The organism is Oceanimonas sp. MB9 (genome assembly GCF_011319775.1).
In the GTDB taxonomy this organism is placed as follows: Bacteria; Pseudomonadota; Gammaproteobacteria; order Enterobacterales; family Aeromonadaceae; genus Oceanimonas; species Oceanimonas doudoroffii.
This window is the reverse complement of sequence record NZ_VFBE01000001.1, coordinates 166820-223249: the sequence shown is the minus strand read 5'-3', so window position 1 is coordinate 223249 and position 56430 is coordinate 166820. Positions and strand designations below refer to the sequence as shown.

The window sequence follows — 56430 nt, the reverse complement described above, 5'->3', positions numbered from 1 at the left end:
CTGCTGATTTCCAAATGGGCCGAACAGCGTCGGGTGGAACTCAACTTCTTTTTGATTCCCGATAATAAATTCCGTACCGACAACCAGCAGTGGGTGGAAGGGGAAAGCTGCGGCAGCGCCCAGCACCTGCTGCTGCTGGACGAGTTCTACCGCAGCCACCTGCGCATCGCCGGCAAGCGGCTGGTGTGGCTGTTCGCCCCCGGCAAGCTGGGGCCCGAGTACGATCGCTTTGTGGCCGAGCAGTTCGCCAACGGCACCCTCAATCACGACGACTGGCTCGATCTGGGCGGCTTTGCCCGCATACCGGCGGAAGAATACTTCGGTTCGGCCCTGTGGCAGCTCTACAAGAGCATCGACTCGCCCTACAAGGCGGTGCTTAAAACCGTGCTGATGGAAGCCTATTCCCACGAATATCCCGATACCCAGTTGCTGTGTCGTCAGCACAAGGCGGTGTTTCAGACCGCCGAATCGCTGGATGAAACCCAGGATCACTATGTGCTGATGCTGGAAAAGGTGACCGACTACCTCAAGTCCATCGGCGACGAAAAGCGCCTGGATCTGGTACGCCGCTGCTTTTATCTCAAGGTTTCGGAGGCCCTGGAGCCGGGACAGGAGCACGACGAGGCCTTTGCCTGGCGCCGCCGCACCATGGACCGGTTGATCGCCCTCTGGGACTGGCCGGCGGAAAAACTGGCCAAGCTGGACGACAGAAACAACTGGAAGGTGGAGGAGGTCAGGGCCGCCTACGGCGAGTTGCTCGAAGCCCTGATGCAAAGCTACCGCAGCCTGATCCAGTTCGCCCGGCGCAACAACATCAGTGAGTCCATTAACCCGGAAGACATTGGCATTCTGTCGCGCAAACTCTATGCCGCCTTTGAAAACCTGCCGGGCAAGGTGCAGCTGATTAACCTGCGCATTGCGCCGAATCTGAGCGAGCCGGACATCAGCCTGGTGCAGGTTCCCAAGGGGCGGGCCAACCAGGCCGGCTGGTACCTTTACAAATACGGGCTGTCACCGGTAGAGATTCTGGGGCGCAGCCCGCTGGAACACAGCGACTACGCCAGCCGGCTGGTGGCCTGGGCGCATTTCAACGGCCTGCTGACCGAACAGACCCAGTGGCACCTGTTTAACCAAAGCACGGATCTGGATCTGCAGCACCTGCAGGAATTCAGCCGGGATCTGGCCCGCGTGTTTCCGGTAAGGCTGCCGGCGCCCACCAACCTGGCCCTGAGCCGGCCCTGCGAGGTGCGCCACCTCGGCATCTTCCTCAACCTGGAGCAGGATCCCACCGCCCTTCGCCGGGACAGGCCCATCGAGTTTGGTGCCGATACCAGTGATCCCTTCAGTTTCGGTCGCCAGCGAGAAAACCTGGTGGGCTCGGTAGACATCATCTATCGCAACTCTTGGGACGAGATTCGCACCCTGCATTTTGAAGGAGAGACCGCTGTGGTCGATGCCCTCACCGCCATGCTGGGCAAGATGCACCAGGGGGCCAGCCCGCCCGACAAGGTGGACGTATTTTGCTATAGCCGGCATTTTCGCAGCCTGCTGCGCACCCGCTTTGAGCAACTGGTCAAGGAATGCATCGGGCTGCGGCTGGAGCCGGCACAAGGGCACAGGCTCAAGCGGCTGATGCTGGGGCCGGAGCAGTTCGGCATTTTCTTTGAGCGGCGCGGGGTGAGTGTCAAACGCATGGAGGCGGAACGTAATGGTGCCATGCGGGAGCCCTCGCCCCTCGGTGCCGCTGCGCGGGACGCAACGGCTCGCCGGGGTTATGCACTGCGGCTGGATCAGCATCAGCGGCCGCCGGTACCCGAGGTGGTGGATGCTTATGCCAGCGAGGGGTTGATGCAGTTTTTCTTTGAGAACAGCGGTGAGGGCTACAACCTGTATATTCTGGATGAAGCCAATCGCACCGAGGTGTACCACCAGATTGCCGGCAGCAAGGACGAGCTGGTGCAGAGCATCAACCGTTTCTATACCGCTAACCAGGAGCAGGGGGAAGGACGAAGCCATTTCAGCCACTTCAACCTGCCCCAGTATTACGAAATTGTGCGTGAAGACGGTGAGCAGCGGGTACTGACCTACCGCACCAGCAAGGACGACCGGGATCCGCTGCGGGCCGGGCCGGCCTGAGGAATTACAGCGGCAGCTCGACGCCGCCCTGGCGTTTGGCCTGCAGGCTGAGCCAGCTCAGCAGCTCGTGGCCCTGACGGTTGTCGATCCACTGGTCACCCTGCAGCGCAAAGTGATGACCGTTTTCCCGAGTGGCCAGCCAGATCTGGTGCAGCGGCTCCTGGCGGTTGATCACAAACTTTACCCCGTTCTCAAAGGTCAGGTTCATTACGCCGCCCACGGTTTCACATTCGATGTCTTCACCGCTTTCGTCGATACGTGCCTCAATATGCTCATAAATGGCGTCTGCCAGAGCGTGGAATTCGCTGTCGTTCATTGCCCGCTTCCTATTGCTTTTGAGAATGTGAATGCGATTATAAGAGCCCTGAACCATATTCACAGTCATACGATGAACAAAATCAAGCTGACCGCACTGGTTGCGCTGGTTCTGAGCCTGTCGGCATGCGGCCTCAAGGGCCCGCTGACCCTGCCCGAACCCGAGCAGCAACCCTCTCAGGTTGAGCAGTCGTAAAGGAAACAACCTTGGATTATTTCAATTATCAGGATGATGGCCGCCTTTATGGCGAAGCCTGCGATCTCTCCCGTTTGGCCGAGCAACACGGCACCCCGCTGTATGTCTATTCCCGTGCCACCCTGGAGCGTCACTGGAACGCCTTTGATCAGGCGGCGGGCGAGGTGGACCACCTGGTGTGCTATGCGGTCAAGGCCAACTCCAACCTGGCGGTGCTCAATGTGCTGGCGCGGCTGGGCTCGGGGTTTGACATCGTGTCCGTTGGCGAGCTGCGCCGCGTGATCGCCGCCGGCGGCGATCCGAAAAAGGTGGTGTTCTCGGGCGTGGGCAAGCGTGACGATGAAATTCGCTTTGCCCTGGAGCAGCACATCTTCTGCTTTAACGTGGAGTCGGTGGCGGAGCTTGAGCGCATCAACCGGGTGGCGGGTGCCATGGGCGTCAAGGCGCCGGTATCCATTCGCGTGAACCCGGACATCGACGCCGGCACCCACCCCTATATCTCCACCGGCCTGAAGGAAAACAAGTTCGGCATTCCCATCGAGCAGGCGCGTAGCATCTACCGCCAGGCCGCCGCCATGGGCAGCCTGGAAATTCACGGCGTGGACTGCCATATCGGCTCCCAGCTTACCGAGCTGTCCCCCTTCCTGGAAGCGGTGGACAAGCTGCTGGCGCTGATTGACGGCCTCGCCGAAGACGGCATTCACATTCAGCATCTGGACGTGGGCGGCGGCCTGGGCGTGCGTTACGACAACGAAACCCCGCCGGAGCCGAGCCACTATGCCGAGGAGCTGAAAAAGCGCCTGCAGGGCCGCAACCTGACCCTGGTGTTTGAGCCGGGCCGGGCCATTGCCGCCAACGCCGGCGTGCTGCTGACCCGGGTGGAGCACCTCAAGCCCGGCGAGGCCAAGAACTTTGCCATTGTTGATGCCGCCATGAACGATCTCATTCGTCCGGCCCTGTACAGCGCCTGGCAGGCCATTATTCCGGTAGACAAGACGCTTGAGCGCGACACCGCCGTGTATGACATCGTGGGTCCCATCTGCGAAACCGGCGACTTTATCGGCAAGGATCGCGAGCTGGCCATTACCGAAGGCGATCTGCTGGCGGTCCGCTCCGCCGGAGCCTACGGCTTTGTCATGGCGTCCAACTACAATAGCCGCCCCCGCGCCGCCGAAGTCATGGTGGATGGTGAGCAGGCCTTTGTGGTGCGCGAGCGGGAAGAACTGGCGGATCTGTGGCGGGACGAACACTTGCTGCCCGAGGCCTGAGTCATGAGCACGCTTCATTTCTCCAAGATGCAGGGGCTGGGCAACGACTTTATGGTGGTGGACGGTGTCACCCAGAAGGTCTTTTTCAACCCCGAAGTGATTCGCCAGCTGGCGGATCGCAATTTTGGCGTGGGCTTTGATCAGCTACTGCTGGTGGAGCCGCCCTATGATCCCGAGCTCGACTTTCACTACCGCATCTTTAATGCCGACGGCTCCGAGGTGGAGCAGTGCGGCAACGGGGCCCGTTGCTTTGCCCGCTTTGTGCGGCTCAAGGGCCTGACCAACAAGGATCGCATTGCCGTCAGCACGCAAAAGGGCAATATCGTGCTGCAGCTGGAGAAAGACAACCAGGTTACCGTGAACATGGGCGTGCCCGAGTTCGAGCCGGCCAATATTCCGTTCAAGGCCCAGAAGGCGGAAAAAACCTACCTGGTGCGTGCTCAGGATCAGACCGTGCTGTGCGGTGCCGTGTCCATGGGCAACCCCCACTGTGTGGTGGAGGTGGATGACATCAACACACCTCTGGTGGGTACCCTGGGGCCCGAGCTGGAAACCCATGAGCGTTTCCCGGCCCGGGTCAACGTCGGCTTTATGCAGATAATCAACGCCCGTGAAATCAAACTCAGGGTACATGAGCGCGGTGCCGGCGAAACCCTGGCCTGTGGCACCGGCGCCTGTGCGGCGGCGGTGATGGGCATGAGCTGGGGCAAGCTGGCAGAGCGGGTTCGCGTGCAACTGCCGGGCGGCACCCTGACCATTGCCTGGCAGGGCCCGGGCAAACCGGTATTCATGACCGGCCCGGCCACCCATGTATTTGACGGACAGATCAACCTATGACCGAGAAATGCGCCCTGGCCGACGCCGGCCTGGATGAAAGCCACGTCGCCGAGTACCTGGCGTCCCAGCCGGACTTTTTTGCCCGTCATCCCGGGTTGCTCGATACCTTGCGTCTTCCCCACGAGCAGCGCGGCAGCGTGTCGCTGGTGGAAGCCCGCATGGAGCGTCAGCGGCTGCGCATTCATCAGCTGGAGGAAGAAATTACTCAGCTGATGACAGTGGCCGGCGAGAACGAGCGCATTTTTCGCGTCTACCTCGACATGTATCCCCGGCTGTTTGACTGCCGCACGCCGGCAGAGCTGGAGCAGCGCATTGCCCATGCCCTGCGGGAGCGGCTCAGAGTCACGGCGGTACGGCTGGTGCCGGACGCCCGCTGGTGCAGCCTGCCTCAGGCCCAGGCCGGCGAGCAGCTGGAAAAACTGTATCGGGAACGCATGGCGGGCCAGGATGTCTACCTGGGCCGGCTCGGTCGGGAAGAAAAGCAGCGGCTGTTTGGCGACACCCTGATCAATTCCTGCGCCCTGATCCGCATTGGCCTGCAGGGGGAAATGGGCCTTCTGGCCTTTGGCAGCGCCGACAGCAGCCATTATCGCTCGGGCATGGACACCCTGATCATTCGCCAGCTCGCCGGCTTTCTCGCCCTGCTGCTGCCGCGCATGGTGGCCGATGGCCACGCCTGAACCGGCATTGGCCGGTAAGGTAACCGATTTTCTCGATTACCTGCGGGTGGAGCGCCAGCTCAGCCCGCATACCCTGAACAACTACCGCCGTCATCTGGGCGCCATGAGCGAACAGCTGACCGATCTTCACCTGACCGACTGGCAACATCTCTCGGTGGCCCATGCCCGGGGCTTGGCCACCCGCATGCACAAGCAGGGGCTGTCACCCCGTTCCATCGCCGCCCGGCTCAGCGCCCTGCGCAGCTTTTGCGACTGGCTGGTGCTCACTGGCCGGCTTGACGCCAATCCCGCCAAGGGGGTAAGCGCGCCCAAGCAGGGCCGGCCGTTGCCCAAAAACCTGGACGTGGACGAACTGCATCAGCTGATGAATCTGGATGAATCCGACCCCCTGGCGGTACGGGACAGGGCCATTATGGAGCTGATGTATTCCTCCGGCCTGCGTCTGGCCGAACTGGTGGCGCTCAACCTGGGGGATGTGCAGTTTGCCGAGCGCCAGGTCAGGGTGACCGGCAAGGGCAACAAGGAGCGTGTGCTACCGGTGGGGCGCATGGCACTGGACTGGCTGCAAAAGTGGCTGAGCGTGCGCCCCGAGCTGGCCGGCCCCGACGAACCGGCATTGTTCGTCAGCAAGCAGCGCCGGCGCATTACCCACCGCAGCGTACAACTGCGCCTGGCCAAACGGGGCCAGCAGCAGGCGCTGTCCAGCCATGTGCACCCCCACAAGCTACGCCACTCTTTCGCCACCCATATGCTGGAGTCCAGCGGCGACCTGCGCGCGGTGCAGGAATTGCTGGGCCATGCCGATCTGGCCACCACCCAGATCTACACCCACCTCGATTTTCAGCATCTGGCCAACGCCTATGATCAGGCCCACCCGCGCGCCAAGCGGCGCGAGGATGAGGAGTAAGGCGGCTGGTGAGTCCGTGCAATTACGTCGGTCAAAGGGCACTACTTCGCCGACACGCCGTGGTGACATGCCACTCAATATTTCAACCCGCTGCGAACATACTGAATGTTCGGTCGGGTTGAAACATTTCGTCACGGCGAGCAAGCTCGCCCCCTGTAGGCTCCGTTGCGCATCTGACCGCCAGGGATGGCGGGAATGCCGAACATGCAGGAGCAATTTTCGGCCCTGGCGCAGCGGGTGCGGCGAAGCAGACACCCTTTGCCCTCCTTGTTGCCACCGAGTTGCCAAGTGGCACGGTGACAGACGATGCCAAGGCCAAACGAAGTGGCGGCTGGGATTGCCGGAGCCGACCGTCAAATGCCATGGATGGCATTTGCCGAGCGTCCCATGGAAGGGCTGGAAGCGTGTTGGCGGAGGGAACCCAGCTGTTGCTTCGCCAGCGAGGGCGTTCAGACGGCTTTCGAGGCGTGAAGGGTGAGGTGTGAGGTGAAAGCAGGTTAGAATGCCTTCACTGACTTTGAAACCGGAACTCATGCATGCGCTTTTACAAACGAATGGCACCCGTAAAGGTGCTCAGCTTTGATCTGGACGACACCCTCTACGACAACGTGCCGGTGATGACGGCAGCCGAAAACTGGCTGCTGCAGGCGCTGCGTGACGATTACCCCGAGTCCACCCTGCTGGGGGCGGACAACCTGGCGGCGATCAAGCGCCGGCTGATTGCCGAGCAGCCAGAGCTGGCTCACGACGTCAGTGCCTGCCGTCGGCGCGTGCTGGTCGAGGGCCTGCGTCAGCAGGGAGTAGCGGAAGATAAAGCGGAGCAGTTGGCCGAGACCTTTTATCAGGGCTTTCTGGCCGAGCGCGGCAAAATCAAAGTGCCCGAGACCACCCATAATGTGCTGACCACGCTCAAGGAAAAGTACCGGCTGGCGGTGATCACCAACGGCAATATGCCGCTGGAGCACACCGAGCTGGCGCCCTATTTCGAAATCGTGCTCAAGGCCGGCCCCGACGGCCGCATGAAGCCGGCGCCGGATCTGTTTGACCGGCTGGCAGAGCAGGCCGGGGTGAATCACGCCGAGATTTTGCATATCGGCGATCATATTCGCACCGACGTGGCCGGTGCCGTGCACAGCGGCTGCCAGGCGGTGTGGCTTAACGACAACGGCCGTACCGAAGCGGATCTGCAATGCTTGCCCCAGGTTGCCCTGACGCGGTTGGAGCAGCTGCTCGAGCTGTTATAATCGCCAGCGTACTGTAAATATTCCCAGGAGTTGTGATGGATGTATCCAGCCTGCTTGACGGCATGAACGACAAGCAAAGAGAGGCGGTGGCCGCCCCTTCCCAGAACATGCTGGTGCTGGCCGGTGCCGGCAGTGGCAAGACCCGGGTGCTGGTGCATCGCATTGCCTGGTTGATGCAGGTGGAGCAGGTGCCGGCCTCGGGCATACTGGCGGTGACCTTTACCAACAAGGCCGCCGCCGAAATGCGCAGCCGGGTGGAGCAACTGCTCGGTGGCCGCCTGTTCGGCCTCTGGCTGGGCACCTTTCACGGCCTGGCGCACCGGCTGCTGCGGGCCCATCATCTGGACGCCAACCTGCCCCAGGACTTTCAGATCCTCGACTCCGACGATCAGCTGCGCCTGCTCAAGCGTATTCTCAAGAGCATGAACCTGGATGAAAAGCAGTGGCCGCCCCGTCAGGTGGCCGGCTATATCAACGGCCGCAAGGACGAGGGCCTGCGCCCGGGCGACATTCAGGTGCTCAATGATCCCCTGCAAAAGACCTACCGCCAGATCTATCAGGTCTATCAGGACACCTGCGACCGCGCCGGGCTGGTGGACTTTGCCGAGCTGCTGCTGCGGGCCCATGAGCTGTGGTTGTACAAGCCGCACATTCTGGCGCACTACCAGCAGCGCTTTCAGCATATTCTGGTGGACGAATTCCAGGACACCAACAGCATTCAGTATGCCTGGCTGCGCATGCTCGCCGGTGACAGCTCCCGCGTCATGATAGTGGGCGACGACGATCAGTCCATTTACGGCTGGCGCGGCGCCCGGGTGGAAAACATTTCCCGCTTTCTGCAGGACTTTCCCGGTGCCGAGACCGTGCGCCTGGAGCAGAACTACCGCTCCACCGGCACCATTCTCAAGGCCGCCAACCGGCTGATTGCCAACAATGCCGAGCGCATGGGCAAGGAGCTGTGGACCGAAGGCACCGAGGGTGAGCCCATTGCCGTATACAGTGCCTTTAACGAAGTGGATGAGGCTCGCTTTGTGGTGGAGCGCATCAAGCAATGGCGCAATCAGGACGGAGCTCTGAGTGAAAGCGCCATTCTCTATCGCAACAATGCCCAGTCCCGGGTACTGGAAGAGGCACTGATTCAGGAGCGCATTCCCTACCGCATCTACGGCGGCCTGCGCTTTTTTGAACGTCAGGAGATCAAGGATGCCCTCGGTTACCTGCGGCTGATTAACAACAGAGGCGACGAGGCCTCATTTGAGCGTATCGTCAACACCCCCACTCGAGGCATTGGCGAGCGCACGCTTGGGTTAATCCGTGAGGCGGCCCGGGATCGGGAAGTGACCCTGTGGCGGGCGGCCTGGGCGCTGGTGGAAGAAAAGGTGCTTACCGGCAGAGCCGCGGCGGCGGTGAGCCGCTTTATCAATCTGATCAACCAGCTGGAAGACGACACTCGGGAACTGCCGCTGCATGTGCAGACCGACCGAGTGATCGAGCTGTCGGGCCTCAAGGCCATGTATCAGGCGGAAAAAGGCGAGAAGGCCCAGTCCCGGGTGGAAAACCTTGAGGAGCTGGTCACCGCCACTCGGCAGTTCAGCCCGTCGGAAGAAGAGGATATGTCACCGCTGTCGGCGTTCTTGTCCCATGCCGCACTGGAGGCGGGCGAGGGCCAGGCGGATCAGTTTGACGACGCCGTGCAGTTGATGACGCTGCACTCCGCCAAGGGCCTGGAGTTTCCGCTGGTGTTTATGGTGGGGGTGGAAGAGGGCATGTTCCCCAGCCAGCTGTCGGCGGAAGAAAGCAGCCGGCTGGAGGAAGAACGCCGGCTGGCCTATGTGGGCATGACCCGGGCCATGGCAAAGCTCTATATCAGCCATGCCGAGAGCCGTCGCCTCTACGGCCGGGAAATGTTTCACCGTCCCAGCCGCTTTATCAAGGAGCTGCCCGCCGACTGCCTGGAGGAAATTCGGCTCAAGGCCAAGGTGACCCGCACCATTCCCAATGGCCGCTTCAGCCAGGACCGGGTGCAGGAGACCTTTAACCAGACCGGCTTTCGTCTGGGCCAGCGAGTACTGCATCCCAAGTTTGGCGAAGGCATAGTGCTCAACTTCGAGGGCGCCGGTGCCCAGAGCCGAGTGCAGGTCAACTTCGACGACGGCGGCGCCAAGTGGCTGGTGACCGCCTACGCCCGGCTGGAAGCCCTTTAATGGCGGTAGGCTGAGGCCATCAGATGGATGGTGAGCCAACCAGCAGCCACAGAATGGAGCCGGCCACCGAGCAGAACAACAGGCCGCACAGGCCGTTAATCGGGCGGCTCCAGGCCTGCAGCCTGAGTTGTATCCGCGGCGAAGACAGCCACCAGGCCAGCAGCACAAACCAGGCAAGGCTCAATGCGAACAGCTCCACCACCAGGGCGGTACGGGTCAGCCAGTTGACGTCGGGCCCCACCAGTGCGGCGAGCAGGCCAATAAAAAACACCAGGGCCTTGGGGTTGAGCAGGTTGGTATTCAGCCCGGTCCAGAAGCCGTTTCCGGACGCCCCACCATTGGCGGCCTTGAGTTCACTGGCCGGCCTGAAGGCCGCCCGCAAGGCGCCCCAACCCATCCATCCCAGATAAATGGCACCCGCCAGCCGCACCAGGGTAAACAGCAACGGGTGTGCCTGAATGAGCAGGCTGATGCCGGTGAGGCTCAGTATGCTGTGCACCAGAATGCCGGTGGCAATGCCCAGCGCGGCGCTCAGGGCGGCTCGTCGCCGGGCCGAAAAGCGCAGCATCAGGGCAATATCCGGGCCCGGGCTCGCCAGCGCGATGAGGTGAATAACGCCTATGGTAATCAGCAGTGAAACGTTCATGAGGGGCTCCGCCTGTGGTGGATGCACAGTGTAAAAGGCGGGCGTTTTACCGGCTTGTAAGTTATTGCATCTGTGCGCGAAAGCGGGCCGGTGTGATGTGATAGGCGTGAACAAAGGCGCGATGAAAATGCGACTGGTCAAAAAAGCCCACCGCCAGTGCGGTGTCGAGCACCGGATGACCGGCGGCCAGCCGTTTCTTGGCGGCCTCCAGCCGCAATCGCTTGAGATAGGCGTGGGGCGTCATGCCCAGGCCGGCCTTGAACTGGCGCAGAAACTGAAAGCGCGACAGGCCCAGCTCGGCAGCCAGTTCGTCCAGCGAATGGGGTTGATCCAGTCCGGCCAGCATGCGCTCCCTGATGCGAGCCAACAGGGGCCGGGCCAGGGGTGGTGCATCCTGTAACGAAAAACAATCGGCCAGCAGCGCCAGCAGGCTGCTTTCGGCATGCAGGGCGGACGGCTCGGGCAGTTCCAGCTGTCGGTGCAGGGCCAGGGCGTGTTGATAGAGGTGAGGCTGGTGCCGCAGGGGCTGAGTAAAAAAGGGCAGGGGTTGCTCCAGCTCATCGGCCAAATCGGACACCAGCTCGGGCGACAGGGAAAAGACGCGCACGCGAAACCCCGTCTCATCAAAGCAGTCGCCGTCATGGGCCACATCCGGATTGATCAGTGACAGCTGACCCGGCACCAGCGGCGCCGAGCTGCCTCGGTGAATGAACTTCTGGGCACCGCTTTCCACCAGGCCCAGGTGATAGTCCAGGTGAATGTGGTGGCCATAGCGAAAACCGGCATGATTCGCCAGGCAAAGTTCCAGGCCGTTCAGGCCCTTGGTTTTCCAGTATCTAACGCTGCTCATGGGCCGATTTTAGCCGATTGACGCTGCCGGGTTTTGTAAAAGATTGCGCCGGGCAGGGTCAGGCCCCGCTTCTTGCCTGTTTCAACCGCCGTCGCTGGCGAATGCCGTCCAGGCTATAGATCACCAGCGCGGTCCAGATCAGGGCAAAGGTAATGGCCTTGTCGAGGGTAAAGGCTTCGCCATAGACCAGCACGCCCAGCAGCAGTGCCAGGCTGGGGGCCAGATACTGAAAAAAGCCCAGGGTCGAGAGCCGCAGCCGGCTGGCGGCACCGGCGAACAGCAACAGCGGCACCGTGGTGACCAGGCCGGCGGCCAGCAGCAGCAGGTTCAGGCCGGCGGGGTTGGCGGTTAGATCGCCGGTGGCGGACTGCAGTCCCCACAGCCACAACAGGGCAGGCACCAGCAACACCGAGGTTTCCAGCAGCAGGCCGGTAAAGGGGTCTACCGGCACCTGTTTGCGAATAAGCCCATAGGTTCCGAACGACAATGCCAGCACCAGCGCCACCCAGGGCAGGCGGCCAAACACCAGCAGCTGCACCAGCACGCCCAGGGCGGCCAGCCCCACTGCCAGCCACTGCAGCGGCCGGTAGCGTTCCTTCAGGAACACCATGCCCAGCACGATATTAAGCAGCGGATTGATGTAATAGCCCAGGCTGGCGTCGAGAATATGGTTGTTGTTGACCGCCCAGATAAACACCAGCCAGTTGGTGCCGATCACCAAGGACGAGATCAGCAGCAACAGCAGCAACGCCGGCCGGCGCAACAGGGCCCGCACACGAGTCCAGTAGCCCAGGGCGGTGATCAGCCCCAGCAGCAGCAGGCAGGACCACACCACCCGGTGCGCCAGAATTTCCGGTGCCGGCACCTCGAGCAATTGCTTGAAATAGACCGGGGCCAGGCCCCACAGCAAATAGGCGCACAGGGCGAGCAGGGCGCCACGGGTGGATTGATCCTGTTCCATGTTTATTATCATCGGCGGGGAAAAGCGCAGTGTACTGCCGGTGCCCGGCTCGCATCCAGTAACGGTTGAAACTTTTCGCCGCCGGCCTGCGGTTTATTGTTTCAGCCCCCTGCCTTACAATGCTCGTTCATTTTTGCCCGGCCGACCGTGATGAATCCCGACACCGAAGACACCGCTTCCGTTCCCATTCCCGACACGCCCCACGGCGTGCTGCAGCAGGTGTTCGGTTATCAGGACTTTCGCGACGGCCAGCTGGACATCGTGGAAGCGGCGGTAGCCGGGCGCGATGCCATGGTGATCATGCCCACCGGTGGCGGTAAATCGCTGTGTTACCAGATTCCGGCCCTGCTGCGGCCGGGGCTAACGGTGGTGGTGTCGCCGCTGATCTCGCTGATGAAGGATCAGGTCGACACCCTGGTGGCCAACGGCGTGGCGGCGGCCTACATCAACAGCTCACTCAGCCGTGAAACCATGTTGCGCCACTTTACCGCCCTGCGTCGGGGTGAGATCAAGCTGCTCTATGTGTCGCCGGAGCGGCTGTTGCAGCACGAATTCATGGAGCGCCTGGGCGAACTGAATCTGGCCATGTTCGCCATCGACGAGGCCCACTGCATCTCCCAGTGGGGCCACGACTTTCGCCCGGAATACGCCGAGCTGGGCCGGCTCAAGCAGTGGTTTCCCCACACACCGGTGATCGCGCTCACCGCCACCGCCGACGAAGCCACCCGCCACGACATGCTGAGCCGGCTCAACCTCACCGAGCCGCTGATCCACATCGCCAGCTTTGATCGACCCAACATACGCTACACCCTGGTGGAAAAATTCAAGGGGCTGGAGCAGCTGGTGCGCTATGTGGCCGAACAAAACGGCCAGTGCGGCATCGTCTATTGTTCCAGCCGCAAACGGGTGGAAGAGGTGGCCGAGCGACTGCTGGCCCGGGGCCACAAGGCCGCCAGCTATCATGCCGGCCTGCCCCTGGAGCTGCGCCAGTCGGTACAGGAGCGCTTTATTCGTGACGATCTCGATATCGTGGTGGCCACGGTGGCCTTCGGCATGGGCATCGACAAGCCCAACGTGCGCTATGTGGTGCACTACGACATTCCCAAGAATATCGAGTCCTACTATCAGGAAACCGGCCGGGGCGGGCGCGACGGCCTGCCCTCTGAAGCCCTGCTGCTCTACGATCCGGGCGACGTGGGCCGAGTGCGGCGCCTGCTGGAAAACAGCGACAACGAGCAGCAATTGCAGGTGGAGCTGTACAAGCTGAACGTGATGGCGGCCTTTGCCGAGTCGCTGACCTGCCGCCGCCAGGTGCTGCTCAACTACTTTGGCGAATACCAGCGCGAGCCCTGTGGCAACTGTGATATCTGCCTGGACCCCCCCAGGCGCTACGACGGCACCGAAGACGCACAAAAGGCGCTTTCCTGCGTCTACCGCACCGGCCAGCGCTTTGGCGTGCTCTATGTGGTGGAGGTGCTGCGCGGCGCCGACACCCAGCGGGTGCGCGAACACGGCCATGACAAGCTGTCCACCTACGGCATCGGCAGAGACAAGAGCCAGGAGCACTGGGTAAGCGTATTGCGCCAGCTGATCCACTCCGGCCTGCTGACCCAGAACATTACCCGCAACATGGTGTTGCAGCTGACCGAGGCGGCCCGCCCGGTGCTGCGCGGCGAGGTGGCCCTGGAGCTGGCGGAGCCCAGGCTGGCGCGGGTGAAGCAAAAGGACAAGGCGGAAAGCGGCCTGACCCGGGCCGAAGACAGAACCCTGTTCAAGGCATTGCGGCAACTGCGCAAGCAACTGGCGGAAGAGGCGGATGTGCCGCCCTACGTGGTGTTTAACGACGCCACCCTGACCGAGCTGGCTCGTTACCGGCCCAAAACCGAGGCGGAACTGCTGGGCATCAACGGCGTCGGGGTACGCAAGCTGGAGCGCTTTGGCGAGGCGTTTCTGGCGCTGCTGCGCCGTGAAGGCTGAAGGTACGAAAAAATAAAGGCCCGCCGTGGCGGACCCTGTAACCTTACAGGCCGGCGTAGTAGGCGGCCAGGTCTTCCATGTCCTGATCGGACAGGGGCATGGCCATGGGTGCCATGATGGGGTTGTTGCGCTCGCCGGCCTTGAAGGCCTTCAGCTGACTGACGAGGTAGGCAGCCTTCTGACCGGCCAGGTTGGGGTAGATGTCCATGGTGGAAATACCGTCGGCGCCGTGGCAGGCGGCACACACGGCAGACTTGGCCTTGCCCGCTTCGGCGTCGCCGGCGGCAAAGGCAGGAGCAGCGAACATGGCCATAACGGCGGCGGCTGTCATCAGTTTTTTCATTATTAAACTCCGTTATTATCGAATCTCGAATTGCTTCCTGGCTCAGCTGTTGAGCCGTTGCAGTATAAGTTAAGCTGTGGTTAAAAAGGAAACCCACAGGCGGGCTTCAGGGTGATAATGTGCAATTAGATAATCAGTATGCAAGTTTCACATGGGCTGGAACACCGGTAGCGCCGACCCCGCTTCATTCTCCCCGGTTATTGCTCATCAATCATGACCTTGCCGGCGAACTGGGCATTTCACTCGAGGAGCGTCAGTGGCTGGACATTACCAGCGGGCAGCGGTTGCCGCCGGAAATGACGCCCTTTGCCCAGGTCTATGCCGGCCATCAGTTCGGCGGCTTCAGCCCGCGGCTGGGGGATGGTCGTGCCCTGCTGCTGGGGGAGGTAGTGACCCCGGGCGGCACCCGTTGGGATCTGCACCTCAAGGGCGCCGGCAAGACCCCCTATTCGCGCTTTGGCGACGGTCGTGCCGTGTTGCGCTCGTCGCTGAGGGAATACCTGGCCTCGGAAGCTCTGTACCATCTGCATATTCCCACCACGCGCGCGCTGTGCCTGGTGGGCAGTGACGAGCCGGTTTACCGGGAGCAGGTCGAGCCCGGCGCCGCCCTGCTGCGGGCCGCCCCCAGCCACCTGCGCTTTGGCCACTTTGAATATTTCTATTACAGCGGCCAGCCCGAGCACATTCCCGCCCTGCTGGACTACCTGATAGACACCCAGTGGCCAGAGCTGAAACAGCAGCCCCAAGACTATGGCGCCCTGTTTGACCGGGTGGTTATCCGCACCGCCGAGCTGATTGCCCAATGGCAGGCGGTCGGTTTTTGCCACGGAGTGATGAACACCGACAACATGTCGATGCTGGGCCTGACCCTGGATTATGGCCCTTACGGTTTTCTCGATGCCTATGATCCCGGTCATATCTGCAATCATTCCGACCCTGCCGGCCGTTACGCCTACGATCAGCAGCCGGCGGTAGGGTTGTGGAACCTGCAACGGCTGGCCCAGGCGCTGTCGGGACATATCGAGCTGGACGTGCTGCAAGCGTCGCTGGGGCAATACGAGCACCGGCTGCTGACCGCTTATTCCGAGCTGATGCGGCAAAAACTGGGCCTTGAGCAGTGGCATGAAGGCGATCCGGCGCTGTTCCGCGACATGTTCGGCCTGATGGCCGAGCACCGGGTGGATTACAGCTGCTGGTTTCGCAGGCTGGCCCTGCTTGAAGCCGAAGGCGAGCCGCCGGCAAGCCTTATCGCCCTGCTGGCGAAGCCCGAGGCCTGGCATGACTGGTTTGCTCGCTACCGGGCCCGGCTGGCCCTTGAAGGCGGTACTCAGGCCGAGCGCCGGGCACGGATGGACGCCATCAACCCCAAGTATGTGCTGCGTAACCATCTGGCACAGCGCGCGATAGAGCAGGGCGACATGGCCGAGGCCGATACCCTGCTGCGGCTGCTGGCACGGCCCTTTGACGAGCAGCCCGAGTTTAATGATTATGCCGAGCCGGCCCCCGAGTGGGCGGCATCCCTTTGTGTTTCCTGTAGTTCATGACCATGACGCCATTAAAAAGTGAATTCCCCCTGACCATCGAAACCTTTCCCGACTGGGCCGCCGAGCTGGCTCAGGAGCTGGAGCTGACCGTGCTGGAGCGGGAAGCCGGCGCCGACTACCACCAGTGGCTGGTGGACTTTGAAGGCAGCCGGTTGTTGGTGTGTTTTCAGCATTACGCCGACTGCGCCTGGCTGCAGCCCCTGGGCGGGCAGGATGAGGCCACGGTCGCCTGGCTGACCGAGCAGTGGAACCGGACGCAAGCCGGAAAATTCACTTCAAGTAAAGACAAGTGATTAAAAAACGACTAGAATGCCGCACTTCGCATTCCGGTTGGTGAATAAATAAACCGCTTGTCGTGTGTTCTGTCCGGAATGGGTTCCCTGACCCCATTAATCAAAAAGGTATCGGATGATTTCTGCCTCTCAATATCGCACCGCGCTGATTCGGCTGTCGCTGTTTCATATCGCGGTGATCGCCGCCAGCAACTACCTGGTGCAGCTGCCCTTTACCCTGTTTGGTTTTCATACCACCTGGGGCGCGCTCAGTTTTCCCTTTATTTATCTGGCCACGGATCTGACGGTGCGTATCTTTGGCGCCGGGCTGGCCCGGCGCATTATTTTCGCGGTGATGTTGCCGGCCCTGGCCAGCTCCTATGTGCTGTCGGTGCTGTTTTTTGAGGCAAGCTATCAGGGCCTGGGGGCACTGGCGGAGTTCAACCTGTTCGTGGCCCGCATCGCCCTGGCCAGCTTTATGGCCTATGTGCTGGGGCAGATCATGGATGTGTCGGTGTTCAACCGGCTGCGTCAGGTGCGCGCCTGGTGGGTGGCGCCCACCTGCTCCACCATTTTCGGCAACCTCATCGATACCCTGGCGTTTTTCAGCCTGGCGTTCTGGCGCTCGCCGGATCCCTTTATGGCCGAGCACTGGGTGGAAATCGCCTGGGTGGACTATGGTTTCAAGCTGGTGTTCAGCCTGGGCCTGTTCGTGCCCGCCTACGGCCTGCTGCTCAAGTACCTGAGCCGCAAGGTACTGGGCGACGAACAGGCCGCCCTGCAAACCAGTAACTGAGGTGAGGGGTGAGGAGAGAAGAGAGAGGTGTTGTCTCACTGGAGTTCACGCCTCACCCCTCACCCCTCACCCCTCACTCCTCACCAACTGTCACAGCGCCGACAGAGCCTTGATGTCCAGCGCACCGGCGTAGGCCTCCAGATCCGCCATGGCCAGCTCGCTGCCGCGGCCGCTCAGCTGCACCAGGGTGGTGTTGGCCACCAGCATCATCAGTTCCTTGCTGTCTCCTTCCTCCTTGACCATGGCGCTCTGGCCATTGATGCGGCGCACCTTGTAGCCGCTCATGGTGGCCATGCTGGGATTGGTAAACAGCATGGCCATGGTCTGCAGCAGGGGGGAATTTTTGGCGATGGTCATTTCCAGCCGGGCGTTGTCCTTGTGGTACTGGCGCGAGGCGTGAATGCCACCGCCAAAGAGCGTTGCTGAGGCGGCCTGGGTATCGGCGTCTTCCGCCTGCCAGCCGGGCAGGGGGACGGGAAACAGTTCACCCAGCTGGCCGGCCTGCAGCTGGCGTACCAGGGTAGCGGCATAATCGAATTGGGAAGCGGCCTGAGACCATTCCCCGGCCTCGTAGGCACGGGTGCCTTCCTCTATGGCCCGCCGAATTTCGGCATCATCGGCCAGCAGCAGGCCCGGCAACAACAGCCCGGCCCATAACCAGTGCTTGTTCATGGTGTACTCCGCAGGTTTTTTCTCAGTGTAGCCAAGGGGGCGGCAAAGGCAGGGAGCAAAAAATGCTCGAAAGGGATAAAAAGGGGTTGCAAGAACAAATGATAACGATTATCGTTACCTTGCTTTCCGAACACAGCCTCCCATTCAGACGTAGGGCACAGGCAGCTTGCGAAGGCACGACATTGCTCACATTGCTTCCAGAGTTTTTAGGCCGGCTTAATGCCGGCCCTTTTTTTATCCGTGTTTGAGCTGCTGCGCTCATTCATGCTTCGTTGAATTTACATTTCCAGTAGTCGCTTGACCAGTTTGCCAATGCCGGTGTCGGCCTCGGTAATGTTTTGGGCCAGCATATAGGCGGGAGTGGAAATCACCTGATAATGCGCGTCTTCCACCACGTCGGTCACGGCGCAGCCGATGTGTTCGCCGCCCATGGCGGCAAAGGCCTCGGCCACGGCGGCGTCTGTGCCTATGGTGCCCTTGACCCCGGCCGGGTAGACCCGGGGCATCAGCACGGGGGCAATGCAGCAATAGCCGGCGGGCTTGCGGGCCTTGGCAAAGGCCCGGCAGGCGGCCAGCACTTCGTGGTTGACGTCACAGGCGTCGCCCTCAAAGGCGAAATTGCACAGGTTTTTGGCGGCGCCAAAGCCGCCGGGCAGCAGCAGGGCGTCAAAGTCGTCGGCGTTCAGCTCGCTCAGGGGCTGAATGTCGCCCCGGGCGATGCGGGCGGCTTCGGTCAGCACGTTGCGCCGCTCGCCGCTTTCCTCGCCGGTGCGGTGATCGATCACATGGTGCTGGGATTGATCCGGGGCAAAGCACTGGTAGCGGGCACCGTTGCGGGCCAGGTGCAGCAGGCACAGCACGGCCTCGTGAATTTCCGCGCCGTCGTATACGCCACAGCCGCTCAGAATTACGGCAACTTTTTTCATTTCGCTCTCCTTTGGTTGAACGAGTCGGACTTTGTGATTCAGGTCGCCTTGACCGGGCAAAACTGTGCTAGCATTAATCCGGTTAAGAATTGTGCACATTGCCTTGTCTGTCGATTTTCCACATTCTCCGATCCCTTATCAAGCCGTGAGATCAAAATGTAAGTTTATGATCCAAAAGGTTTTGTTTTTATTTTTCGGATCTGCTTCGGATCCTGCCTCCACAGAGTTATCCACAGGCAGGATCCGGCGCCGGCGTGGAGTCCGGCGGCCCGCTGTGGCATGCTAGCGGCCAACGTATCAACGAGAAAGACGCCATGGTTGCCATTCCTGCCAAACCCCTGATCCTGGTCGATGGATCTTCCTACCTCTATCGTGCCTATTTCGCCTCTCAGCAGGCGGATCTGCGCACCAGCGATGGTCGCCCCACCGGTGCCATTCGTGTGGTCACCAACATGCTGCGCAGCCTGCACAAACAGTTTCCCGAGTCTCGTGTGGCGGTGGTGTTCGATGCCAAGGGCAAGACCTTTCGTGATGACATCTATCCGGAATACAAGGCCCAGCGGCCGTCCATGCCCGACGATCTGCGCGAACAGATTAAGCCCATTCACGACATTATTCGCGCCATGGGGCTGCCGTTGCTGATCGAGGAAGGGGTAGAGGCAGACGACGTCATTGGCACCCTGGCCCGGCAGGCCACCGAGCAGCAGCTGGACGTGGTGATCAGCACCGGCGACAAGGACATGGCCCAGTTGGTGTCGAATCATGTGCTGCTGATGGACACCATGAAAAACAGCTTTCTCGATCGGGACGGCGTGGTGGAAAAGTTCGGCGTGCCGCCGGAGTTGATCATCGATCTGCTGGCGCTGGTAGGGGACAAGGTCGACAACATTCCCGGCATGCCCGGCGTGGGCGAGAAGACCGCGCTGGCGCTGCTGCAGGGGCTGGGCTCCATCGACGACATTGCCGCCCATACCGACAAAATCGCCGAGCTGGGCTTTCGCGGATCCAAGTCTTTTGCCGCCAAGTTTGCCGAGCATGAGGAACAGGTGCGGCTGTCCTACACCCTGGCCACCATCAAGACCGATGTGGCGCTGCAGGTGGGCCCGGCCGAGCTGCAACAGGCGGAGCCGAATGTAGAGGCCCTGCGCGCCCTGTATCAGGAATTTGAATTCCGCAACCTGCTGGCCGAGCTGGATTCCGGCGACGAGCAGGAACAGGCACCGGCTGCCCCGGCGCTGGCAACCGACTATCAGACGATCACCGAGCAGGCGCAACTGGACGAATGGATCGCCCGGCTCAAGGCCGCGCCGCTGTTCGCCTTTGATACCGAAACCACCAGCCTCAATTACCGGGATGCCCGAGTGGTCGGCGTGTCATTCGCGGTGGAAGCGGGCCAGGCCGCCTATGTGCCCTTTGGCCACGACTACCTGGATGCGCCCGAACAACTCAGTGAAGAGGCCGTGCTGGGGGCGCTCAAGCCGCTGCTGGAAGACGACAGCCGCATCAAGCTGGGGCAAAACCTCAAGTACGACATTAACGTGCTGAAAAACCACGGCATAGAGCTGAAAGGCGCCCTGCTCGACACCATGCTGGAGTCCTACGCGCTGAATTCGGTGCAGACCCGGCACGACATGGACAGCATGGCGGCGTTCTTTCTCAACCACACCACCACGTCGTTTGAATCTATCGCCGGCAAGGGTGCCAAGCAGCTGACCTTTAACCAGATCCCCCTGGAGCAGGCCGGCCCCTATGCGGCGGAAGACGCCGACATTACCCTGCGGCTGCACCACCACCTGGCGGAAAAACTGGCCGCCGAGCCCGACCTGCAAAGCGTATTCAACGACATCGAGCTGCCCCTGGTGTCGATTCTGGCCAGCATGGAATACACCGGCGTGCGTATCGACGGCAAGCTGCTGGCCACCCAGAGCGACGAGATCGCCAAACGACTCAAGGAGCTGGAGCTGGAAGCCCATGAGCTTGCCGGCGAGCCCTTCAACCTGAGCTCCACCAAGCAGCTGGGTGAGATCCTGTTCACCAAGCTGGAACTGCCGGTGATCAAGAAAACCCCCAAGGGCGCGCCGTCCACCGCCGAGGAAGTGCTGCAGGAGCTGGCGCTGGATTACCCCCTGCCCAAACTGCTGATGGAATACCGGGCCCTGAGCAAGCTCAAGTCCACCTATACCGACAAGCTGCCGCAAATGGTCAACGAGCACAGCGGCCGTATTCATACCTCCTATCATCAGGCCAACACCGCCACCGGGCGGTTGTCGTCGTCGGATCCCAACCTGCAGAACATTCCCATTCGCACCACCGAAGGTCGCCGCATTCGCCAGGCCTTTGTGGCCGAGCCCGGCTACAAGCTGGTGGCGGCGGACTACTCCCAGATTGAGCTGCGCATCATGGCGCACCTGTCTCAGGACAAGGGGTTGCTCGATGCCTTTGCCCATGGCCAGGACATTCACCGTGCCACCGCCGCCGAGGTATTTGGCGTGCCGGTGGATGAGGTCAGCACCGAGCAGCGTCGCCGGGCCAAGGCCATCAACTTTGGCCTGATCTACGGCATGAGCGCCTTTGGCCTGGCGCGTCAGCTGGGCATTGGCCGTAACGAGGCCCAGGACTATATGAACATCTACTTCGAACGCTATCCGGGCGTGCTGCGCTACATGGAAGACACGCGGGAGCAGGCCAGCGAGCGTGGCTATGTATCCACCCTGTTCGGCCGCCGGCTCTACCTGCCTGAGATCAAGTCCAAAAACGGCGCTCGGCGCAAGGGCGCCGAACGGGCGGCCATCAATGCGCCCATGCAGGGTACCGCCGCCGACATTATCAAGAAGGCCATGGTGCGGGTGAGTGACTGGCTGACCAGGTTGCCCGAGGGCGAAGTGCGCATGCTGATGCAGGTGCACGATGAACTGGTGTTTGAAATTCGTGAAGACAAGGTGGACGCCTACCGAGAGAACATCTGTGCACTGATGCAGCAGGCGGCCACCCTGGATGTGCCCCTGCTGGTGGAAGCCGGGGTGGGAGACAACTGGGATCAGGCTCACTGATCTGGTGTAAAAAAACAGAAATGAAATAAAATTACGGATTGGGGCTTTTCTCGGCCTCGGTTCGAGAGTAAAGTAGCTTCAGGTACAGAGGCAGGGACATCCCTGTCTGACTTTCATTTGTGCATTCGATACGTGACTGCTCAGGCCGCCTTCAGCATGACTGCTGAAGGCGTTTTTTTTGCCTGTTTCAGAATTCCCTGTAACTTGTATACAAAATTAATTTTTTGTAAAAAGGTTACAGTTTTGCTGCCGAAAACCGTTCAGGGCCTCCGCTGGCATTTGGGGGAAGGGCTGGTTATCATCGGGCCATTGGTCGGGGAGCCGCAAGGCTGAGACGGCAAGGCGCCGAACCCGTTGAACCTGATCCAGTTGATACTGGCGTAGGGAACCGGCGGCAGATGTCCGATGAGGTTCCCCGCCTCACGAGGACCATAAGGACATGCACAGCAGCAAAGCCATTATTCTCTCCATTGCCGGCTCCGACAGCGGCGGCGGTGCCGGTGTTCAGGCCGACATCAAGGCCATTTCCGCCACCGGTGGCTATGCCTGTTCGGTGCTCACCGCCATTACCGCCCAAAACACCCGTGGCGTGTCTGCGGTGCACCCCATTCCTCAGGACATTATTCGCGCCCAGCTCGATGCCGTGTTCGGCGATTTGCCGGTGGCGGCGGTCAAGGTGGGCATGCTGGGCGACGTCGACACCATCAACACCGTGGCCGATGCCCTGGAACAATACCGGCCCCGGCATCTGGTGGTGGATCCGGTGATGGTCAGCGCCAACGGCGACATGCTGCTGGCTCCGGAGGCGGTGCAAAGCCTGAAGCAGCGGCTGTTGCCCCTGGCGGATGTGATCACCCCCAACCTGCCGGAAGCGGCCTGCCTGACCGATCGCCAGGTACCGGCCTCGCTGCGCGAGGTCGAGCCGTTGCTCGCGGCCCTGAAGGAGCTGAAATGCCGGGCGGTGCTGCTCAAGGGCGGCTTTTTGCAGCAGGAGCCGCGCAGCCCCGACTGGCTGTTGCATGGCGATGGCATGCGCTGCTTTGACACCCCCAGGGTGATCACCACCAACACCCATGGCACCGGCTGCACCCTGTCCGGTGCCCTGGCGTCCTACCTGGCCCAGGGCCTGGAGCTGGAGCTGGCGGTGGCCTCGGCCAAGCACTATATCGAGCGCGCCATCGAGGCCGGTGCTCGCCTCAAAATCGGCCAGGGTCGGGGACCGGTAGAGCACTTTTTTGCCCGCTGACCCCGGCATTATCGCCCCGGTCCCCTTGCGCCGGGCCGGGGCGGCTTGTAGTATTTCAGCGCTAATAACCAATAAAAAAATTGATTAACTTACTGATAGTTAATCCAATTACTTCACTGCTATAGTCTGCTCTACAGAGTCTCTCCTTTATTTTTCGCCGATCCTGATGCCCTTCCAGGGGCTTTGTAAGGAGCCTTGCGTATGCTTGTTGCCGTTCTGGCAGGTTTTATTCTGGCCGCTCTGGTGCCGCGTTTGAGCCCTTTACTGGGTAAGCACATCGGCTGGTGCCTGGCCGCCCTGCCGGCCGCCCTGTTTGGCTATTTTGCGAGCTTCTGGCCCCGGGTGACCGGGGGCGAGGTGGTGCACTTTTATTACGACTGGATTCCCAGCCTGAACGTCAGCCTCAGCTTTCTGCTGGATGGCCTGAGCCTGATGTTCGCCCTGCTGATCACCGGCATTGGTACCTTTATTCTGATTTACGCCGGTCGCTACCTGGAAGGCAACCCGGACAGGCACAAGTTGATGATGTACCTGCTGGCCTTTATGAGTGCCATGCTGGGGGTGGTGCTGTGCAGCAACCTTATCGGCCTGTTTGTATTCTGGGAGCTGACCAGCATTACCTCCTACCTGCTGATCGGCTTTAACCACGAGCAGGAAAAAGCCCGCAAGGCGGCGCTGCAGGGGCTGTTTGTCACCATGGGTGGTGGCCTGGCGCTGATGACCGGGCTGATTATGCTGGGCTGGATGGCCGGCAGCTTTGAGCTACGCGAGGTGTTGGCGCAAGGGGCGGCACTGCAGCAGCACGGGTTGTTCCTGCCGATGATGGTGCTGGTGCTGGCGGGGTGTTTTACCAAGTCGGCCCAGACCCCATTCCATTTCTGGCTGCCCAACGCCATGGCCGCGCCCACCCCGGTGAGCGCCTACCTGCACTCGGCCACCATGGTCAAGGCCGGGGTCTTTCTGATGGCCCGGCTGCAGCCGGTGATGGCGGGCAGCGACGCCTGGCTGCTGGCACTGTCGCTGTTTGGTGCCGTGACCATGACGGTGGGGGCGGTGATGTCGGTGTGCAGCACGGATCTCAAGCGCATTCTGGCCTTTTCCACCGTGATGGCCCTGGGCACCCTGACCATGCTGATCGGCATCGGTACCCCGGTGGCGCTGAAGGCGGCCATGGTGTTTTTGCTGGCCCACGCCCTGTACAAGGGCGCCCTGTTTATGGCCGCCGGCACCCTGGATCACGCCACCGGCACCAAGGACGTGCGCGAGCTGGGCGGCCTGCGTGCCCACATGCCGCAAACGGCGTGGTTTCTGTGGCTGGCGGCGCTGTCGCTGGCGGGCATTCCGCCGCTGTTTGGCTTTATCGCCAAGGAGCTGATGTTCGAGGCGGCGCTGGGGGCAGCGTCGCTGCCGCTGCTGCTGACCCTGCTGGCGCTGATCACCGCGGTTTGCATCGTGGCCGCCAGTGCCCAGGTGGCGATCAAGCCCTTCTTTGGCGCCCTCAAGCCCACTCCCAAGGCGCCCCACGAGGCACCGCTGGCCCTGCGCCTGGGGTTCAGCGTACTGGCAACCCTGAGTCTGGTGCTGGGGCTGGTGCCCGGACTGGCAGAGCCACTGCTGGCGGCGGCGGTCACCGCCATCAGCGGCACTCAAGCCGCCGATCTGGATCTGGCGCTGTGGCACGGCATCAACCTGCCGCTGTTGTTCAGCGCCGCCGCCCTGGTGGCCGGTGGCCTGCTCTACCGTGGCTGGGACCGCGTGTACCAGCCCCTGGGCAAGGTCATTTATCCGCTGTCTTATGGTCCCGAGCGGGGCTATGAAAACATGATGGACGGCCTGGTGCGGCTGTCCCGCTGGCAGACGCAATGGCTGCAGAACGGCTACATGACCAACTACATTCTGACCATACTGATCACCGCCATCGGCCTGCTGGTGTATGCCTTCTGGGCTCACGACGCCTTTGTGTATTCACTGTCGTTCGAGGGCGTGCGTCTGTATGAGGTAGTGATCAGCCTGCTGATGCTGGTGGCCGTGGTGTATGCCAGTGCCACCCATCTGCGGCTGGGCTCGGTGGCGGCGGTGGGCGTGCTGGGCTTTGCCATGGCACTGATCTACGTGTTCTTCAGCGCGCCGGATCTGGCCATCACCCAGGTGCTGGTAGAGACCCTGACGGTGATCCTGCTGGTGCTGGTGTTGTTCCGCCTGCCCGGTTTTCAGGATCTGTCCAGCGTCCGTACCCGCTGGCGCGACGCCGCCGTGGCCGGGGTCTTTGGCGTGCTGGTGACCATGATGGTACTGACCGTGAACCAGTCTTCCCTGGGCGAGGGCATCAGTGACTACCTAGTGGCCAACAGCTATGAGGTGGCCCACGGTCGCAATATCGTCAACGTTATCCTGGTGGATTACCGGGCGCTGGATACCCTGGGGGAAATTTTCGTACTGGCCCTGGCCGCCATCGGCGTTAACGCCATGATCCGCTTTCGCTGGGAGGACTACCGATGATCTCCGGTTCGTCGCTGATTCTGCAGACCGCCACTCGTTTTCTGGTGCCGTTGCTGTTCCTGTTTTCGGTGTTTTTGCTGCTGCGTGGCCACAATGAGCCCGGTGGCGGTTTCATCGCCGGGCTGGTGGCGTCCGGGGCCTTTGCCCTGCACCTGTTTGCCTTTGATGCCGGCAGCACCCGCAAGCTGATGGGGGTGGAAAGCCAGCTGCTGATGGGCTGCGGCCTGTTGCTGGCTTTGGTCAGCGGCACCGTGGGCATGGTGTTCAACGGCCAGCCGTTTCTGTCCAGCCAGTGGTGGTCGCTGTATGTGCCGGGGCTGGGTGAGCTCAAGCTGAGTACACCGCTGTTTTTTGATATCGGCGTGTTTCTGGTGGTGGTCGGCGTGGTCACTACCATCATGCTGTCCCTGGCAAAGGTGGAGGAATAAATGGAAAACCTGTTTGCCTTTGTGGTGGGCGGCCTGTACGCCACCGCCCTGTTTATGATGCTGCGGCGCAGCGTGGTCAAACTGGTGATCGGGCTGATTATTCTGTCCAACGCCGCCAACCTGCTGATCTTCACCAGCGGCGGCCTGGTGCGGGGAGCCCCGCCGCTGATTCCGGAAGGCCTGTACCAGCCGGTGGGCGCCATTGCCGACCCGCTGCCCCAGGCGTTGATCCTCACCGCCATCGTGATCAGCTTCGGGGTGCTGGCCTTTGCCGTGGTACTGATTCACCGGGCCTATGAAGTGATTGGCGCCGACGATGTCAACGAGATGAAGAGCACGGATTCGTGAAAGCAGAAGTTATTATACCCATTCTTATTCCCATGCTGGCCGGGGCCCTGTGCCTGACCTGCTGGCGTTGGCGGTTGGTACAGCGCTGGATTTCAGTGCTGTCGGGGGCCGGCCTGCTGGTGGCGTCCCTGGTGCTGCTGCACAAGGTGCAGCACGACGGCATTCAGGTGGCCTATATGGGCAGCTGGCCCGCGCCTTACGGCATCACCCTGGTGGCGGACTTGCTCAGCGCCATTATGGTGGTGGTGACCGGGGTGATCGGCCTGGCGGTGGCGGTGTATTCCCTGGCCACCATGACCCGCAGCCACGAGGCCTTTGGCTATTACCCGCTGCTGCACCTGATGCTGGCGGGGGTGACCGGGGCCTTTCTTACCGGCGATATCTTCAACCTCTATGTGTGGTTCGAGATCCTGCTGATCGCCTCCTTTGGCCTGATGATACTGGGCGGCGAGCGGGCACAGATGGAGGGGGCCATCAAGTATGTCACCCTCAACCTGATCTCCTCGGCCATGTTCCTGACCGCCGTGGGCCTGCTTTACGGCTATGCCGGCACCCTGAACATGGCGGATCTGGCGGTGAAGCTGAACGGTCCCGAGCAGTCCGGCCTGGTGACGGTGATCGCCATGTTGTTCCTGGTGGCCTTTGGCATCAAGGCGGCGGCCTTTCCGCTGTTTTTCTGGCTGCCGGCGTCCTACCACACCCCGCCGGTGGCGATCTCGGCGGTGTTTGCCGGCCTGCTCACCAAGGTGGGGGTTTATGCCCTGTACCGAGTGTTCAGCCTGATCTTCGTGCAGGACACCGGCTTTACCCACGGCACCGTGCTGATGGCCATGGGCATTTTCACCATGGTGACCGGGGTACTGGGGGCGGCGGCCCAGTTCGAGGTGCGGCGCATTCTCTCCTTTCACATCATCAGCCAGATAGGCTATATGCTGGTGGGACTGGCGCTGTTCACGCCGCTGGCGGTGGCCGGCGGCGTGTTTTACATCTTTCATCATATTATCGTGAAGACCAACCTGTTCCTGGTGAGCGGGGTCATGTACCGCTATCACGGCAGTTATGATCTGTCCCGGCTGGGGGGCCTGTACCGCTCGGCACCCTGGCTGGCGGCCCTGTTTATGATTCCGGCCATGTCGCTGGCGGGGCTGCCGCCGCTGTCGGGCTTTTTTGCCAAGTTCACGGTGCTCAAGGCGGGTGTGCTTGAAGGCCACTGGCTGATGGTGGCCATGGCGCTGATCGTGGGCCTGCTGACCCTGTATTCCATGGTCAAAATCTGGGCCGAGGCCTTCTGGAAGGGACTGCCCGACGAGGCCAAGCCACTGCGCGGGCAGCAGGATCCGCACCTGTATGTGCTGTACGGGCCCATCGTGGTGCTGGCGCTGATCACCCTGACCATCGGCTTTGGCGCCGAGTGGTTTGTGCAGCTGGCCATGGCCACGGCGGAGCAGCTGCTGTCGCCGGCGGGCTATATTGAAGCGGTGCTGGGAGGAAGCCAATGAAAGCCTTTGGATGGAACATGCTGCTGGCCATGGCCTGGGTGGTGTTGTCGGGCACCTATACCATCAGCAATCTGGTGATCGGTATTCTGCTCAGTTACCTGGTGTTGGCCTATGTGGGTCGAGACAAACCCACCTTTGCTCGTTACCTGGGCAAGGCGCCGCGTATCGTCAATTTCGTGCTGTTCTTTATCTGGGACTTGATCAAGTCCAATGCCCGTGTGGCCTACGACGTGTTGACCCCGACGCACCTGATGCGGCCGGGGGTGATCGCCATTCCACTGGACTTAAAGGACGAAGGCGGCATTACCATTCTGGCCAACCTGATCACCGCCACCCCGGGCTCCCTGACCCTGGACGTGTCGAGTGATCGCAAGGTGCTCTATGTGCACCTGATGTACCTGGAAGACGAGTCCCGCCAGCTGGCGGAATTCAAGGCCCTTGAGGCCCGTGTTATCGATTTGCTGGGATGAGCCCATGTTTGAACTTGCCCTGACCCTGTCGTTTGTCTTTCTCAGCCTGGGCCTGGTGCTGGCCACGGTGCGGTTGCTGATCGGCCCCACCCTGCCGGATCGGGTGGTGGCGCTCGAGGTGATCGCCTCGCTGACCATCGGATTTATTCTGGTGTACAGCATTGCCTACGACACACCGGCACTGATAGATGTGGTGATCGTGCTGGCGCTCACCTCCTTTATGGCGGCGGTGGGCTTTGCCCGCTACCTGGAGCGGGGAGGCCAGCGCGATGATGACTGAGATGATTACCAGCCTGTTTCTGCTGCTGGGCTCTTTCCTGATGTTGCTGGCCGGCATCGGCATTATTCGCATGCCCGATCTGCTGACCCGTATGCACGCCACCAGCAAGGCCGGTGCCCTGGGAGCCGGGCTGCTGGCCTGCGGTTTTGCGGTGTATTTTCCCGAGGTCAGTGTCGTGGTAAGGGCGCTGGCGGTGGTGGTGTTCGTGATCATGACGGCACCGGTGGCGGCTCATGTACTGGCCCGGGCCGGCTATTTTGTGGGCATTCGGCTGTGGGAAGGCACGGTCAAGGACGTGATCAAGGAGCGTTACGATCTCAAGACCCACCAGCTCGGCAGCTCCGCCCGCAAGCGGGATGACTGATAGAGAGCGCGGGCAAGCTCCCGCGCAGCAATGCCGTTGATGGCCTATGCCCTGGCCGTGTGCCAGATAGTGCGAATCTGCTCGGACAGGGTCATGGGGTCAAAGGGTTTGGCGATCACCTCAACGGCACCCATGGCCTTGTAGGCGGCAATTTCTCGCGGCTGGATTTTGGCGGTCATAAAGGCCACCGGAATTTTCTCCAGGGCCGGCTGCCGGCGAAGGGCGGTGAGGGTTGAAGGGCCGTCCATGCCCGGCATCATCACATCCAGCAGTATGATATCGGGGTTGAAGGCCGCGGCTCCGGCCACGGCGTCTTCCCCCGAGGCGCACAGCATCACTTCAAATTCTCCCACGACTTCCAGCGCCAGCCGGGCGATTTCACGAATGTCGTCGTCGTCTTCCACGTAAAGAACGCGGCGGGGTTCCTGGTGTTGTGGCATATCCTTTCCTTGGGCTTGGTGGGGGGTCAGTCGGGCTGGTTCAGCCATTTTTCCGGATCCAGCCCAACACGCTGCAGCAGCCGTTCGGTGTCGGTACCGTACAGCTTTGAGGCCACACACAGACCGGCCAGATGCATGATGGTGGGGGCCTTGCGGGTGGCGTGAGCGGGTGCCATGTGTACGGCGCCAATCAGTTCCCTCAACGGCAGGGGCAGCCCCCACTGAATCTTGAGCCGGTTGCCATAGCGGGGGCCCCATTGCTGCAGCAAGGTCTCCGCCTGGCCAGCATTCAGCGTGCCGCCCTGGTCCAGGTATTGCTGCAGGGTGCGCAGTACCGCCAGCTCGCCACAGCGGCTGAGCAGGCCGGCAGTGTGGCAGCTGGCGCCGTCTGTGTCCACGCTCAGGGCCATGTTACGGGCGATGGCGGCCACCTGCTCGGCGATGGCCTGATGCTGTTGTGCCTGCTCACTGAACTCGGCGTGGGTCAAGGCACCGGAAATGTCGAGGCTCATGGCCAGGGCACAGTTCAGCGACTGGGAGATGCCCAGGGTGATGATGGCTTCATCCAGACGCGAGACCGGCTTGCCGCTGCGGCGCAGCGAGGCGCTGTTGGCCAGTTTCAGCAGCCGGGTAACCAGGGCGGTTTCGTTCTTCCAGGTGGTGGTGAGTTCGGCGGTGCTCAGCTCGTCGATGCGACTGAGCAGTGGCAGCACCTTGTCGTTGTCCAGGGCACCAGGCAATTGCAGTTTCTCACTGAGCGCCTGCTCCAGCCATTCCTCCACCGAAGGGACGTCGGATGTTTCGGAGAGGTCGGTGTTGTCGTCGATGGATTCTGCCCGGGCACTGGCGTCGGCGATTACGGCCTGCAGCCGCTTTTGCAGCATGGGCAGATCAAAGGGCTTGGCGATGAAGTCGTTAATGCCGTGATGCAGGGCCACCCTGACACTGTCTCTGTCGGCACTGGCACTGATAACGATCACCGGCGTGTGCTTGTCGGTCTTGCGGATCAGCTTGATCAGCTCCAGGCCGCAGCCGTCGGGCAGGTGCCAGTCGCACAGTACCAGGCTCGCCGGTAATTTCTGCCAGGCCGCCTTGGCGTCTGCCAGGCTGGCGCAATGCCTGACCCTGGCCTTGGCCGACAGGCCGAGCATCACGGTTTCCACCAGATCGGCAATCAGGTAATCGTCTTCAAGCAGCAGTACATTCACGCGTGGTACCTACACCCTGGGCTTGTGAGCACTGATTACAGCATAGTCGGTGACACCGTTTCGGCCGAGTCTCTTTCGTTCATACAGGGCCTGATCCGCCGCGCTCAGTGCTTCCTCGGCGGTGGTAAAGTCATTCAGGCAGGCCAGGCCCACACTGACGGTAACGCCGAATTCCTGCTCTTGTCCTCGAAATTTCAGGGCGGCAAAGTCGTGGCAAATTTGCTCGAACAGGGTGCGAGCCTGCTGGGCATCGCATTCGGGCAGAACCGCTACGAACTCCTCACCGCCATAGCGCCCCAGGCTGTCGGTTTTGCGTAGCCGTCGTTGCAGCAGGTGGGCCAGGGTGTTGATTACCCGGTCGCCGGTGGCGTGGCCATGATTGTCGTTGACCTTTTTGAAGTGATCCAGGTCGAGCATGGCCACCATGGTGTGGTGGCCCATGCGCTGAACTCGAGCGTGCTCCTGGCTCAGCGCCTGTTTGCTGTGCGAGTGGTTGAGCAAGCCGGTGAGCCCGTCCCGGGCCAGCAGCCGGGACAGCTGCCGGGCCCGGTGACAGAGAATGCTCACGGTGCGGATCAGCAGCGAGTCGGAAATGGGCTTGGTGATGAATTCATCGGCGCCCTGGGCCAGGGCGCTGAGCTGTCGCTCCCGGTCCTGCTCCGATGACAGATAAATGATCGGCAGGCTCAGCCATTGAGGCTCAAAGCGAATCATGCGCGCCAGGGTGGTGCCCGAATAGGGTGGCATGTGTATGTCCATCAGCAGAATATCGGGGTGAAACTCGGCCAGGGTACTCATCATGTTGTAGGGTCGGTTGAGCACCCTGACTTCCATGCCGGCCTCGGTCAGCACCAAACGGTAGTGTTCGGCCAGCTCTTCGTCATCGTCCATCAGCAATACCCTGGCCTGATCATGCTGCTGATGTTCCCGGTTCAGCTGTTCAATGCGTTCGGCTAGGGCCGGAACGTCCACGGGCAGGGGGAACAGGCCATCCACGCCCAGCTCCGCCAGGCGGTAACGGGTGGAAAAATCCTGCTCGGCGCCGGCGCACAGCAGGGGGGCGGGTGTCTTGCCGGCCCGGCTGGCCCTGTATCGGTTCCACTCCGACACCTCCTGCAGGTGCTGGCTGCGGGTGATGATGATGCCGTGTTCGTGCCAGCAGGAGGCGGGCAGGGTGTCGAGCTGTTGCTCATGCCGAGTGGCGAAGCCGTATTGCTTCAGGGCGGCGGCCAGTTCAGCCAGGTCGGCACCCAGCACCAGCAATTCACTGGTGCCGTCGGCCAGCGGCAGGCTGGGGGAAGTGGCGGTCACGGCCGCGGGCGGCAGAGGCTTGCCCAGCAGCTGTAATAGCTGCTCCAGCTCGACGGTCAGCTCGCTGATCATCAGGCCGGCCTGGGCGGGGTCGGTGTGCTCCGTTTTCAGGCGTTGTTCCAGCCCGGCCGCCTGCCGCCCGAGTTCGGCCTGGCCAAAGGTGCCGGCCGAACCGGCGAGCCGGTGCAGTAGTTGGATCAGTGCGTCCTGCAAGGACTGATGAGGAATTCCGGGCCGCCATGCGCGCAGCGCCTCCAGTTGCTCGGTCAGCTGCTCGGTGGTGCGCTCGGTGAAACGGGCGCTGAGGCGGGCCAGGTGCTGTTCCAGGGGGCCGGTGTCAGTCATGGTTGATTCCTTTGGCGTTAATCAAATACCAATCCATTCCGTCTGCGTGGTTGTGATTAGTATATGCTGATAGAGTTTCATGCGGGACCGGTTTTTCCGGCGCCCCCTCATTGCAACAAGGAACGGGTTGAATGAAGCTGTCTCTCAAGGGACGCATTGCGCTGATTATGCTGACCGGCGCCATGCTGACCGTCCTCGGCGTACTGACTACCGCCTATCACTCGCTGGTGGATGACTTTGAACAGCTATACAGTCAGCGTCAGTACAATGCAACCTTGCGTGCCGCCGAGCAGGTGGAACGAGTGCTGGCGCTGCGTCGTCACTCGCTGGAAATGGTGACGCCTCAGCTGACGAACGGCGTGCATCTGCATTCCACCGCCGAACTGCAGGCGCGGTTGCAACGCCAGCCCATGCTGCGCCAGCTGTTTCCCGATGGCGTGCTGGTGTTTGACGCCAACGCCACCGCCATTACCGAAACCACCCTGGTGCCCGGCCGCCTGGGCACCAACTACGCCGACCGGCCTCACTTTCGTACCCTGATCCGCACGCGAGAGTCGGTGATCAGCTCTCCCATTATCGGCCGCACCACGGGTGCGCCGTTGATCTCGTTTCTGAGTCCGATTCTGTCGGATGACGGTGACTTGCTGGGCATGCTGGGGGGCGTGATCAACCTGGCAACCACCTCCATTCTGCCCGAGCAGCGGCTGCGGGAAGCCTTGCGGGAAGGAGTCAGCTTCAAAATTCTCGATACCGAAAACCAGTTGTATGTGTATAACGGCCGGGATCTGTCCCGGGAGCTGCAACCCTTGCCGCCGCCGGGAGAGGATGCCCTGGTCGACGCCGTGCTGTCCGGCGCCCACCTTGGTGTGGTAAAGGGGGACGGTGAAAAACGCTGGGTCTATGCCACCACGCATTTGCAACAGCTGGGCTGGATGTTTGTGCGCGCCCTGCCCCATGAGCGGGTGGTGGCGCCGGCCCGGGATTTCTTTATGCGTTTTGCCGGCATCAGCCTGCTGATCGGCACCGGCCTGGCGTTGGTGTCGTTCTGGCTGGCCTGGAGTGCGTTGCAGCCGCTGGCTACCATGACCCAGCGCATTCGCGGCATGGCCGCCGAGGCCGGAAGCGATCGGCCCTTGCCGGAAACCGGTGTGCCCGAGCTGGCCCGCCTGGCCCGGGCCTTTAACCGGCTGACCGCCGAGCGCAAGGCGCTGAGTGAGGTCAAAGACGACTTTGTGGCGGTGGTGAGCCATGAGTTGCGCACCCCGCTGACCTCCATCAATGGTGCCCTGCGGCTGGTGAGTTCCGGCGTGGCCGGTGAGTTGCCGGAAAAGGCCGGCGAGCTGGTCGGGCTGGCCTGGCGCAATGGCGAACGACTGCAGCACCTGATTAACGATCTGCTCGACTTCAGCAAACTGAACGCCGGCAAGCTGGAGCTGGCCCCCGAGCCCTGCTGCCTGAATACCCTGATCGACGAGGCCATCGCCGGCAATGCCCCCATGGCCGAAGCCTATGAGGTCGGCTTGCGCAACGATCTGGGTGCGCCCCTGCCGACGGTGCTGGATCCGTTGCGGGTGCGCCAGCTGCTGGACAACCTGATCAGCAACGCCATCAAGTTTTCCCCCTCCGGTGGCCTGGTGCGAGTCTCGGTAGAGCAGCCCGAGCCGGACTGGCTGCGGCTGACCGTGAGTGATCAGGGCGAGGGCATCCCCGATGCCTTTGCCGAACACCTGTTTGACCGTTTTGCCCAGGCGGAAAACGGCACCATGCGCACCACCCAGGGCACCGGCCTGGGGCTGGCCATCTGCAAGGAGCTGGTGGAGCTGATGGACGGGCGCATTGGCTTCTATAATGACCGGGGTGCCCACCTGTGGCTGGAGTTGCCGGTCATGCCCCATGTTCAGCAAGCCGAAGGAGGTCGCCCATGAAAATGCCCCCTCTGCCCGACAACGAGCTGCAGCGGCTGCGGGCCCTGCAGCGTACCCGTTTGCTGGACACCGGCGCCGAGAGCCGTTTTGACCGGCTGACCCAGGTGGCGCAGCACAGCTTTCAGGTGGATATCGCGCTGGTGTCGCTGGTGGACAGCGAACGGCAATGGTTCAAGTCGGCCCAGGGCCTGGATGCCTGCGAAACCGCCAGGGACATTTCCTTCTGTGGCCATGCCATTCTCAACGACCGTATTCTGGTGGTGGAAGATGCCCTGGAAGACGAGCGTTTCTTTGACAACCCCCTGGTTACCGAGGCGCCTCATATTCGCTTTTACGCCGGGGCGCCGCTGCGTAGTGCCGATGGCTATCACCTGGGCACCCTGTGCGTGATAGACAGTCGGCCCCGGCGTTTTGACGACAGGGACGCCCGTACCCTGGCCGACTGTGTGGAAGAGCAGATCGGCCGGCAGCGGCTGGAGGCCCTGCGTCAAAGCCTGGCCGAAAGTGAGTATCGGGCCCAGCTGATCATTGAAGGGGCCAATATCGGCACCTGGCAATGCGATCTGCAAAGCGGTCAATGCCGGTTTAACGAACGCTGGGCCGAAATGCTGGGCCACCGGCTGGACGAGCTGGGCCAGCTCACCATAGAAACCTGGCGTGAGCGGGTGCATCCGGACGATCTGGAGCTGGCCAGCTCTCAGCTTGAGCGCCATATCAAGGGGCTGGAGTCGGTGTACGAGTGCCGGGTCAGAATGCGTCACAAAAACGGCCGTTGGGTCTGGGTGCACAGTCGGGGGCGGCTGCTGAGCTGTGGCGACGATGGCCGGCCGGGCATTATTTACGGCACCCATATCGACATCAGTGCCGAACGCGAAGCCATGATCCAGCTGGAGCGGCGCAACAAGGCGCTGGCGGTGCTCAACCGTATGGCCTTCAAGCTGCAGGGCAGCGTCGATGAGCGCATCACCCAGGCGCTGGCGCTGGGACGGGAATTTCTGCAGCTGGATCTGGCCATCGCCAGCGAGGTGATCGGCGATGTGTACATGGTGCGCTGGGTATCGGCTCCGAAAGGTGCCGGAGTTGAGCCCGGACTGCGCTTTGAGCTGGTGCAGACCTATTGCCGGCTGATGCTGGAGCAGCAGGGCGTACTGGCCATTGACCACATGGGCCAGTCGGCGTATGCCAGCGCGGTGTGCTATCGGAACATGGGGCTGGAGGCCTATATCGCCACGCGTCTGGAAGTGAATGGCGAACTATTCGGTACCCTCAACTTTTCTTCCGCCACCCCCAGGGCACAGCCCTTTGACGATACCGATCGCATGTTTCTGGCGCTGATGGCCCACTGGCTGAGCGACATGCTCAGCCGCCAGCGCCAGCAGGACCGCTTTGACAAGCTGGCCGAGCAGCTGCCCGGGGTGATTTATCAGTTTCGCCGCTGGCCCGATGGCCACAGCGCCTTTCCCTACAGCAGTGCCGGTATGGAACAACTCTACCGGCTGCCGCCACAGGCGGTGCGGGAAGATGCCGGCGCCGTGTTTGAGCGCATTCATGCACAAGATCTCGACTCGGTGGCCGAGTCCATTGTCCGCTCCGAGCGTGAATTGTCCGACTGGCATGTGCAGTATCGAGTGTTGCAGGGAGACGGCAGCAGCCACTGGGTGGAGGGGCGGGCTCGTCCCGAACGGCTGGATGATGGCAGTACCATCTGGCATGGCTACCTGACCGACATTGAGCATGAAAAACAGGCGGAGCTGGCGCTGACCGCCAGTGAGCAGCGGTTGCGGGGGTTGTTTGAGTTGTCCTCCATCGGCATTGCCCTGAGCGATGCGCGTACCGGCCGCTTTCTCGATGTAAACCGGGCGCTGCTGGGCGCCACCGGTTATGGCAAGGCCGAGCTGTTGAACCTCGGCCTGTCTTCACTCACCCCGGCAAAGTATGCACAAGCCGATGAACAGGCCGGAGAGGCCCTGGCGCGGGATGGCCGCTACGGGGCCTTTGAAAAGGAGCTGCTGCGCCGGGATGGAGCCCGGTTTCCGGTTCGTCAGCAGGGCATGCTGATTCGGGACGCGGGAGGGCAACCGCTGATATGGACCCTGATCGAGGATATTACCGAGCTGAAAAAGGTGGAGCGCATGCAAAAGGAGTTCGTGTCCACCGTCAGCCACGAACTGCGCACGCCACTCACCTCCATCACCGGCTCCCTCGGTCTGCTGACTCGAGGGGCCCTGGGGCCCCTGCCCGAGCAGGTGTTCCGGTTGGTGGAGGTGGCCCACAACAATGGCCGGCGGCTGCACCTGCTGATTAACGACCTGCTCGATATGGAGAAGCTGGTGGCGGGCAAGATGCACTTTGATGTGCGCCCCCACGATCTGGCCGATCTGTTGCACGAGGCGGTGGAATGCCATCGCCCCCTGGGTGAGGACAGAGGGGTGACACTGGTGTTGGGGGAAACACCGGCACGGGTTCAGGTACTGGTGGATCGGGACCGGCTGCTGCAGGCGCTGGCCAACCTGTTGTCGAACGCGGTCAAGTTTTCTCCCGACCACGGCCGGGTCGACATTGATACCGAGCCCGCCGGCCAGGGCTGCTGGCGCGTACTGGTGCGGGATAGAGGGGAAGGGGTGCCCCAGGAGTTTCGCTCGCGTATCTTTGAGAAGTTTGCCCAGGCAGACAGTTCCGACACCCGCAGGAAAGGCGGCACCGGCCTGGGCCTGGCGATCACCCGCGAGCTGATGGAGCGCATGGGCGGCGGCGTGGGTTTTGACTCCACGCCGGGGCAAGGTGCCTGCTTCTGGCTGAATATTCCCGAAGCCGGTTAGGGGGTGGTGAAAATGGGTGCGTGCGGCTGCCAGGTTTGCACCGGCGAAAGCGGCGTCTGCAAATTGGCTTCACACCTTACCCAATCGAGGCAACTTCCTTGGGGGTAAGGTGGCGCCATTCCCCTTCGGCCAACGCAGCATCCAGCACGATATCACCGATTTGCAGCCGGTGCAGGGCGGTTACCCGGTTGCCAACGGCGGCAAACATGCGTTTCACCTGATGGTATTTGCCTTCCTGAATGGTGAGCAGCACCTGAGTCGGGGTGATCACTTCCAGGGTGGCGGGCAGGGTGGCCTTGGGCTCGCCGTGGAGCAACACACCCTCGGCAAAGCGGTCTGCGGTGCCATCCGCCGGCGGTTCGGCCAGACCCACCCGGTAGGTCTTGTGACAGGCCCGTTTGGGTGAGCGCAGCCGATGCGACCACTGGCCGTCGTCGGTGAGCAGCAGCAGGCCGGTGGTGTCCACATCGAGCCGGCCGGCGCATTGCAGGCCGGCGGCCAGTTCCGGGGGCAACAGCTGCAGAACGCAGGGGTGCACCTCGTCCTGAGTGGCGCTGATATAGCCCTGGGGCTTGTGCAGCATTATATAGCGCGGCGGCTGCAGACTCAGTAGGCGTCCCGCCAGACACACGCGCTGGTCACCGATCTTGATATCGCCTTTTTTGACCACCTGGTCATTGACGGTGACCTCGCCCCGGGACAGGGCCTTTTTGGCCAGGGAGCGGGTCAGCCCGGAGGCCTCACACAAGAAGCGATCCAGGCGCATCAGGCGGGCTCGTCACCGGCGTTGAGGGTGTCGTCCTGCAGCAGCCATTCGGTCAGCACTTCCTTGGCCTGATCCACGCCCAGGCCCTTGAGCGAGCTGAATGCCTCGACTCGAATGCTGCCACCGAAGATGGCCACGGCTTCACGCACCCTGAGTACCTCGGCCTTGCGGGCGCCGGACTTGAGCTTGTCGCATTTGGTCAGCAATGCCAGCACCGGCAGTTCGCAGTCGCTGGCCCATTGCAGCAGTTGCTGATCGATGTCTTTCAGCGGATGGCGAATGTCCATCAGCACCACCAGCCCCTTGAGGCTGTCGCGTTGTTGCAGGTATTCCGACAGCGCCTCTTGCCACTTCAGCTTCATTTCTTCCGGTACTTTGGCGTAGCCGTAGCCGGGCAGGTCGATCAGGCGCTTGCCCTCACTCAGTTCGAACACGTTGATCAGCTGAGTGCGGCCTGGGGTCTTACTGGTGCGGGCCAGGGATTTCTGCTGGGTAATCGTGTTCAGAGCCGAGGATTTTCCAGCATTGGAGCGGCCGGCAAAGGCGATCTCAACGCCGGTGTCGGCGGGCATCTGTCGTATGTTGGGCGCGCTGGTAATAAAGTGGGCGGCGTTGAAGTTTATCTTGTTGTTGTTCAATGTGAATTCCCCGAGGTTATGAAGCCGCCCTGATTACTTTCTGGCAAAATTGTGTAGAATAGTGCGGTTTTTTAAATCGCATTGTAACATGCCCTCGCTGGTATGTGATCTGGAAGCTCTAACAACGAGAAGTCGGAACGTCATGAAAAAAATTGTTTTCACGCTAGCCTTAATGCTCGGAGTGGCCGGTACCGCACAGGCCCAGGGCGATGTCGAAGCCGGTAAGGCCAAGTCCGCCGCCTGTGCTGCCTGTCACGGCAACGACGGCAACAGCCCGACCGACATGTATCCCAAGATTGCCGGTCAGCACGCTTCCTACATTGAAAAGCAGCTGGCCGAATTCAAGGCCGCCGCCACCGGCGGCACCGGCCGTGCCAACGCCATCATGGGCGGTATGGCCCTGCCGCTGGCCGAACAGGACATGGCTGACCTGGCCGCCTACTACGCCAGCCAGGCCATTACTCCGGTGCCGGTTTCCGAAGACGTTATCGAGCGCGGCGCGGCCCTGTATCAGGGTGGTGACATCGAGCGCGGCGTGACCGCCTGCATCGCCTGTCACGGCCCCCGGGGTGAAGGCCTTGAATCCGCCAAGTTCCCCAGCCTGTCCGGTCAGCACCCGGCCTACATCAAGGCCCAGCTGGAAATGTTCCGCAGCGGTGAGCGGGAGAACGATCCCAACCGCATGATGCGCGACGTTGCCGCCAAGCTGACCGACGACGATATTGCCGTGCTGTCCCAGTATGTGGCCGGCCTGCACTGATAGCTCTCGGGGGGTGGCCTGCCCCCCGCCTAACCCGGTTTGTTGATGTCCCTGCCTTTGCCTGCCTTTTGTTGTCCTCTCTGCGACTCGCCCGACCATGCCCTGTTTCATCAGGATCACCGCCGCTACCACAAGTGTGCGCGCTGCCGGTTGATTTTTGTGGAGCCGGGCCAGCGGCTGAGCCATGACGCGGAAAAGGCCGAGTACGATCTGCACCAGAACGACACTCAGGATGCGGGCTACCGGCGGTTTCTGAGCCGGTTGGCCACGCCGCTGATGGCGCGGCTGGCGCCGGGCAGTGAAGGGCTGGACTTTGGCTGCGGGCCCGGGCCGGCGCTGGCCGCCATGCTGAACGAGGCGGGCTTTGCCGTGACCACCTATGACCCTTACTATGCGAATCATGCCCAGCGGTTGCAGCGACAGTATGATTTTGTAACCTGTACCGAGGCGATAGAGCATTTTTATTCACCCGGGAATGAGTGGCGGCGCTTGCTGGCCATGCTCAGGCCCGGCGGCTGGCTGGGGCTGATGACCAAGCTGGCCCGGGATCAGGCGGCCTTTGCCACCTGGCATTACAAACAGGACCCGACCCATGTGTGCTTCTTCAGCCGCGATACCTTTGCGTGGCTGGCACAACGGGACGGGCTCGGCATCGAATTTATCGGTGCCGATGTCATTCTTCTGCACAAACCGGAGTCGTTATGACACGTATCAAGAAGGCCCGTACCCCGGGCCGTATCGGTGCCCGCAAGGAAAATCGGGAAACCGCAGAACAGGGCAGGGAACGCAAGCGCAAGGCCAGACGCAAGGGCCTGACCCCGGGTTCGCGCCACAATGTGGGTAGCGACAACCAGGGCGGCAAGGCATCAAAGGCGCCGAAAGACCCGCGCCTGGGCTCACGCAAGCCCGTGGCCCTGGTGCAGGAAGACGCCACTCGCGACACCGTGGCCGCCGCCAAGGCCGTGGCACCGGTCAAGGTCCGCAAGCTCACTCCGGAGCAGGAGCTGGACGCGCTTGAAAACGACGAGCGCCTCAACACCCTGCTGGACAAGGTGGAAGCGGGCGACAAGCTGAGCAAAGACGACAAGGTCTGGCTTGACCGCACCCTGGCCCGCCATCAGCAACTGCTGGAGCAACTCGGTCTGCTCGACGACGAGGATGAAGACGACGCCGAACCCGGCGACGACCTCTGGGATCGTTTTATGGATGCCGAGCTTGATCCTGCTCAATACCGCGACGAGGAAGACAAGTCATGATCTCCCCCTGGTTGATCGCCGCCCTGGTGGGCGGCGTCATCATAGTGGGTCTGGCCGTGTATGCGGGCATTCTGCTGGCGAAGCTGCGCCAGCAGACACAACACCGGCGCCAGGCCATAGCCAAACGCAACGATCGCATTCTCGACAGCGTGCGCACCATTGCCATGGCGGTGCGTGACGATCAGTGCAACCTGTCGGAAGGCGCCATTCGCCTGACCAACCTGCTTAATGCCCTGCAGTTTGATCAGCCCAGGGACTTCGCCGCCGAATACCCCGGCCTGTACGATCTGTACGACAAGGTCAGGGAGATGCCGACCCACGAGGCCCGCAAGCAGCTCAAACGCAACGAGCGTATGCGGCTGGATCTGGAGCGGGCCGGTCATGAAGGCGAACTGGAAGCCACCATTAAAATCGAGGTCGAGCGCCTGGTGAGTCTGGAACTGCCCGGTCGCTGACCGGGGAGGAGACAATGTCAGCGATTGAGTGGGATCAGGCGCTCATCGAAAAATACAACTACTCGGGGCCGCGGTATACCTCGTATCCCACCGCCCTCGAGTTCACCACCGACTTCGGCATGGCCGAGTTCGATGCCGCCGCCGAGCGTTACTCGCAGCGCCCGCTGTCGCTCTACGTGCACATTCCGTTCTGCCACAAGCTTTGCTATTACTGTGGCTGCAACAAGGTGATCACCCGTCATCAGGGCAAGGCCGATATCTACCTGGACTACCTGGAGCGGGAAATTCAAGCCATGGCGCCGCGCTTTGCCGGCCGCACCGTCACTCAGATGCACTGGGGCGGCGGCACGCCCACCTTTCTTACCGCTACTCAGATACAACGCCTGAACGGCCTGTTGCGCCGGCATTTTCACTTTGCCGATGAGGGCGAGTTCAGCATAGAGATAGACCCCCGTCGTATTGAGCTGTCACTGCTCGGCGTGCTCAGCTCGGAAGGCTTTAACCGCATCAGCCTGGGAGTGCAGGACTTCAACCAGGAGGTGCAAAGGGCCGTTAACCGGGAGCAGGATAACGGCTTTATTCGTGCCCTGGTGGCCAGGGCCGCCGAGCTGGGTTTTTCTTCTACCAATCTGGACCTGATCTACGGCCTGCCGCTGCAAACTCGGGAGAGCTTTCTGCATACCCTGGAGCAGGTGGTGGCGATGAAGCCGGCGCGGCTGTCGGTGTTTAACTATGCTCATCTGCCCAGTCGCTTCGCCGCCCAACGTAAGTTGAAAGAGGTCGACATGCCGGCCCCGGCCATGAAACTTGCCATGCTGCAGGACTGCATTCGCTACCTCACCGGCCGGGGCTACCAGTTTATCGGCATGGATCACTTTGCCCTGCCCGACGACCGCCTGGCGGTGGCTCAGCGCCACGGCGAGCTGCACCGTAACTTTCAGGGCTACACCACGCAGGGGGAATGTGACCTGCTGGGACTTGGGGTATCTGCCATCAGCATGATCGGCGATACCTATTCCCAGAATCACAAGGAGCTGAAGCAGTATTACGCCCAGATCGACGCACTGGGCCATGGCCAAAGCGTGGGCTATGCCCTGAACGAAGATGATTGCCTGCGCCGGGATCTGATCAAGCGGCTTATCTGCAATTTTGAATTGGAGTTTGCGCCCCTTGAAGCGCAATACGGCATCGCGTTCAACGACTACTTCGCCGAGGACTTCGCGCTGCTGCAACCCTTTGTAGACGATGGCCTGGTGCTACGGAAGGCGGACCGCCTTGAGGTAACCCTCAAGGGGCGGCTGCTGATCCGCAACATCTGCATGTGCTTTGACCTGCACTCCCGCCGGCAGGCCCGCCGACAGCAGTTTTCCCGCGTGATCTGACTCAGTCCGCCGAGGAGCGACGGACGATCAACTCGGGGGGCGGGCACTGCACTATGCTCGCCGTCGCCTTGCCGCCGATCTGCGCCAGCAGCAGGGAAATGGCCTGATCCGCCACCTCGGCCAGGTGCAGGTTGACCGCCGTCAGCGGCGGCTCGCATTTCTGGGCCCGCAGACCGTCATAACGGGTGACCACCCGCACGTCTTCCGGCACCCGCCGTCCGGCTTCCTGCAGGGCCCGTACCACCCCCACCGCGAAGGCGTCGACCGGCGCACAGATGGCGTCCACGCCCGGCTGCTCGGCCAGCAGCCGGCGGCAGGCCTCGGCGCCGGCGTCTTCCCCGCCCATTTCCTCCGCCCGAATGATGGAGCAGGGCAGTTGGTGCCGCCGGGTGAAATCCAGATAGGCCTGCTCCACATCCACATAGGAGTGACGGCGCTGCTGGCCGATCAGCAGGGCGATGTGGCGCGCTCCCCGCTCCCGCAGGTGTTCGAGCAGCATGCGGCCGGTACGTTCGGCCTGCATGTCCACATAGGGCACCGTCGGCTCGGTGTCGGGCTGGCGGCCGATGGACACCACCTGGATGCCCCGGCGCTGCAACTGGGTGACCTGGGGATCCTCGGCCACCGGCTCTATGATGATGGCGCCGTCCACGTCCAGCTCGCCCAGCAGGTTGCGGGCTTCCTCCAGCGGCGGCACCAGCACCAGCGCCAGTCCCTGTTTCAGCGCCGCCTCCGCCGCCGTGGCGGCGATTTCCATCATGAACCCCAGACGTGAGGGGCCCCCCGCCACGGCAAAGGGCATGGAGGAGAGCAGGGCGATGGAATTGGTGCGCCCGGTGCGCAGCCGCTGGGCCCGCAGGTTGGGACTGTAGCCCAGCTCGTTCGCGATCTGCTTGACCCGTGCTCGGGTCTGGGGATCCACCTGGCCTCTGTCGTTGAGGGCGTGGGAGACGGTGGTGCGGGACACGCCGGCGGCGGCGGCGACATCGGCGATGGTCAGGCGGCGCTGGGCACCGGGTTTGACGGAACTCATGGACTCTCTGCGGGCTGATCGCGGTTGGGCTCGAGTATACCCCTGCGCCGGCAGGGGGACCAAACCGATTCCGGTGGCCGTTTTTGACGTATTGACAGCCGGTGAAACTTTGCATACCTTAACCAAATCGATTTGGGGTCCAGGTTTGGCCCGAATCGTTTAGTTTGACCAGTTGTTGTGACTGCCGCGGCAGTAGTAGGCTGCGGTTATTTTTATCGCCGTCCCAAATCGATTTTGTATGGCAGAAAGGTGCCGGTTTCCCCCGTGACGGCTCGGTTTTATATGGAGAGTCCACCATGTCTCAAGCTCACAAGGATGTCATCGAACCCGTTGACGAAAAGCTGCCCCTGAGAACCCTGCTGGCGTTCGGGTTGCAGCATGTACTGGTGATGGCGGCGTCGCCCATCGCCTCGGTTTTTCTGATGGCCACGGCGCTGGATTTCTCGCCGGATCTGACCATCAATCTGCTCAGCGCCACCTTTATCATCTGCGGCCTGGGCACCCTGCTACAGTCCATCGGCTGGCGCGGCTTCGGCGCCCGGCTGCCGTTCATCATGCTGCCCGGCGGCGCGCCCATAGTGCTGTTCATTCTGATCGCCCAACAGACCGATGTGGCTACCGCCACCGGGGCGGTGATACTGACGGCCCTGTTCTATTTCCTGGTGTTGCCGGTGTTCCGCCGTTTCCTCAGGCTGTTCCCCTCTGTGGTGGTGGGCACCATGCTGCTGCTGGTGGCCATCAACCTGGTCAAGATCTCGGGCTTCCTGATCGTTGGCAAGACAGGCTCCGAGAACTACGCGGATCCATTGAATCTGATGCTGGCCTTCACCACTATCGGCTTCACCGTGCTCTTCGCCCGGGTGCTCAAGGGCATGATGAACCAGCTGGCGATCCTGCTGGGCCTGCTGGGCGGTACCCTGATGGCGGTGTTGTTTGGCGCCTTCCATTTTGAGCATCTGTCGTTGTTCCCCCTGTTCAGCCTGCCGACCCTGCTGCCCTTTGGCATGCCCAAGTTTGACCTGGTGGCCTCCCTGCCCCTGATGATCTTCTGCATCATCTCCATGGTGGAAGCCACCGGCCAGACCCTGGCCATCGGCGAAGTGGTCGACAAGAAACTGGATCCTCAGGTGGACGTGGCCAGAACCATTCGCGGCGACGCCGCCGTGTCCCTGCTCGGCGGTTTGTTCGGCACCTCACTCATCATCACCAGCGGCGAAAACATCGGCGTGGTGCGCGCCACCGGTATTCGTTCCCGCTATGTCACCCTGATGTCCGGCCTGTTGCTGATCCTGTTCGCCCTGTTGGCGCCGCTGGCGCGGGTGATCCACGCCGTGCCCGAAGCCGTGATCGGCGGCACCGGCATGGTGGTGTTCGCCATCGTCGGCACCATGGGTATCGACATGCTGCGCCGGGTCAACCTGCGCCAGCACGGCAACATGTATGTGGTGTCGGTGGCCCTGACCGTGGGCCTGTTCCCCATTCTGGTGCCCGGCGTGTACAGCCAGTTTCCGTCCGGCCTGGCCTCCCTGCTGGGAAATGGCGTGGCCATGGGTGCCATTACCGCCGCCCTGATGAATGCCCTGTTCCAGTACAAGAGCAAGCAGGCGGCGCCGGCCGCCGAGGGTGAAGAAGCGCCTCGCCTGCAAGGCCACTGAATGTATTCGGGCAGGCGGACGGCCTGCCCCCGCAAGAAAGGAAGATTAAGATGACGCAACTCAATTATCGTCAGTTCGAGCAACCCTGCCTGCTGGCGCCCGACTGGCTGATGCTGGCCGACGGGCCGGTACGGGATCACGCCGTGCTGCTCGACGGCGAACGATTCGGGGATGTGGGCCCGCTCGAGACACTGCGCGCCGCTCATCCCGAGGTGGCGGTGGTGGCCCTGCCGGGCAAACTGGTCATGCCCGGCTTCGTCGACAGCCATCACCACCTGACCCAGGCCTTCGGCAAGGCGCTGGTGTTTGGCGAGCCGTCGGAAATCTTTCGTCGGGTATGGGTTCCTATGGAATCCGGCCTCACCCCGGACATACTGTACCTGACCGCCAAACTGGCCTCGCTGGAGGCCCTGCGCGGCGGTTTCACCACCGTCTGTGATGCCGGCACCCGGGCCAGCGAGGGGCTGGACGCCATCGCCCGCGCCACCACGGAAGTGGGGCTGCGCTGCGTGCTGGGCCGGGTGTGCAACGACAAGCGTGGCGACCAGGTGCTGGAAACCGGGCCCATTCTGGCCCAGGCCGAGCGGCATATCGCCGACTGGCAGTCCAATCCCCTGGTGACGCCGTCGCTGGCGGTACCGATTCCGGAGATCGCCACCGACGCCATGCTGCACCGGGTGTCGTCCCTGTGCGCCGAGGCGGGCATCGTCTTCCAGACCCATGTCAACGAGCACCTGGTGGCGGTGGAACGTTCCCTGGAGCAGCGGGGCCTGCGACCGCTGGAGCAGCTGTACAGGGCCGGAGCCCTGGGGCCCCAGGCGTTGCTGGCCCACGCCACCCTGCTGACCCCGGACGAGCTGATGATGCTGCGGGACACCGACAGCGCCGTCAGCTACAACCCGGTGGCCAGCGCCTGGAAGGGCAACGCCGTGGCCCAGGCCCAGCTGATGCACAGCCTGGGCATCCGCGTGGCTCTGGGTACCGACGGCACCCGCAGCGACGGTTTCCGCCTGCTGGATTACGCCGAGGCGGCCCAGCGTTTCGCTTTCGGCATGGCGGTGGGCGATTCGTCCTGCGGTGGCGGCTGGCCCTGGCTGGATCAGGGCACCCGCGGCGGCGCCGGCGTGCTGGGACTGAACACCGGTGAAATCGCCCCCGGCAAGGCGGCGGACTTTTTGCTGGTCGACCTGGAAGTGCCCGAACTGCTGCCGTCCTGGGATCTGAGCTGGGAGCTGGTGCGGCTGGCGAACCGGGATCAGATCCAGGGGGTGTTCGTCGCCGGCCGGCTGCGGCTGTGGCAGGGCTGGCCCCTGGACTGGGATGCCCGGGCCCTGATGGCCGAGGCCAACGAGCTGGCCAAGGCGGTGGTGTCCGGTGCGCCGATCCAGAAGATCCATCCCTACACCGACGCCCACCGCCGCGACTGGCTGGCCGAGCGGGGCGGGGAGCGTCACGCGTGACCGGCGACGTCTGGTTGTGGAGCGCCCTGGCGGTGGCCGCCGGCGCCTTTGTACAGGGTGCCACCGGCATGGGGTTTGCGCTGATCGTCGCGCCGGTGCTGGGGCTGCTGGCCCCGGCCCTGTTACCGGTCAGCCTGCTGGTGCTGATGTTGCCGCTCAACGCCCTGATCGCCTGGCGTGAGCGCGGCTCTATCGATTTGTTGGGCACCAAGTGGATCACCCTGGGCCGGGTGGCGGGCACCTTTGGCGGCCTTTGGGTGCTGGTGGTGCTGCCCCTTAATCAGCTCAACCTGTTGATCGGGGTGTCGACCATAGCGGCGGTGCTGGCGAGCTGGCTGGCGCCGGCCTTTTCGCCCAACCGCCGGGCCTATGTGTCCACCGGGGTGATCACCGGCATTACCGAAACCGCCACCGGCATCGGCGGTCCGCCCCTGGCGCTGGTGTACCAGCACATGCCGGTGGCGACCCTGCGCGCCTCGGTGGCGACCTGTTTTTTGATCGGTGAGCTGGTGTCGTTGCTGGTGCTGGCCCTGAATGGTCGGCTGCAGCCCGAGCTGTTGCAACCGGTCACCAGCCTGCTGCCGGCGCTGGCGGTGGGTCTGGTGCTGAGCCAGCTGGTGCACCGGCGGCTGGATGCGCGCTTTTTGCGTCGCTTCGTGCTGCTGTTCGCCTTTGTTTCCGGCACCCTGGTGCTGTTTCAATAATACGGGCTGGCGCAAATCAGGCAGATGAAGTTGGGCCGCATCGGCGGCCCTTTTTTATTCCCGCTCTGCGCTGGCCGCCAGCAGGGCGGCCTTTTCATTTGGATCGAGAAAGGCCATGTGAAGGGCGTTTTCCTGGCACTGGCGAGCCTGTTGTGCCGTCAGGCCGGCGCGCACCGCGGCGTCCGTGTACTCGTGGCGCAGCTCTATGCCTTCCACCGCCGGGTCGTCGGTGTTGAGGCAGACCTTGATGCCTTTTTGCAGAAAGCGTTGAACGGGGTGGTGCGCGAGGTCGGCCACCGTGCTGGTCTGCAGATTGGAGGTCAGGCAGGACTCAATGCCAATGCCGTGTTCGGCCAGGTAATCGAGCAGCGCCTCGTCTTCCACCGCCCGCACGCCGTGGCCGATGCGTTCGGCGCCCAGCTCACGCACCGCCTGCCACACGCTGGCGCCGCCGGCGGCCTCGCCGGCGTGTACGGTGACGCGCAGGCCGGCGTTCCGCACCCGGCGAAAGTGCGCGGTAAAGCGCTCGCCGGGAAAGCCGGCCTCGTCCCCGGCCAGATCCATGGCCACCAGTTTGCCGGCATGGGCCAGGCAGGCGGCCAGCTCCCGCGTGCAGGCGGCCTCGCCAAAGGTGCGGCTCATGATGCCGATGAGTTTCACCGGCACGCCGAAGTCCCGGCTGCCGGCGGTCACGCCGTCGATCACTGCTTCCACCACGCCTTCCGGGTCCAGGTGATGATTCATGGCCATATAGCCGGGGCTGAAGCGCAGCTCGGCGTAATCAATGCCGGCGTTGCTCAGATCCTCCACGTTCTCATAGGCCACCCGCCGGCAGGCGTCATAATTGCCCAGCACCCTGACCCCCCAGTCGAGTTTGGCGAGAAAGGCCAGCAAATCCGGCGTGTTGCCCTGTACTTGCACATGGTGCAGCAGGCCATCCAGGGTGTCGGCAGGCAGGGCCAGATCAAAGGCCCGGCCCAGTTCCAGTATGGTGGCCGGGCGAATGTTGCCGTCCAGGTGACGGTGCAGGTCGAGCAGGGGCAGGCTGGAATCTATCATTACGGCTCCGCATGGGGTGGTGGTGCTTCCATTCTACTCTCTGGTGGCCGATTCTTCCGGTTGCAATTCCTTCAGTTTACGGGTCAGGGTATTGCGACCCCAGCCCAGCAGGCGGGCGGCCTCCTGCTTGTGGCCCTGGCTCTGGGTCAGCGCGCAGTCGAGCAGAATGCGTTCGAATTCGGGCAGGGCCTCGGCCAGCAGATCCTTGCGGCCCCGGGCCAGTTCGTCGCTGGCCCAGCGCTTCAGCGCCTGGCGCCAGTCCTGGGGCTGGCCGCCGGTGCCGACCGGCTCCGGATCAGGCTCCCGTTTCAGCAGCTCGGGGGGCAGATCCGAGACCAGCACTTCCTGGCCCGATGCCATGACGGTGAGCCAGCGGCACACGTTTTCCAGCTGGCGCACGTTGCCGGGCCAGGGCAATTGCTGCAACAGCGTCTGGGTGTCGGTATGCAGGGTCTTGGCGTCCACGCCCAGCTCCCGGGCGGCCAGCCCCAGAAAATGGCGGGCCAGTTTGGGAATGTCTTCCCGCCGCTCTCGCAGTGCCGGCATGTGCACGCGAATCACGTTGAGGCGGTGGAACAGATCCTCACGAAAGTCGCCACTGGTGACCTTTTTTTCCAGATCCTGGTGGGTGGCGGCAATGATGCGCACATCTACGCGAATGGGCTGGTGTCCGCCCACCCGGTAGAACTGGCCATCGGCCAGTACGCGCAGCAGCCGGGTCTGAATGTCCAGGGGCATGTCGCCGATTTCGTCCAGAAACAGGGTGCCGCCGTCGGCCTGCTCAAAGCGGCCACGGCGCACGTTATTGGCGCCGGTAAAGGCGCCCTTTTCATGGCCGAATAGCTCTGACTCGATCAGATCCTTGGGAATGGCCGCCATGTTGAGGGCGATAAAGGGCTGTTCGGCACGAGGGCTGTGTTTGTGCAGGGCATGAGCCACCAGCTCCTTGCCAGTCCCGCTCTGGCCGTTGATCAGCACCGAAATGGAGGAGCGGGCCAGTCGGCCGATGGCGCGGAATACTTCCTGCATGGCCGGCGCTTCGCCGATGATCTCCGGGGTGCGCACCGCCTCCGGCTGCGCCCCCGGTGCCTTGCGCCGGCTTTCCTTTACAAAGGCCACGGCCCGCTGCACCAGGGCGACGGCGTCGTCTATGTCAAAGGGCTTGGGCAGGTATTCAAAGGCGCCGCGCTGGTAGGCATTGACCGCGCTGTCGAGATCCGAGTGGGCGGTCATGATGATCACCGGCAGGTCGGGGGCGCGTTTGTGAATGGCGCCGAGCAGGGTGAGCCCGTCCATGCCTCCCATGCGAATATCGGAGATCACCACGGCGGGCTGCACCCCGGTCAGGGCATCCAGTACACTTTCACCGTCTTCAAAACTGCGGCAGCGAAACCCGGCCTGGGCCAGGGCCCGCTCCAGTACCCAGCGAATGGAGCTGTCGTCGTCGACGACCCAAATCAGTTCAGCCATAAAGTGCTCCTATCGTCGTAGCGGCAGATAAATAATGAATTCGGTCAGGCCCGGCCGGCTCTGGCACTCAATGCGGCCCTGATGCTGATGGATCAGCTCCTGGGCGATGGACAGTCCCAGTCCGGTACCGCCTTCCTTGCCGGTGACCATGGGGTAGAACAGGGTATCGTGCAGGAGGGCGGGAATGCCCGGACCGTCGTCGATAATGCGCACCTCGGCGGCCAGCCGGTAGCGCTTGCCCTGCAGCATCACCTGAAAGGCGGTGCGGGTGCGAATGGTGATGTGGCCGTGATCGCCCAGGGCCTCCACGGCGTTGCGCACCATGTTGAGAAAGGCCTGCTGCAATTGCTCCGAATCCATTTCCAGGTCCGGAATGCTGGGATCGTAGTCCCGTGTCAGGGTAATGCCGGGAGGAATGTCCATGCTCACCAGGCGGCGTACCTGCTCCAGCACCGAGTGCAGGTTGATCACCTCGCGCTGGCCCGGGCGTTGAGGACCGAGCAGCCGATCCACCAGGTTACGCAGCCGGTCTGCCTGGGCAATGATGAGGTGGGTGAATTCCTTGAGCTCTTCCTTTTCCAGCTCCCGCTCCAGTAGCTGGGCCGCGCCCCGCAGGCCGCCGAGGGGATTCTTGATCTCGTGGGCCAGGCCGCGCACCAGCTCCCGGGCCGCCTGCTGCTGGGCTCGCTGCTGCAGCTCCTGGCTGATTTTCTTTTGCTGGTCGACCAGCCTCAGTTCCATCAGGGCCAGGGTCTGCCGCTCCCAGGTAAAGGCGGTGACGCTGACGTCGACCCAGCGGGGCAGGCCGTCGATGATCACCTGTACCTCGCTGTTGGTAAACCCCTGCTCCAGCTCGATGCAGCGCTGAATGCGGCGCATGTCGAGGGAAATGTCTTCCACCACCTGATCCAGCCGGGCGTCCTGCAGCCGGCGCTTGCTCAGGGTGAGCAGCTGTTCGGCGGCGGTGTTGGCAAATTGCACCACCAGGTCGCCGTCTACCACCAGCACCGCCGTGAGCTGGCTGTCGATAATGGTCTGAATGCTGATCCGGTTTTTCACGCTCACGTCCTCAACATCAAGGCTTGCACCAGTGTGGTGCAAACAGTGTAACCCATGACCAGCGAATTGCTACATCATGGTGCAACTTGCGGCGGTTTGATGAAAACATCTGGGCCTTGATGAGTACCGTTGCAAGAACCTTGCCCGCCCGGTGGCAATATCTTGGCAAATATCGGTAGCGTGAATATAATTAGCTAGCTAACTAACTTGGAGGTCGAGATGAGAACACTGGGCATGGCGCTGGCCAATCTGGTGCGGCAGTGGCGGCTGATCAACGATGAACGGCTCAAGCCCCTGGGGCTGACCCAGAGTCGCTGGATCACCCTGACCCATCTGCAGCGGGAAGAGGGCATTCAGCAGCATCAGCTGGCGCGCCGGGTAGGGGTGGAAAGCCCGTCCCTGGTGCGCACCCTTGACGGGCTGGAGCAGCTGGGGCTGGTGGAGCGCCGGCCCTGTGCCAATGACCGCCGTGGCAAGACGGTGCACCTGACCCCGGCGATCCAGCCATTGTTGTCGGAAATGGAGGTGGTGCTGGACCATACTCGTCGTCAGGTGCTGGAAGGCCTGAGCGATGCCGAGCTGGCCGAGTTTGAGCGCATGGTGAACCACATTGGCGGCAACCTGCAGAAACTGAGCGAGCAGCTGGGAGAAAAAGAGGGCAAATGATGACCGCAGAGCAAAGTTTCAATCGCTGGGTACGCATTGCCCTGATCACCTTTGGGGTGCTGCTGGTGTATTTCGTGCTGATCGACAATTACGCCCCCATGACGCCCCAGGCCCAGGCGCACCGGCCGGTGCTGTCGGTGGGTCCTCGTGTGGCGGGGCAGGTCACGGAAGTCGCGGTCGGCAACAACCAGCAGGTGGCGACGGGGGAGCTGCTGTTTGCGCTGGATGACACCGACTACCGCCTGGCCCTGGCTCGGGCCGAGTTGCAGCAGCAGCTGGCCGCCGCCGACAGTGCCCGTCAGCGAGCGGTAATGGAAGCGGTGCAGGCGGAGATTGAACAGGCGCGGTTGCGGGCCGAAGAGCTGGCCCGAGAGGCCGTCCGGCTGGAGCGATTGCACCGCCTCGGCCATATGTCGGTGCAGCAGGCGGAGCAGGCCCGCAACCAGGCCGAGCAGGCGCAAAGCGCGCTGCAGGCGGCCGAGGCCAGGCTGCACGAGGCGCGGCAGGCCCAGGCTGCGGTGGAACTGACCCATGAGCAGGCCAGCAATGCCCATGAACAGGCCCGGCTGGCGCTGGAGCGTACACGAGTGAGGGCGGAAATCGCCGGCCGTGTCGGCAACCTGCAGTTGCAGGAAGGGGTGCAGGCCCAGGCCGGCCAGCCGTTGCTGGCACTGATTTCCAACGAACTGACGGTGATTGCCGATCTGCGGGAGAAGAGCCTGCGTCATGTCACCACCGGCACCGAAGTGGGGGTGGTGTTCGATGCCCTGCCGGGCCACATTTTCGACGGCCATGTCAGCAGCATCGACAGCGGGGTACGCCAGGGGCAGCAGTCAGCCGACGGCCTGCTGGTGCAGCCGGAAAACTCCGATCGCTGGGTGCGGGACGCCCAGCGGTTGCGGGTGCACATCGCCCTGGATGAGCCGGTGCCGCCGCTGGCCACCGGCGCCCGGGCCACGGTGCAGTTGTTTCCCGAGGCGGGCAGCTGGCTGCACGGCCTGGGCTGGATCCAGCTGTGGCTGGTGAGTCAGTTCCGCTATCTCTACTGATGGGTATGCGGCCATGACCTTTACCGACGACAAGCTCAGGGGCTGTCTGCGCATCGCTATTGGCAGTACCATCGGCATGCTCACCGCCAAGGTGATGGACTGGCAGATGGGGGTGTTTTTTACCGTTTACCCTATGCTGCTGCTGGGCATGGTGCCGGTGCTGAACCGCTTTGTCATGGTGCAGTTTATCGGCTCGTCGGTGCTGACCTCGCTGGAGGTCATGCTGCTGCCGGGGCTGCTCGGGCACTGGCCACCGGCGTATGTGATGGTGGTGTTTCTGTTGTTTCTGTGGCGGTTCAACCTGATGGCCAAAGGGCCGCTGATGCTGTTTGGTGCCAGTGGCTGCGTCAGCCTCAGCATCATGCTGCACTTTGCCAGCTACCCCCAGTATCACCTGGCCGACATGGCCGCCAGCAACATAGTGGCATCCTGCCTGTCGGTGGCGGTGGCCGCGTTGCTCTATGCCCTGCTGCCCAACCGGGAACCTCCCGTGGCCCGGGCGCTGCCGCAGAAAAGCGACAACGTGCTGCGCCATCAGACCCTGCTGGGAGCCATCGTGGCCACCCTCAGTTTTGTGGTGTTTCAGACCCTGGATCTGGTGGACTCGCTGTCGGCCCAGGTGGCCACCGTGCTGGTGCTGTTTCCCATGAGCTTCGCCGGCGCCGTGGTATCGGGGCGGGCCCGTTGCATCGGCACCCTGCTGGGGTGCTCGGCGGGGTTGCTGTTTCAGTTGGTGCTGTATGACTACTACCACAATCTGCTGCTGCTGGGACTGGCGTTCTGGATTTGCACCATGGTGTTTGCCCGGCTGCATGCTCGAGAGCCCATGCCCGGTGTGGGCTTTTCCGGCTTGACCACGGTGGGCATTCTGTTTGGGCAGTATGTGTCGCCCCAGCATGATCTGGTGTTCAGCGCCCTTTACCGCATGAGTTCGATGACGGTGGCCATTCTGCTCACCCTGTGCTGCGTCTATCTGGTGCACAAGCTGCTCAACCTGTTTCCGTCTACTCGCCATCAGGTGTTGTAATCGTTGGTGAGGGGTGAGTTGTGGATTCTCCTCAATCCTCACCCCTGTCACCTCACTATTATCTCGTTCCTACGCAGAGCGTGGGAGCGAGCAACAAAAAAGGCCCGGTTTCCCGGGCCTTTTGACACTCAGCTTATCGCGTCACGCTTATACGGAGTAGTAGAGATCAAACTCCAGCGGGTGAACCGCCATGTTGATGGTCTCGGTCTCGGTGCGCTTCTGCTTGATGTAGGCATCAATGAACTCGTCGGAGAACACGCCACCACGGGTCAGGAACTCGCGATCCTGGTCCAGGTTGTTCAGGGCGTCGTCCAGAGACACGGCCACGGTCGGGATCTCGGCGGCTTCTTCGGCCGGCAGGTCGTACAGATCCTTGTCCATGGCATCGCCCGGGTGGATCTTGTTCTGAATGCCGTCCAGGCCGGCCATCAGCAGGGCCGCAAAGCACAGGTAGGGGTTGGCGGCCGGATCCGGGAAGCGGGTCTCGATGCGGCGGGCCTTGGGGGAACCGACCAGCGGAATCCGAATGGAGGCGGAGCGGTTACGGGCGGAGTAGGCCAGCATGACCGGGGCTTCAAAGCCGGGCACCAGACGACGATAGGAGTTGGTGGCCGGGTTGGTGATGGCGTTCAGGGCACGGGCGTGCTTGATGATGCCGCCGATGTAGTACAGCGCCATTTCGGACAGGCCGCCGTACAGGTCGCCGGAGAACAGGTTTTCACCGTTTTTGCCCAGAGACTGGTGCACGTGCATGCCGGAACCATTGTCACCTACCAGCGGCTTGGGCATAAAGGTGGCGGTCTTGTTGAAGGCGTGGGCGACGTTGTGAACCACATACTTGTAGATCTGAATTTCGTCGGCCTTCTTGGTCAGGGTGTTGAATTTGCAAGCAATTTCGTTCTGACCGGCGGTGGCTACTTCGTGGTGGTGAGCTTCAACCACCAGGCCCATCTCTTCCATGATCAGACACATGGCGGAGCGAATGTCGTGGGAAGAGTCAACCGGAGCTACCGGGAAGTAGCCGCCCTTCACGCCAGGACGGTGGCCCTTGTTGCCTTCCTCGTAGTCGCGACCAGAGTTCCACTTGGCCTCGGTGTCGTCGATCTTGAAGAAGCTGCCGGACATGTCGGTGTGGAAGCGCACGTCGTCAAACATGAAGAATTCCGGCTCGGGACCGATCAGCACGGTGTCGGCAATGCCGGTAGACACCAGGTATTCTTCGGCGCGACGGGCGATGGAGCGCGGGTCGCGGTCGTAGCCTTGCATGGTGGCGGGCTCAAGCACGTCACAACGAATGTTCAGGGTGGCGTCTTCGGTAAAGGGATCCATCACGGCGGTGGACGGATCGGGCATCAGTACCATGTCGGACTCGTGAATGGTTTTCCACGCGGTCATGGAAGAGCCGTCGAACATTTTGCCTTCTTCAAAGAAGTCATCGTTGATCTGGTTTACGGGCAGGGTGACATGCTGCTCCTTGCCTTTGATATCGGTAAAGCGCAGATCGATGAATTTGACATCGTGTTCCTTGATCATGTCCATTACGGTTTCGATTGACATGGATTTCGACCTCCAAAAATAAGCATCCTAGGGTCTGATGAACAAATTCATCAGTTGCCGTTTACTAAGCTAAAACCGTGCCATGTTGGTAAGTGCTTGTTATGTGGGCATATTACCGACAAGCATGAAAACCGGCTGCCATTGCCATGCACCAGTTTAGTGCATGTCTGGATCCTTTTGGTGCGAGTTTGAAGAGATGCGTTATTCCGGTGCATTTGCTGTCCATTCCGCACGGCCGGCAGCGGCCCGGGCCCATGATAGCACTCAAGGTGAGCATGAGGATCGGTGCGAGTCTTTTTCATTGGCCCTGGGAGGGCGTCGGCCCGAACGCCGGGGTGGCGTCGATTCCGCCGCTGTGGCGGGGCGCGGGCAGCCAACACAATAAATTAATATATTGAAGCGGCTAAAGCGTGTACAATTTGCAGCCCTTTTTATTTGGTTCCGCTGCACTCGTCGCGACGGACACCCCCTGAGAGCGGCAGCGCCGGCGTGTGCCCGCCTCGATACTATGCGAGTGAAAGAAATTAATGTCATCTGAAATCAACAACTTGAGAAACATTGCCATCATCGCGCACGTCGACCACGGTAAAACCACCCTGGTAGACAAGCTGCTGCAGCAGTCCGGTACCCTGGAAAGCCGCGGTGAAGCCGAAGAGCGCGTCATGGACTCCAACGATATCGAGCGTGAGCGCGGCATTACCATTCTGGCCAAGAACACCGCCATTCGCTGGACCTCTCCCGAGGGCCAGGAATACCGCATCAACATCGTGGACACTCCCGGACACGCCGACTTCGGTGGTGAAGTAGAGCGGGTCATGTCCATGGTTGACTCGGTGCTGCTGCTGGTGGACGCCCAGGAAGGCCCCATGCCTCAGACCCGCTTCGTGACCCAGAAGGCCTTTGCCCAGGGCCTCAAGCCCATCGTGATCATCAACAAGGTGGACAAGCCCGGCGCCCGTCCCGACTGGGTGATGGATCAGGTGTTTGACCTGTTCGACAATCTGGGTGCTACCGACGACCAGCTCGACTTTCAGGTGGTATATGCTTCCGGCCTGAACGGCTGGGCTTCGCTCGACGCCGATGAGCGCACCGAAGACATGACCACCCTGTTCCAGACCATAGTGGATCAGGTACCGGTACCCGACGCGGATCCGGAAGGTTCCCTGCAGATGCAGATCTCCCAGCTCGACTACTCCTCCTACGTGGGTGTTATCGGCGTGGGCCGCATCAAGCGCGGCACCGTCAAGGTCAACCAGCAGGTGACCGTGATCGGCGCCGACGGCAAGACCCGCAACGGCAAGGTGGGCCAGGTGATGGGTTACCTGGGTCTGCAGCGTCATGACGTGACCGAAGCCAGCGCCGGCGACATCGTGGCCATTACCGGCCTGGGCGAGCTGAAGATTTCCGACACCGTCTGTGCCGCCGGTG

General features: G+C 62.1%; 52 protein-coding genes and 1 riboswitch (2 of these 53 only partly in view). Of the genes, 35 read left to right on the top strand and 17 right to left on the bottom strand.

Going from position 1 to position 56430, the window contains the following annotated elements:
• Positions 1-2136, top strand: the 3' portion of a protein-coding gene (locus OJHNALOF_RS01075; RefSeq protein WP_094201052.1) for a class I adenylate cyclase. 408 nt of this gene lie to the left of the window's left edge; the window shows 2136 of its 2544 coding nt (coding positions 409-2544); the start codon falls outside the window, past its left edge; its stop codon occupies positions 2134-2136.
• A 4-nt stretch (positions 2137-2140) separates the two neighbouring features.
• On the opposite strand, the gene cyaY is transcribed toward OJHNALOF_RS01075, so the two are convergent.
• The gene (cyaY, locus tag OJHNALOF_RS01070) at positions 2141-2452 is read right to left on the bottom strand and encodes an iron donor protein CyaY (RefSeq protein ID WP_094201051.1); all 312 of its coding nucleotides are present in this window, start codon (positions 2450-2452) and stop codon (positions 2141-2143) included.
• A gap of 72 nt (positions 2453-2524) precedes the next feature.
• On the opposite strand from cyaY, the gene OJHNALOF_RS01065 reads away from it, so the two are divergent.
• The 7 genes from OJHNALOF_RS01065 (at position 2525) to uvrD (ending at position 9787) form a co-directional block, all read left to right on the top strand.
• Complete coding sequence (locus OJHNALOF_RS01065; RefSeq protein WP_141202192.1) at positions 2525-2647, top strand: lipoprotein; 123 nt, start codon at positions 2525-2527, stop codon at positions 2645-2647.
• An 11-nt stretch (positions 2648-2658) separates the two neighbouring features.
• Positions 2659-3915, top strand: a complete 1257-nt coding sequence (gene lysA, locus OJHNALOF_RS01060; protein ID WP_094201050.1) for a diaminopimelate decarboxylase — start codon at positions 2659-2661, stop codon at positions 3913-3915.
• Positions 3916-3918: 3 nt separating this feature from the next.
• Positions 3919-4752, top strand: coding sequence for a diaminopimelate epimerase (gene dapF / locus OJHNALOF_RS01055; protein ID WP_094201049.1), 834 nt, complete (start codon positions 3919-3921; stop codon positions 4750-4752).
• Positions 4749-5432 carry a DUF484 family protein gene (locus OJHNALOF_RS01050; RefSeq protein ID WP_165660879.1) on the top strand — a complete coding sequence of 228 codons (684 nt, stop codon included), beginning with the start codon at positions 4749-4751 and terminating at the stop codon, positions 5430-5432. The genes dapF and OJHNALOF_RS01050 overlap by 4 nt, the downstream gene beginning before the upstream one ends.
• On the top strand, positions 5419-6339 hold the full coding sequence (gene xerC, locus OJHNALOF_RS01045; protein ID WP_165660878.1) for a tyrosine recombinase XerC: 921 nt from the start codon (positions 5419-5421) through the stop codon (positions 6337-6339). Before OJHNALOF_RS01050 ends, xerC begins: the two co-directional genes overlap by 14 nt.
• Before the next feature lie 536 nt (positions 6340-6875).
• A complete protein-coding gene (locus OJHNALOF_RS01040) occupies positions 6876-7583 on the top strand; it encodes an HAD-IA family hydrolase (protein ID WP_094201034.1) in 708 nt (235 codons plus the stop codon).
• Between the two features lie 35 nt (positions 7584-7618).
• Positions 7619-9787, top strand: coding sequence for a DNA helicase II (gene uvrD, locus OJHNALOF_RS01035; protein ID WP_094201033.1), 2169 nt, complete (start codon positions 7619-7621; stop codon positions 9785-9787).
• 19 nt (positions 9788-9806) lie between these two features.
• On the opposite strand, the gene OJHNALOF_RS01030 is transcribed toward uvrD, so the two are convergent.
• From OJHNALOF_RS01030 to rarD, 3 genes are all read right to left on the bottom strand, one after another.
• Positions 9807-10433: a LysE family translocator gene (locus tag OJHNALOF_RS01030; RefSeq protein WP_094201032.1), complete on the bottom strand. Its 627-nt coding sequence runs from the start codon at positions 10431-10433 to the stop codon at positions 9807-9809.
• Positions 10434-10494: 61 nt separating this feature from the next.
• Positions 10495-11283: an AraC family transcriptional regulator gene (locus tag OJHNALOF_RS01025; RefSeq protein WP_094201031.1), complete on the bottom strand. Its 789-nt coding sequence runs from the start codon at positions 11281-11283 to the stop codon at positions 10495-10497.
• 58 nt (positions 11284-11341) lie between these two features.
• Entirely contained in the window at positions 11342-12244 is a 903-nt protein-coding gene (rarD, locus tag OJHNALOF_RS01020) for an EamA family transporter RarD (RefSeq protein WP_094201030.1), read from the bottom strand.
• Between the two features lie 150 nt (positions 12245-12394).
• Between rarD and recQ the strand changes: the two genes are divergently transcribed.
• Positions 12395-14221, top strand: a complete 1827-nt coding sequence (recQ, locus tag OJHNALOF_RS01015) for a DNA helicase RecQ (protein ID WP_165660877.1) — start codon at positions 12395-12397, stop codon at positions 14219-14221.
• A gap of 43 nt (positions 14222-14264) precedes the next feature.
• Here the strand turns inward: recQ and OJHNALOF_RS01010 are convergent, their stop codons facing one another.
• Positions 14265-14564 carry a cytochrome c gene (locus tag OJHNALOF_RS01010; protein WP_094201028.1) on the bottom strand — a complete coding sequence of 100 codons (300 nt, stop codon included), beginning with the start codon at positions 14562-14564 and terminating at the stop codon, positions 14265-14267.
• Between the two features lie 119 nt (positions 14565-14683).
• On the opposite strand from OJHNALOF_RS01010, the gene OJHNALOF_RS01005 reads away from it, so the two are divergent.
• From OJHNALOF_RS01005 to OJHNALOF_RS00995, 3 genes are all read left to right on the top strand, one after another.
• Positions 14684-16108 (top strand): protein adenylyltransferase SelO, encoded by a 1425-nt coding sequence (locus OJHNALOF_RS01005; protein WP_165660876.1) that lies wholly within the window; start codon positions 14684-14686, stop codon positions 16106-16108.
• A gap of 2 nt (positions 16109-16110) precedes the next feature.
• Positions 16111-16401 carry a DUF3630 family protein gene (locus tag OJHNALOF_RS01000; protein ID WP_240919606.1) on the top strand — a complete coding sequence of 97 codons (291 nt, stop codon included), beginning with the start codon at positions 16111-16113 and terminating at the stop codon, positions 16399-16401.
• Between the two features lie 115 nt (positions 16402-16516).
• On the top strand, positions 16517-17176 hold the full coding sequence (locus OJHNALOF_RS00995; RefSeq protein WP_094201025.1) for a 7-cyano-7-deazaguanine/7-aminomethyl-7-deazaguanine transporter: 660 nt from the start codon (positions 16517-16519) through the stop codon (positions 17174-17176).
• Positions 17177-17266: 90 nt separating this feature from the next.
• Here the strand turns inward: OJHNALOF_RS00995 and OJHNALOF_RS00990 are convergent, their stop codons facing one another.
• Positions 17267-17848, bottom strand: a complete 582-nt coding sequence (locus tag OJHNALOF_RS00990; RefSeq protein ID WP_165660874.1) for a hypothetical protein — start codon at positions 17846-17848, stop codon at positions 17267-17269.
• A 278-nt stretch (positions 17849-18126) separates the two neighbouring features.
• The gene (elbB, locus tag OJHNALOF_RS00985) at positions 18127-18774 is read right to left on the bottom strand and encodes an isoprenoid biosynthesis glyoxalase ElbB (RefSeq protein WP_165660873.1); all 648 of its coding nucleotides are present in this window, start codon (positions 18772-18774) and stop codon (positions 18127-18129) included.
• 314 nt (positions 18775-19088) lie between these two features.
• Between elbB and polA the strand changes: the two genes are divergently transcribed.
• The 9 genes from polA to mnhG all read left to right on the top strand — a co-directional run bounded on the left by polA (position 19089) and on the right by mnhG (position 28958).
• Positions 19089-21824 carry a DNA polymerase I gene (polA, locus tag OJHNALOF_RS00980; protein WP_165660872.1) on the top strand — a complete coding sequence of 912 codons (2736 nt, stop codon included), beginning with the start codon at positions 19089-19091 and terminating at the stop codon, positions 21822-21824.
• A 304-nt stretch (positions 21825-22128) separates the two neighbouring features.
• Positions 22129-22228: riboswitch (TPP riboswitch) on the top strand.
• 35 nt (positions 22229-22263) lie between these two features.
• On the top strand, positions 22264-23070 hold the full coding sequence (gene thiD, locus OJHNALOF_RS00975) for a bifunctional hydroxymethylpyrimidine kinase/phosphomethylpyrimidine kinase (RefSeq protein WP_165660871.1): 807 nt from the start codon (positions 22264-22266) through the stop codon (positions 23068-23070).
• A 201-nt stretch (positions 23071-23271) separates the two neighbouring features.
• On the top strand, positions 23272-25569 hold the full coding sequence (locus tag OJHNALOF_RS00970; protein WP_165660870.1) for a putative monovalent cation/H+ antiporter subunit A: 2298 nt from the start codon (positions 23272-23274) through the stop codon (positions 25567-25569).
• Positions 25566-25997 carry a Na+/H+ antiporter subunit B gene (locus OJHNALOF_RS00965; RefSeq protein WP_094201019.1) on the top strand — a complete coding sequence of 144 codons (432 nt, stop codon included), beginning with the start codon at positions 25566-25568 and terminating at the stop codon, positions 25995-25997. Before OJHNALOF_RS00970 ends, OJHNALOF_RS00965 begins: the two co-directional genes overlap by 4 nt.
• The gene (locus tag OJHNALOF_RS00960) at positions 25998-26345 is read left to right on the top strand and encodes a Na+/H+ antiporter subunit C (protein WP_094201018.1); all 348 of its coding nucleotides are present in this window, start codon (positions 25998-26000) and stop codon (positions 26343-26345) included.
• Positions 26342-27844 carry a Na+/H+ antiporter subunit D gene (locus OJHNALOF_RS00955; RefSeq protein WP_165660869.1) on the top strand — a complete coding sequence of 501 codons (1503 nt, stop codon included), beginning with the start codon at positions 26342-26344 and terminating at the stop codon, positions 27842-27844. Before OJHNALOF_RS00960 ends, OJHNALOF_RS00955 begins: the two co-directional genes overlap by 4 nt.
• Positions 27841-28314 (top strand): Na+/H+ antiporter subunit E, encoded by a 474-nt coding sequence (locus OJHNALOF_RS00950; RefSeq protein ID WP_094201016.1) that lies wholly within the window; start codon positions 27841-27843, stop codon positions 28312-28314. Before OJHNALOF_RS00955 ends, OJHNALOF_RS00950 begins: the two co-directional genes overlap by 4 nt.
• A 4-nt stretch (positions 28315-28318) precedes the next feature.
• Positions 28319-28594 (top strand): monovalent cation/H+ antiporter complex subunit F, encoded by a 276-nt coding sequence (locus OJHNALOF_RS00945; RefSeq protein ID WP_094201015.1) that lies wholly within the window; start codon positions 28319-28321, stop codon positions 28592-28594.
• Positions 28584-28958: a monovalent cation/H(+) antiporter subunit G gene (gene mnhG, locus OJHNALOF_RS00940; RefSeq protein ID WP_206063502.1), complete on the top strand. Its 375-nt coding sequence runs from the start codon at positions 28584-28586 to the stop codon at positions 28956-28958. The genes OJHNALOF_RS00945 and mnhG overlap by 11 nt, the downstream gene beginning before the upstream one ends.
• 44 nt (positions 28959-29002) lie before the next feature.
• Here the strand turns inward: mnhG and OJHNALOF_RS00935 are convergent, their stop codons facing one another.
• From OJHNALOF_RS00935 to OJHNALOF_RS00925, 3 genes are read right to left on the bottom strand one after another with little or no spacing between them, the layout of a single operon-like run.
• A complete protein-coding gene (locus OJHNALOF_RS00935; protein ID WP_165660868.1) occupies positions 29003-29398 on the bottom strand; it encodes a response regulator in 396 nt (131 codons plus the stop codon).
• A 26-nt stretch (positions 29399-29424) separates the two neighbouring features.
• Positions 29425-30606, bottom strand: a complete 1182-nt coding sequence (locus OJHNALOF_RS00930; protein ID WP_165660867.1) for a response regulator — start codon at positions 30604-30606, stop codon at positions 29425-29427.
• 9 nt (positions 30607-30615) lie between these two features.
• Positions 30616-32262 (bottom strand): diguanylate cyclase, encoded by a 1647-nt coding sequence (locus tag OJHNALOF_RS00925; RefSeq protein WP_094201012.1) that lies wholly within the window; start codon positions 32260-32262, stop codon positions 30616-30618.
• A 131-nt stretch (positions 32263-32393) separates the two neighbouring features.
• Here OJHNALOF_RS00925 and OJHNALOF_RS00920 point away from each other — a divergent pair, with 131 nt between their 5' ends.
• A complete protein-coding gene (locus OJHNALOF_RS00920; RefSeq protein WP_206063501.1) occupies positions 32394-34187 on the top strand; it encodes an ATP-binding protein in 1794 nt (597 codons plus the stop codon).
• Positions 34184-37006 (top strand): PAS domain-containing protein, encoded by a 2823-nt coding sequence (locus tag OJHNALOF_RS00915; RefSeq protein WP_165660866.1) that lies wholly within the window; start codon positions 34184-34186, stop codon positions 37004-37006. The genes OJHNALOF_RS00920 and OJHNALOF_RS00915 overlap by 4 nt, the downstream gene beginning before the upstream one ends.
• 76 nt (positions 37007-37082) lie before the next feature.
• Here the strand turns inward: OJHNALOF_RS00915 and rsuA are convergent, their stop codons facing one another.
• Together rsuA and yihA are read right to left on the bottom strand one after the other, a co-directional pair.
• Complete coding sequence (rsuA, locus tag OJHNALOF_RS00910; protein WP_165660865.1) at positions 37083-37772, bottom strand: 16S rRNA pseudouridine(516) synthase RsuA; 690 nt, start codon at positions 37770-37772, stop codon at positions 37083-37085.
• Positions 37772-38410 (bottom strand): ribosome biogenesis GTP-binding protein YihA/YsxC, encoded by a 639-nt coding sequence (gene yihA / locus OJHNALOF_RS00905; RefSeq protein ID WP_094201009.1) that lies wholly within the window; start codon positions 38408-38410, stop codon positions 37772-37774. Before yihA ends, rsuA begins: the two co-directional genes overlap by 1 nt.
• Before the next feature lie 142 nt (positions 38411-38552).
• Between yihA and OJHNALOF_RS00900 the strand changes: the two genes are divergently transcribed.
• The 5 genes from OJHNALOF_RS00900 to hemN are packed head-to-tail and all read left to right on the top strand — an operon-like array spanning position 38553 to position 42263.
• Positions 38553-39170, top strand: coding sequence for a cytochrome c (locus OJHNALOF_RS00900; protein WP_094201008.1), 618 nt, complete (start codon positions 38553-38555; stop codon positions 39168-39170).
• A 45-nt stretch (positions 39171-39215) separates the two neighbouring features.
• Positions 39216-39875, top strand: coding sequence for a class I SAM-dependent methyltransferase (locus OJHNALOF_RS00895; protein ID WP_094201007.1), 660 nt, complete (start codon positions 39216-39218; stop codon positions 39873-39875).
• Positions 39872-40426: a Der GTPase-activating protein YihI gene (gene yihI, locus OJHNALOF_RS00890; protein WP_165660864.1), complete on the top strand. Its 555-nt coding sequence runs from the start codon at positions 39872-39874 to the stop codon at positions 40424-40426. Before OJHNALOF_RS00895 ends, yihI begins: the two co-directional genes overlap by 4 nt.
• Positions 40423-40881 (top strand): DUF2489 domain-containing protein, encoded by a 459-nt coding sequence (locus OJHNALOF_RS00885; protein ID WP_165660863.1) that lies wholly within the window; start codon positions 40423-40425, stop codon positions 40879-40881. Before yihI ends, OJHNALOF_RS00885 begins: the two co-directional genes overlap by 4 nt.
• 14 nt (positions 40882-40895) lie before the next feature.
• Positions 40896-42263, top strand: coding sequence for an oxygen-independent coproporphyrinogen III oxidase (gene hemN / locus OJHNALOF_RS00880; protein ID WP_165660862.1), 1368 nt, complete (start codon positions 40896-40898; stop codon positions 42261-42263).
• A gap of 1 nt (position 42264) precedes the next feature.
• On the opposite strand, the gene OJHNALOF_RS00875 is transcribed toward hemN, so the two are convergent.
• A complete protein-coding gene (locus OJHNALOF_RS00875) occupies positions 42265-43296 on the bottom strand; it encodes a LacI family DNA-binding transcriptional regulator (protein WP_165660861.1) in 1032 nt (343 codons plus the stop codon).
• 296 nt (positions 43297-43592) lie between these two features.
• Here OJHNALOF_RS00875 and OJHNALOF_RS00870 point away from each other — a divergent pair, with 296 nt between their 5' ends.
• From OJHNALOF_RS00870 to OJHNALOF_RS00860, 3 genes are read left to right on the top strand one after another with little or no spacing between them, the layout of a single operon-like run.
• Entirely contained in the window at positions 43593-44951 is a 1359-nt protein-coding gene (locus OJHNALOF_RS00870; protein ID WP_165660860.1) for a uracil-xanthine permease family protein, read from the top strand.
• 50 nt (positions 44952-45001) lie between these two features.
• On the top strand, positions 45002-46411 hold the full coding sequence (locus OJHNALOF_RS00865; protein WP_165660859.1) for an amidohydrolase family protein: 1410 nt from the start codon (positions 45002-45004) through the stop codon (positions 46409-46411).
• Positions 46408-47115 carry a sulfite exporter TauE/SafE family protein gene (locus OJHNALOF_RS00860; protein WP_165660858.1) on the top strand — a complete coding sequence of 236 codons (708 nt, stop codon included), beginning with the start codon at positions 46408-46410 and terminating at the stop codon, positions 47113-47115. The genes OJHNALOF_RS00865 and OJHNALOF_RS00860 overlap by 4 nt, the downstream gene beginning before the upstream one ends.
• Before the next feature lie 54 nt (positions 47116-47169).
• On the opposite strand, the gene add is transcribed toward OJHNALOF_RS00860, so the two are convergent.
• From add to glnL, 3 genes are read right to left on the bottom strand one after another with little or no spacing between them, the layout of a single operon-like run.
• Positions 47170-48174, bottom strand: a complete 1005-nt coding sequence (gene add / locus OJHNALOF_RS00855; protein WP_165660857.1) for an adenosine deaminase — start codon at positions 48172-48174, stop codon at positions 47170-47172.
• 33 nt (positions 48175-48207) lie between these two features.
• A complete protein-coding gene (glnG, locus tag OJHNALOF_RS00850; protein WP_165660856.1) occupies positions 48208-49644 on the bottom strand; it encodes a nitrogen regulation protein NR(I) in 1437 nt (478 codons plus the stop codon).
• A gap of 9 nt (positions 49645-49653) precedes the next feature.
• Positions 49654-50703: a nitrogen regulation protein NR(II) gene (glnL, locus tag OJHNALOF_RS00845; RefSeq protein WP_165660855.1), complete on the bottom strand. Its 1050-nt coding sequence runs from the start codon at positions 50701-50703 to the stop codon at positions 49654-49656.
• Between the two features lie 219 nt (positions 50704-50922).
• Between glnL and slyA the strand changes: the two genes are divergently transcribed.
• The 3 genes from slyA to OJHNALOF_RS00830 are packed head-to-tail and all read left to right on the top strand — an operon-like array spanning position 50923 to position 53445.
• Positions 50923-51369 carry a transcriptional regulator SlyA gene (slyA, locus tag OJHNALOF_RS00840; RefSeq protein WP_165660854.1) on the top strand — a complete coding sequence of 149 codons (447 nt, stop codon included), beginning with the start codon at positions 50923-50925 and terminating at the stop codon, positions 51367-51369.
• The gene (locus OJHNALOF_RS00835) at positions 51366-52418 is read left to right on the top strand and encodes an HlyD family secretion protein (RefSeq protein ID WP_240919605.1); all 1053 of its coding nucleotides are present in this window, start codon (positions 51366-51368) and stop codon (positions 52416-52418) included. The genes slyA and OJHNALOF_RS00835 overlap by 4 nt, the downstream gene beginning before the upstream one ends.
• A gap of 13 nt (positions 52419-52431) precedes the next feature.
• Positions 52432-53445, top strand: coding sequence for a DUF2955 domain-containing protein (locus tag OJHNALOF_RS00830; RefSeq protein WP_165660853.1), 1014 nt, complete (start codon positions 52432-52434; stop codon positions 53443-53445).
• 147 nt (positions 53446-53592) lie between these two features.
• On the opposite strand, the gene glnA is transcribed toward OJHNALOF_RS00830, so the two are convergent.
• On the bottom strand, positions 53593-55002 hold the full coding sequence (gene glnA / locus OJHNALOF_RS00825) for a glutamate--ammonia ligase (protein ID WP_094200994.1): 1410 nt from the start codon (positions 55000-55002) through the stop codon (positions 53593-53595).
• Between the two features lie 527 nt (positions 55003-55529).
• On the opposite strand from glnA, the gene typA reads away from it, so the two are divergent.
• Positions 55530-56430, top strand: partial view of a translational GTPase TypA gene (gene typA, locus OJHNALOF_RS00820; protein ID WP_094200993.1) — the start only. The gene runs 935 nt beyond the window's last position; 901 of the gene's 1836 nt are visible here — the first part of the coding sequence; it begins with the start codon at positions 55530-55532; the stop codon falls past the right edge of the window.

Bases quoted from the DNA above. Each gene is read 5' to 3' on its own strand.
- cyaY (WP_094201051.1), bottom strand. From the start codon at position 2,452: ATGAACGACAGCGAATTCCACGCTCTGGCAGACGCCATTTATGAGCAT.
- OJHNALOF_RS01065 (WP_141202192.1), top strand. From the start codon at position 2,525: ATGAACAAAATCAAGCTGACCGCACTGGTTGCGCTGGTTCTGAGCCTG.
- dapF (WP_094201049.1), top strand. From the start codon at position 3,919: ATGAGCACGCTTCATTTCTCCAAGATGCAGGGGCTGGGCAACGACTTT.
- OJHNALOF_RS01050 (WP_165660879.1), top strand. From the start codon at position 4,749: ATGACCGAGAAATGCGCCCTGGCCGACGCCGGCCTGGATGAAAGCCAC.
- xerC (WP_165660878.1), top strand. From the start codon at position 5,419: ATGGCCACGCCTGAACCGGCATTGGCCGGTAAGGTAACCGATTTTCTC.
- OJHNALOF_RS01040 (WP_094201034.1), top strand. From the start codon at position 6,876: ATGCGCTTTTACAAACGAATGGCACCCGTAAAGGTGCTCAGCTTTGAT.
- uvrD (WP_094201033.1), top strand. From the start codon at position 7,619: ATGGATGTATCCAGCCTGCTTGACGGCATGAACGACAAGCAAAGAGAG.
- OJHNALOF_RS01030 (WP_094201032.1), bottom strand. From the start codon at position 10,433: ATGAACGTTTCACTGCTGATTACCATAGGCGTTATTCACCTCATCGCG.
- OJHNALOF_RS01025 (WP_094201031.1), bottom strand. From the start codon at position 11,283: ATGAGCAGCGTTAGATACTGGAAAACCAAGGGCCTGAACGGCCTGGAA.
- rarD (WP_094201030.1), bottom strand. From the start codon at position 12,244: ATGGAACAGGATCAATCCACCCGTGGCGCCCTGCTCGCCCTGTGCGCC.
- recQ (WP_165660877.1), top strand. From the start codon at position 12,395: ATGAATCCCGACACCGAAGACACCGCTTCCGTTCCCATTCCCGACACG.
- OJHNALOF_RS01010 (WP_094201028.1), bottom strand. From the start codon at position 14,564: ATGAAAAAACTGATGACAGCCGCCGCCGTTATGGCCATGTTCGCTGCT.
- OJHNALOF_RS01000 (WP_240919606.1), top strand. From the start codon at position 16,111: ATGACGCCATTAAAAAGTGAATTCCCCCTGACCATCGAAACCTTTCCC.
- OJHNALOF_RS00995 (WP_094201025.1), top strand. From the start codon at position 16,517: ATGATTTCTGCCTCTCAATATCGCACCGCGCTGATTCGGCTGTCGCTG.
- OJHNALOF_RS00990 (WP_165660874.1), bottom strand. From the start codon at position 17,848: ATGAACAAGCACTGGTTATGGGCCGGGCTGTTGTTGCCGGGCCTGCTG.
- elbB (WP_165660873.1), bottom strand. From the start codon at position 18,774: ATGAAAAAAGTTGCCGTAATTCTGAGCGGCTGTGGCGTATACGACGGC.
- polA (WP_165660872.1), top strand. From the start codon at position 19,089: ATGGTTGCCATTCCTGCCAAACCCCTGATCCTGGTCGATGGATCTTCC.
- thiD (WP_165660871.1), top strand. From the start codon at position 22,264: ATGCACAGCAGCAAAGCCATTATTCTCTCCATTGCCGGCTCCGACAGC.
- OJHNALOF_RS00970 (WP_165660870.1), top strand. From the start codon at position 23,272: ATGCTTGTTGCCGTTCTGGCAGGTTTTATTCTGGCCGCTCTGGTGCCG.
- OJHNALOF_RS00965 (WP_094201019.1), top strand. From the start codon at position 25,566: ATGATCTCCGGTTCGTCGCTGATTCTGCAGACCGCCACTCGTTTTCTG.
- OJHNALOF_RS00960 (WP_094201018.1), top strand. From the start codon at position 25,998: ATGGAAAACCTGTTTGCCTTTGTGGTGGGCGGCCTGTACGCCACCGCC.
- OJHNALOF_RS00950 (WP_094201016.1), top strand. From the start codon at position 27,841: ATGAAAGCCTTTGGATGGAACATGCTGCTGGCCATGGCCTGGGTGGTG.
- OJHNALOF_RS00945 (WP_094201015.1), top strand. From the start codon at position 28,319: ATGTTTGAACTTGCCCTGACCCTGTCGTTTGTCTTTCTCAGCCTGGGC.
- mnhG (WP_206063502.1), top strand. From the start codon at position 28,584: ATGATGACTGAGATGATTACCAGCCTGTTTCTGCTGCTGGGCTCTTTC.
- OJHNALOF_RS00935 (WP_165660868.1), bottom strand. From the start codon at position 29,398: ATGCCACAACACCAGGAACCCCGCCGCGTTCTTTACGTGGAAGACGAC.
- OJHNALOF_RS00925 (WP_094201012.1), bottom strand. From the start codon at position 32,262: ATGACTGACACCGGCCCCCTGGAACAGCACCTGGCCCGCCTCAGCGCC.
- OJHNALOF_RS00920 (WP_206063501.1), top strand. From the start codon at position 32,394: ATGAAGCTGTCTCTCAAGGGACGCATTGCGCTGATTATGCTGACCGGC.
- OJHNALOF_RS00915 (WP_165660866.1), top strand. From the start codon at position 34,184: ATGAAAATGCCCCCTCTGCCCGACAACGAGCTGCAGCGGCTGCGGGCC.
- rsuA (WP_165660865.1), bottom strand. From the start codon at position 37,772: ATGCGCCTGGATCGCTTCTTGTGTGAGGCCTCCGGGCTGACCCGCTCC.
- OJHNALOF_RS00900 (WP_094201008.1), top strand. From the start codon at position 38,553: ATGAAAAAAATTGTTTTCACGCTAGCCTTAATGCTCGGAGTGGCCGGT.
- OJHNALOF_RS00895 (WP_094201007.1), top strand. From the start codon at position 39,216: ATGTCCCTGCCTTTGCCTGCCTTTTGTTGTCCTCTCTGCGACTCGCCC.
- yihI (WP_165660864.1), top strand. From the start codon at position 39,872: ATGACACGTATCAAGAAGGCCCGTACCCCGGGCCGTATCGGTGCCCGC.
- OJHNALOF_RS00885 (WP_165660863.1), top strand. From the start codon at position 40,423: ATGATCTCCCCCTGGTTGATCGCCGCCCTGGTGGGCGGCGTCATCATA.
- hemN (WP_165660862.1), top strand. From the start codon at position 40,896: ATGTCAGCGATTGAGTGGGATCAGGCGCTCATCGAAAAATACAACTAC.
- OJHNALOF_RS00875 (WP_165660861.1), bottom strand. From the start codon at position 43,296: ATGAGTTCCGTCAAACCCGGTGCCCAGCGCCGCCTGACCATCGCCGAT.
- OJHNALOF_RS00870 (WP_165660860.1), top strand. From the start codon at position 43,593: ATGTCTCAAGCTCACAAGGATGTCATCGAACCCGTTGACGAAAAGCTG.
- OJHNALOF_RS00865 (WP_165660859.1), top strand. From the start codon at position 45,002: ATGACGCAACTCAATTATCGTCAGTTCGAGCAACCCTGCCTGCTGGCG.
- add (WP_165660857.1), bottom strand. From the start codon at position 48,174: ATGATAGATTCCAGCCTGCCCCTGCTCGACCTGCACCGTCACCTGGAC.
- glnG (WP_165660856.1), bottom strand. From the start codon at position 49,644: ATGGCTGAACTGATTTGGGTCGTCGACGACGACAGCTCCATTCGCTGG.
- slyA (WP_165660854.1), top strand. From the start codon at position 50,923: ATGAGAACACTGGGCATGGCGCTGGCCAATCTGGTGCGGCAGTGGCGG.
- OJHNALOF_RS00835 (WP_240919605.1), top strand. From the start codon at position 51,366: ATGATGACCGCAGAGCAAAGTTTCAATCGCTGGGTACGCATTGCCCTG.
- OJHNALOF_RS00830 (WP_165660853.1), top strand. From the start codon at position 52,432: ATGACCTTTACCGACGACAAGCTCAGGGGCTGTCTGCGCATCGCTATT.
- glnA (WP_094200994.1), bottom strand. From the start codon at position 55,002: ATGTCAATCGAAACCGTAATGGACATGATCAAGGAACACGATGTCAAA.